Source organism: Alcaligenes sp. GW821-FHT11D07, assembly GCF_058808495.1.
Window position 1 is genome coordinate 807,507 of record NZ_JBXART010000002.1, and the last position, 57,233, is coordinate 864,739.

A 57,233-nucleotide genomic window follows, 5' to 3' on the forward strand; every position below is an offset into this window, starting at 1 on the left:
CGTTCTTTGTCCACCTGGACGGCCGAGCAGTTTGACCCGACATTGAACTGGAAAGATATTGAGTGGATCAAAAATGCCTGGGGCGGCAAGCTGATTGTCAAAGGCATTATGGATGCCGACGATGCGCGCTACGCCGTTGATAGCGGTGCGGATGCCCTGATTGTGTCCAACCACGGTGGTCGTCAGCTGGATGGCGCGCCATCTTCCATTTCTTGCTTGCCCGCGATCAGCAAGGCGGTGGGTGACCGCATTGAAGTGATGGTCGACGGCGGTATCCGCAGCGGTCAGGATGTATTGCGTGCGCGAGCCTTGGGCGCGCAAGGTGCCATGATTGGCCGCGCTTTCTTGTACGCGCTGGGAACAGCAGGGCAGGCGGGTGTGGCTCGTTTGCTGAAATTAATGGCCAATGAACTGGATGTGTCCATGGCTTTTTGCGGTCGTACCGATATCAATCAGGTAGACCGCTCTATTTTGTTGAACGCCGATATTTTTGATCGCCCTGGTTATTGAAGACCGGTGTGCAAGGGCCCTGGCTGGACGGGTAAGTGACCGCGTCCATGGGGCCCATTCAAATCCAGAACCGGGCCTGCCGGCACAATACCGCTGGGGTTCAGGTGGCGGTGGCTGCAGTAGTAGTGAGTCTTGATGTGCTCAAGATTCACCGTCCCGGCCACGCCCGGCATTTGGTACAGCTCCAGCATGTAGTTCCACAGATTGGGGTAGTCAATCAAGCGGCGCAGATTGCATTTGAAATGGCCTACATACACCGGATCAAAGCGAATCAAGGTCGTAAACAGACGCCAGTCGGCTTCTGTCAGCCTTGTCCCCGTCAGGTAGCGCTGCCGGGACAAGCGTGCCTCCAGCCCATCCAGACTTTCAAACAAGGCATGAACGGCCTGCTCATACGCTGACTGGGAACCGGCAAACCCTGCTTTATAGACACCATTATTGACGCTGTCATACACATGCTCGTTGATCTGGTCGATTTGTGCCAACAAGTCGGCAGGCGCCATATCCAGCGTGGTCGCCCCCAAGGTATCAAAGGCCGTATTGAAGATGCGCATGATCTCGGCCGATTCGTTATTGATAATCGTGCCGCGTTGCTTGTCCCACAAAACAGGAACGGTAATCCGGCCCGTGAAGGCAGGATCGGCCTTGGCATAAAGTTGATGCAGGAACTGGGCATCCATGATCGGGTCAGCTACCACGCCGTCGGCTGGCTCAAAGGTCCAGCCTTGATCGCCCATGATCGGGTTCACGACTGACACCGATATCAACTTTTGCAGCCCTTTGAGTTCCCGCATGATCAAGGTGCGATGCGCCCACGGGCAGGCCAAGGAAACATAAAGGTGATAGCGATTGGCCTGAGCAGGCTGTGCTGCCTGGCCTTGCGGACCGGGGCCGCCATCGGCGGTGATCCAGTCCCGAAAGGAGGACTGGGCACGTTGAAACGTATCGGACGCTGTACTGCTGACAGGCTCTTTGCTATGCCATTGTCCATCTATCATCATGCCCATGTATCTGTACTCCTTTAGCGGCGTTTAGCCTTTTAGCTTGATTGCGATCTCGGCGATGTGACGGCCTTGGTAGCGGGCCCCTTCCAGCTCGTTTTCGCTGGGCTGACGCGAACCATCACCTGCGGCAATGGTAGAGGCGCCATAAGGGCTGCCGCCAGTCACTTCATTGACCAGCGTCTGGCCGGCAAAGCTGTAGGGCAAGCCCACAACAATCATGCCAAAGTGCATCAGATTATGAATGATGGACAGCAGCGTCAGCTCCTGCCCGCCATGTTGGGTGGCGGTAGAGGTAAACGCACCTCCTACCTTGCCGTTGAGTGCGCCGCGCGCCCACAGGCCACCGGCTTGATCCAGGAAACTGGCCATTTGCGAGCTGATGCGCCCAAACCGGGTGCCTGTGCCCACAATAATGGCGTCGTAATTTTCCAGGTCTGCAATGGTGGCGACAGGGGCCGCCTGATCCATCTTGAAGTTCGCTTTCTGGGCCACCGCTTCCGGGACCAACTCGGGGACACGTTTGATGTCTACCGTAGCGCCAGCGCCTTTCGCGCCTTCAGCCACCGCTTGAGCCATTTTTTCAATGTGCCCATAGGCGGAATAATAGAGAACCAGGACTTTTGCCATTTGAACTTCTCCAGAAATGCGATCAACAAGGAATCGGACGGGGCAGTCGCCCCAGGACCTTGCCTGGGGCGGGCCTGCTATGACGATCATAGTCGGGCCAAGCCTGCTGTGACAAACTGCCTGGGGATTTGTTTTGTGTCAGATTCTGTCTTGCTGTGCTGGCTGGATCAGCCCGGCAGCAGGGCGTAGGTGGTGGTGGCGTGGGCTGCCAGACGGCCTTGCTCGTCGTGCAGCTTGATGTCACCAAACACCATGCTTTTGCCGCGCTTTAATACTTGGGCATGTACTAGTACATCGCCTTGGCTGACCGGGCGCACAAAGCTGGTATTGAGCGAAACCGTGGTCATGGGGCGAAACTCGCCCAGGCTCTGGCTGACGGCCAGCACCATGGCCGTATCGGCGGCCGCCATATAGACCTGCCCGCACACGACGCCGGCCACATGGGTCAGCTGATCGGAAAAAGGCAGGCGCAAGACGACGCCGTCTTGCTCGATACGTTCCACGCGCAGCTTCAGGGATTGGACCCAGGGCGCAAAAAGCGTGTCGAGCAAGTGTTGAGATTGTTCTTGAGTCATTGTTTTATCAGCCGCAGTACACCGAGGTAATCCGGTTCTGTTCATCCACACGGATGTTCAGGCGGCTAGGGTCGTAGTCGGTGGTGTACATGCGATCTGGAGCCAGAACGCGGGCTTGCGCAGCGCCTGCCTGCTTCACCAGACGCTCTACCTGGCGCTGGTCTGCCGTCTGTCCGGCCGGTTTCAAAGAGTCCGCATTGCACAGGCCGCCCGTGGAATCGCTGAATGAAGAAGTCGAGCCCGTTTGAGCGCTATTACCTGTGGCGGTGCACGCGGCCAGCAAAACGGCGGGAAGTACGCTAAGTAGTACAGAAAGTCGCATGGGGGTTGTCCTTAAAAACAGCTGGAAAGCATTCAGCTTGAAGGATCAATAATACCTGTTCTAAGCAGGTCGTTTAAGGCCTTTGGCCGCACCTTTTGTAGCTGCTTTACTGCCTTTTGCCGACACCTCCGAGTGCTGGTCGATGGCATAGCGCAAAGGGGCCTTGGCCCAGCTGCCGGCATAGTCCACGCCAATGCGCGGGCCGATCTGGATTTGCTCCAGGGGTAGGGCGGGCGCATCCAGCACATGTAGAGAGTGGCCGCAGGCATCCAGCCCGTTGTATCCCTTGTCGATCTCAAGCCCCCGGCACAGGCGCCCCGGCCCTGATAGCGAAGGCCCATCCAGCGGAGATAGCCACTGAGCCGCTCGCAGCAACACGGCCGTACCGTCGCCCTCCACCCCGCTGACAATATTCATGCAGTGGTGCAGACCGTAGATCAGATAGATGTAGGCGTAGCCTGCCGGACCAAACATCAAGCGAGTGCGTTCGGTGATGCCGCGGCGGCTGTGAGCGGCCTGATCCTGCGGACCCAGATAGGCTTCTGTTTCAACAATAGTGGCGCAGCGCTGGCCACGTTCGTCATTCAAGACCAAGGTTTTGCCTAACAACTCCAGGGCCACGTAGCGCGGATCGCGGGCAAAGAATGCCCTGGGCAGAACAAGAGCGGGCTCAGTCATGCGCGGGCACGTTGTCCAGCGCCTGTAGCCAGGCTTGTTGGTACTGCTCGGGCAGGAAGGAAGAACGCAGGCTGTTGGCGGCCAATATGCGCAAGTGCGAGGCCGTGAGGTCCAGCGCTTGGGCGGTCTGCATATAGTTATCCAGCAGGTAGCCGCCAAAATAGGCTGGGTCGTCCGAGTTGATGCACACGTTCAGGCCACGATCCAGCAAGTTTTTCAGGTTGTGATCATCTAGGCTGTCAAAGACCTTGAGCTTGATATTGGACAGGGGACAGACCGTCAGCGGAATGGAATGGTCGATCAGGTACTGCATCAAGGCTGGGTCGTCTTCGCTGCGTACCCCGTGGTCTATGCGCTCCACTTTCAGAAGTTGCAACGCGTCGCGCACATAGCTGGCGGGGCCTTCTTCGCCTGCATGGGCCACCAAGCGGAAACCCAGTTCCCGGCAGCGGGCATACACAGCCTGAAATTTTTCTGGTGGATTGCCCAGTTCAGACGAATCCAGGCCAATCGCAATCCACAGATCCGCATAGCGTTCCCGCAAGGGCAGGGCGGCATCCAGCGTAGCAAAAGCCTCGGCTTCGCTAAGGTGGCGCAGAAAACTCATGATCAGATAGCTGCTGATTCCCAGCTCCGCTTTGGCTTGGCGGGCAGCACCGGCGATGCCCGCAAAAACGGTTTCTATGCTGACACCACGCGCCGTATGGGTCTGGGGGTCGAACATGATTTCGGTATGGACAATGCCATCGGCCTTGGCGCGCAGAAAATAGGCCCAGGTCATGTCAAAGAAATCCTGCTCGGTAATCAGTACTCCGGCCCCGGCGTAGTACAGGTCCAGAAAGGATTGCAGGTTGTCGAACTGATAGGCCGCGTGCAGGCTGGCCTGATCTGGGTAGGGCAGGGTGATTTGATTGCGCTGAGCCAGCTTGAAGATCAGCTCCGGCTCCAACGTGCCTTCTATATGCACATGCAGTTCGGCCTTGGGCAGTTGGCGAGTAAATTCGCGTAAAGACAAAGCGGAATCAGACACGGGGCGCTCCTGTTAGGCAGAATATGCGCCCCATTATACGGAGGCCTGTGCCTTGGGTCAGGCGTCCTTGCCACGCAAGGCTGCAATCGCCAACAACAGCCAGGCCACAATCATGGCGACGCCGCCAATAGGGGTGATCGCACCCAGCCATTTCACCCCGCTCAGGACCAGAATATACAAGCTGCCGCTAAAGATCAGCACGCCGATCAGCATCAGAATGGCGCTGCGCGATTGCCAGGCAGGATGCAGTTGAGTGCTCAGTGCCGCAATCAACAGCAAACCCAAGCCATGCAGCAGTTGATAAAGCACGGCGGTGTGCCAGACAGCCAGGGCGGAGGCATCGACCATTGCGCGCAGCGCGTGGGCACCAAAGGCACCCAGGCCAACGCCCAGGGCAAGAATCAGTGCGCCTAGGCACAGGATGGAACGTGATTTCATGTCTTTCCTTGCAGGTCGCTGCGGTAGCAGCGCGGAGATGGGCCAGTGCTATTATCAAACAAAAAAATCCGCTTTGTCTGCAAGGAGACAGCATGGAAGAAACTGGCCCGGTCGCCCCTGATGCTCAAGATGTTGTGGTGGCCGCGTATCGCTATCGTTCTGGTCAGGCTGCCCAGTCACTGGATATCCACCACCTGCCCGAACACGACCCTGTGCGGGACGGCTTCATCTGGATTGGTCTGAAAGACCCCAATGAAGCCACGCTGCGCGAGGTCGGCACCCAGTTGGGCCTGCCCGACAATGCGGTCGAAGAGCTGATTGCGCCGCACCGACGCCCCAAGCTGATGGAATTTAGCAATTGCCTGATTGTGGTGGCGGTAACCTTGGGTTTGAAAGACCTGCGCCCCATTTTTGGCACCACACAGATTCTGATTGCCCACGGTTTGTTATTGACCGTGCGTCGTGGTTCCAACAGCAGTTATTTACAGTTGCGCGCTCGTCTGGAAAGCACACCGGCCTTGCTGGATCGCGGCAGCGACTTCGTCGCTTCCGAATTGCTGGATTTGATTGTGGATCAGTATCAGGCTTGTCTGGAACAAACGGAAAAAGCCGTTGAAGCCATCGAGCAGCAGTTTCTGATTCGTGGCTTTAAGGAAAACGATGTGCGGCGCATCTACCGTTTGCGCCGTGATCTGCTGCGTGTCTACAACGTGATCTCGCCCTTGGCAGAGCTTACCCGTCGCCTGTCGCGTATTGAGCTTGCTTACGTGGACGCGGAAAGCCGGGCTTATTTCGGGGAAGTGTCAGACCGGATTGCCCGCACCTCCGAGTTCGTGAATAGCTTGCGGCAAGCGCTGGCCTTTGCCTTTGAGGGGGGGCTGATGATAGGGCAGATGCAGCAGACCGATACCACTCGCAAGCTGGCTGCCTGGGCCGCTATTTTGGCAGTGCCCACGGCAGTGGCAGGTATTTACGGCATGAACTTCAAATACATGCCTGAACTGGAATGGACGCTGGGTTACCCCTTGGCCGTGGGCCTGATGGGTAGCGTTTGCGGATTTTTGTACTGGAAGTTCAAAAAGGCCAAATGGCTCTAGCCTGACACGGGTAGCCAGCAGGCCGGTATCAAGGAGGCAAAATGGGTCTGGAGCAGCAGTTACAGAATCAGGTGCCGGATTTGATCGATGATGATCTGTTTGGCGACGATTCGGCTTTACAGCTTTGGCAGAGCAAGCTGGCCTCTGCAGCCGCTAAGGCGAGTCTGGCTGATTACGGCCGGCAATTGGGCTCGGCTTATTGGCGCGAACAGGGGGCTTTAGCTAATCGTCAGCCGCCGCAATGGCGTGGGTGGTCTGCCCAAGGGCAGCGCGTTGACCAAGTGGACTTTCATCCTTCCTGGCATCACTTGATGCAATTAGGCATGGAGCAAGGCTTGCATGTCTGGCCTTCGCAGGCCCAGCCGGGCCAGCATCTGGAACGGGCAATGGGCTTTTATATGCACGGTCAGATTGAAGCGGGAACCCTATGCCCCTTGACCATGACCCGTGCGGCCACTCCTTTGCTGCAAACCGAGAAGTTTCAAGACTGGGCGCAGCGGCTGGAGCAAAAACAATACGACCCTTCCAGCCAGATCATCAGCGAAAAACGCAGCCTGTTGTTGGGCATGGGTATGACGGAAATGCAAGGGGGCTCCGATCTGCGTGGTAGCACCACAGAAGCACGAACGGATGGCGATACCTCCCGTCTCTACGGCCATAAATGGTTTTTTTCGGTTCCCCAGGCGGACGGGCATTTAGTGCTGGCACGCGAACACGAACAGTTTTCCTGTTTTTTGATGCCACGCTATACCGAATACGGTCTGAATCGTCGCTATATACGCAGGCTCAAGGACAAGCTGGGTAACCGTTCCAATGCCAGTGCCGAAATTGATTTTGAAGCGGCACAGGCCTGGCGCGTAGGTCAGCCTGGTCGTGGCATTGCCCTGTTGGCGGGCATGGCCGCTCGTACTCGAATCGACTGCGTATTGGGCAGCGCTGCTTTGATGCGGCAGGCTTTGGTGCAGTCTTTGCACTACTGTCGTCACCGACACTGCTTTGGCAAGCTGCTGATTGATCAGCCTTTGATGCAGGCTGTGCTGCTGGATATGGCGCTGGAAAGCGAAGCAGCCACGCATCTGGCTTTGTTCCTGGTGGACTTGCAGGAGCGTGGTGATGATGCTCAAGCGCAGGCTGTCTTGCGTGTTCTGGCTCCCGCCGCCAAGTTCTGGGTGTGCCGCCGCGCGATTGCGCTCTGTGCCGAAGCCATGGAAACCTGGGGTGGCAATGGCTATATAGAAGATGGCCCTATGCCGCGCCTGCTGCGCGAAGCTCCGGTCAACTCCATTTGGGAAGGCTCGGGCAATGTAATGTGCCTGGATGTGCAACGAGCTTTGGGTCAGGAAGGGGTATTCGATGCTTTGCAAGCGGACTTACGGGCGCGCTGTGAAGGTGATGCGCCACTGAGCCGTGCCGCGCAGGATTTACTGGATACCGTGTCTGTCGCCGGGGGGCGTGTCTGGACACAAAAACTGGCCGTGCTGTATCAGGCCTGCTTGATGCGCCAATTGGCTCCGGATGCTGTGGCGGACTTGTTTATGACTCAGCGTGTGCAGAAGGAGCCGGCGGCCGTCTTTGGGCTGGAAGGCGTGGAGCAAGCAGACTTGCATTTGCAGCGAGCCTGGCCGCGTCAGTAGTTGTGTTGAGCCAGGGCTGGCTACTAGGGACATTGCTCTGGACAGGCGTTGCGCAGTATCTATAATTTGTTAGCCTCGTTTTCGCCATCCGTCTGGAGTGTTGTTCGCATCATGACTGTGTTTCCCCTGTCCGGCCTTTCCTCTTTGACGCGGCGCGCTGCCGTTTGTGCAGGCTTTACTGCTTTTCTGGCCGCTTGGGCCTTGCCCGTTCAAGCGCAGAACTTTGAGCTGACAGGTCGCGTGGTCCGGGTAGCCGACGGCGACACCCTGACTATCCTGTCCAGCAATAGAAAGCAGGAACGGGTTCGTCTGGCCAGCATTGATGCCCCGGAAACCACCAAGGATAGACAGCGTCCCGGTCAGCCCTTTGCGGTGGCATCGCGGCAGTTCTTGTCCGATCTGGTGGCTGGCAAGCAGATGACACTGTCCTGCTACGAGCGGGATCGTCATGGGCGTGCGGTATGTGATGTGCCTTTGGATGATGGCGAAACCGCCAATCAGAAATTGGTTCAGGCAGGCATGGCCATGGCTAACCGTGAAAAGCGGGGGCGCTTTTTACGCGACCCCCGTATCGATCAACTGGAGCGTGAAGCTCGAGAGGCCCGTGTCGGTATCTGGTCCGAGCCTGATCCCGTGCCGCCTTGGCAGTGGCGTTACCACTGCTGGCAGAAAGGGAAATGTTGATCGCCTTGCGGCGGATCGGGCTGGTTCTGATATGTACCGCATTGGCCGCTTGCTCCAAGCCCGTTAACAGCCCTTATCACGAGCAAAGCGCGGCGGAAAACACGCTCTACAGCGCGTTTACGACTCGTTCGCCCAATCATCTGGACCCGGCTTTGTCGTATTCCGGTGACGAGACACCGTTTACCTATTCGATTTATGAGCCTTTGTATGGCTACCACTACCTGGACCGGCCCTACCGCTTGATTCCCAAAGTGGCGACGGAGCTGGTTGAGCCCGTGTATCTGGATGAGCAAGGTAATCGCTTGCCCGCGGATGTGGCGGGCGATCAGGTAGCAATCAGCCGTTACGACATTCCCATCAAGAAAGGCATTACCTTTCAGCCGCATCCTGCTTTTGCCTTGGACGAGCAGGGCGACTATCGCTACTTCCCCATGCGGGCGCCGGATCTGCACGATGCGTTCAGCATCGGCGACTTTGCCCATACTGGCACGCGGGAACTGACGGCGCAGGACTACGTTTACGCGTTCAAGCGTCTGGCCAGTCCCCGGCTTGCCTCCCCCGTCTTGGGTGTGATGGCCGAGCATATCCGTGGATTCAAAGCCTTTAGCGAAGAGCTGGCTCAGGCCGACAAGCAAGAGCCCCGCCCCCAATGGCTGGATCTGCGCTCCTATAGCTTGCCGGGTGTACGGGCTTTGGATAAGCACACGCTGCGTATTGAGGTGAATGGCAAATATCCGCAGTTTAAATACTGGCTGGCGATGACGTTTACAGCGCCCATGCCTTGGGAGGCCGAGCGTTTCTACAGCCAGCCGCGCATGGCTCAACATAATTTGACGCTGGATAGCTGGCCAGTGGGCACCGGGCCCTTCATGTTGACCGAATCCTTGGTCAACCGACGCCATGTGCTGAGCCGCAATCCCAACTATCGGGGCGAGCTTTACCCCTGCGTTGGAGAGCCTGGCGATCAGGAGGCAGGCCTGCTGGAAGATTGCGGCGAACCCATGCCTTTCCTGGACAAGGTGGTGTTCTCGCTGGAGAAAGAGGGCGTGCCCTTGATGGGCAAGTTTCTGCAAGGCTATTACGACATCCCGCAAATCGAACGCGGGGAATATGGCGTAGCCATGACGGTGGCAGCACAGGACTCGGTAGACAAAGCTAATCTGTATGAGGAACGTGGCTTGCAATTGCGTACCGCCCCTGAAGCGCAGTTGTTTTACATGGGCTTTAACTGGCATGACCCGGTCGTGGGCAAAGGCGAGACGCCAGAGCAGGCAGAACAAAACCGCAAGCTGCGTTTGGCGATCAGCATTGTGTTTGACTGGGAACAGTACGTCTCCATCTTCATGAACGACCAAGGGCAGGCGGGGCATGGCCCCTTACCGCCCGGCGTGCCGGGTTACCAGGCCTTGCCCCAGGGGGCTAATCCCTATGTCTATACCAAAGACAATGGCGTGGTGAAACGGCGCAGTCTGGATGAAGCCCGAGACTTGCTACGGCAGGCTGGCTACCCCGAGGGGCGCGACAGCCGCACCGGTAAACCCTTGATTCTGTATTACGACTCCATGATGGGCATGGGCTCTGATGCCACCGTGGACTGGATGCGGCGGCAACTGGCGCAGGTGGGCTTGCAACTGGAAGTGCGTGCCTCGGACTACAACCGCTTTCAGGACAAGATGAAACGCGGCGTGGCCCAGATGTTTATCTGGGGCTGGGTGGCGGACTATCCCGACGCAGAAAACTTCTTCACCCTGCTGTACGGCCCGCAAGCCAAGAAAGACTTTGGTGGGGAAAATGCCGCTAATTATCAAAGCGCAGAATTTGATCGCCTGTACGAGCAAATGCGCTTTTTGAACGATGGCCCCGACAAAGAAGCTGTCGTCCAGAAAATGGTCCGTTTGGTGCAGCATGATGCACCCTGGATGTTTGGCTATGTCCCCAATGCCGGTGGCGCCTACCAAAGCTGGGTGCGCAATGCCAAACCTTCGATGATGGTGCGCGACAGCATCCAGTATTACCGTATTGAGCCCCAGCAGCGGGTAGAGCGAACAGATCGTTGGAATCGGCCGGTCTGGTGGCCAGCCATTCCCGTGGCTCTGGTCTTGCTTGCTTTGTTGTGGCTCGTGCGCAGGCAAGCGCAGGCGCGTCGCCGCCGTGTTGCGCTGCACAAGGAGAAAGACTGATGTTTTCCTATATGCTGCGGCGCATTCTGTATGGCGTGCTGATTCTGATCGGGGTCAATGTGCTGACCTTCGTCCTGTTTTTTGCCGTCAATACACCGGACGATATGGCGCGTCTGTCCATCGGTGGTCAGCGTGTCAGCCAAACTGCCATTGAAAATTGGAAGGCCGAGCGTGGTTATAACAAGCCCTTGTTTTATAACTCCGAGGCACAAGGCTCTCAGGCTCTGACCAATACTATTTTCTACGAGCGTTCAGTTCCTTTATTGCGCCTGGATTTTGGCTTGTCGGACCAGGGGCAGGATATTTCCTATCAGATCAAGCAGCGCATGGGGCCTAGTCTGGCCCTGGCTTTGCCCACCTTCTTTTTGGGTCTGTGGGTTTGCATCAGTTTTGCTTTATTGATGGTGTTCTTCCGTAATACCCGGCTGGATTTTTCGGCGGTGGTCTTGTGTGTGGTGCTGATGTCGATTTCAGGCCTGTTCTACATCATTGCCGGACAGTGGCTGTTTGCGCGTGTGCTGCGCTGGGTGCCGTTCTCGGGCTGGGTGGAAGGCATGGATAACTGGCGCTTTTTGATTTTGCCAGTGCTGGTGGGGATTTTGTCGCGCGTTGGGGCCGAGTCACGGTTTTACCGCAGCCTGTTTTTGGAAGAGGCCAGTCGCGATTATGTGCGTACGGCTCGCTCTAAAGGCCTGACCGAATCCAGCGTGCTGTTTCGACATGTGCTGCCTAATGCCCTGTTGCCCATCTTGACGGGGACTGTGTCTGCTTTGCCCTTGCTGTTTATGGGCAGTCTGATTTCCGAGTCTTTTTTTGGTATTCCGGGTTTGGGCAGCTTCACTATTGATGCCATCAACGCCCAGGATTTTTCCATTGTGCGCGCTATGGTGTTTCTGGGATCGCTCTTGTATATCGTCGGTTTGATTCTGGCGGATATTTCCTACACCCTGGTTGATCCTCGCATTCGTTTCAGTTGAGCCTGCCATGCCACAGTTCGTCTTTCTCTGGACCGATACCTTTGTGCTGGCACTGTTTCTGGCAATGGCGGTGTACGCCTGGCGTGTCGTTAAACGACCAGCCTTGCGCTCGGCCTGGGCCAGCGTGGCGCGTACTCCCTCGGCCATGTGTGCCGCCGTATTTCTGCTCTTTTTCCTGCTGATTGGCCTGCTCGACTCGATTCACTATCGCCCGCTCTTGCCAGCGGCTCCGGGGCAGGAAGCCAGCGCGCCTAGTTACGCGCCGGTGGCCCGCTCCGTGCTGGACGATGTGCTGAAAAAAGCGGGTTTGTCGGAAGTGGAAAAAACCTATTCTGCGCCCTTGGCTCGCTTTCAGCTGACCAAGGAAAGCATGCTGGTCGATGGCCAGCCTGTGCGTGACTTTCCACGTCTGGTGAATGCCGGGGTGGGCATAGAAACGCCGCAGGAGCATCAACACGACATCTTGCAATTAGCCCTGAAAGGGCTGGGCTGGGGCATAGTCGCCAGCCTGCTTTTGGCTTTGCTGCTGACACTGTGGGGGCGCAAACAGAGCCTGGAACCCGGTTGGGGCGCGGCTTGGCGGTATTGGTGGCAGGGGCAGGGCTTGGTGAACTGGCGGCTTGTCTGGCTAAGCGCATCTTTGCTGTTGCTGGTGATGTGCCTGGTATTAAGCCTGAGCGCAAATTATTACGTCCTGGGGACAGATAGGACCGGCAACAATATCATCTGGCAAGCCTTGAAAAGCATACGGACGGCCTTGGTCATTGGCACTTTGACGACCTTTGCCATGCTGCCACCGGCCATCATCCTGGGCTTGGCCGCGGGATACTTTCGGGGCTGGGTGGATGATGTCATTCAATACATTTACACCACCTTGACCTCTATCCCTGGCGTCTTGCTGATTGCCGCCTGCGTGCTGCTGATGCAGGTTTATATCGACACTCACCCTGACAGCTTTGATACCGTTGCCGCCCGCGCGGATTTGCGCCTGTTCATGCTGTGCCTGATTTTGGGGCTAACAGGCTGGGCCGGTCTGTGCCGTTTGCTGCGTGCCGAAGTGCTGAAGCTGCGCGAGCTGGATTATGTACAAGCAGCGCAGGCTTTTGGCGTCAGCCATTTACGCATCATGTTCCGCCACCTCTTGCCCAATGTGATGCACATCGTGCTGATCACCCTGATTCTGGAGTTTTCGGGCTTGGTGTTGTACGAGGCGGTGCTCTCTTACCTGGGCATAGGCGTGGACCCCAGCATGCCGTCCTTTGGCCGCATGATTGACGCTGCCCGCAGCGAACTGTCCCGCGATCCTATTATCTGGTGGGGCTTGGCCGGAGCATTTGTCATGATGCTGGGTTTGGTGCTGTCTGCGAACATCTTTGCCGATGCGGTGCAAACCGCCTTTGATCCTCGCACCCGCCGCTTCAAGCTTGTGCGAGTGCCTCGAGCTGGGGGAGCCAAGGTATGAGTCAGCCTGATAACACGGTGATGAGCAAACCTGCCGCGACCCCGGCCGCCTTGAACATTGAAAACCTGGAATTGCGCGTGCAGTCCGATGCAGGCGTGCAAAGTGTGGTGCGCAATCTGTCTTTGGCGGTGCAGCGCGGTGAAACCTTTGCCTTGGTAGGGGAGTCCGGTTGCGGCAAAAGCATGACGGCCATGGCGATTTTGCGGCTCCTGCCCGAAGCAGCCTGGATGCAGTCCGGCAGCATCGAGCTGGACGGTTTGAACCTGCCCCTTTTGCCCGAACAGCATATGCAGGATGTGCGCGGCAAACGCATCAGCGTTATTTTTCAGGAGCCCTCCACCAGCTTGAACCCGGTCATGTCCATTGGCAGGCAGATCAGCGAGGTGATCCGGCGTCATGATGTGGTGCCTGCCGGGCAGGAACGGGCCACTGCTATCCAATGGCTGGAGCGCGTGGGTATTCCTGCGGCTGCGCAACGCTACGACGATTTCCCCTTCCAGTTTTCCGGTGGCCAAAAGCAACGCATCATGATCGCGATTGCATTGGCTGCTGAACCTGATTTGCTGGTGGCTGATGAGCCCACCACCGCATTGGACGTCACCGTTCAGGCACAGATTTTGCAGCTGCTGGCCGATATCCAAAAAGAGATGGGCCTGGCCATTTTGCTGATCACGCATGATTTGCTGTTGGTGCGGCAGTACGCGGATTACGTGGCCTTGATGCGGCACGGGCAAATTGTGGAGGCTGGGCTAGCCAGTCAGTTCTTCCTACGCCCCAGCCATCCTTATGCCAAAGAGCTGCTGGATGCTATCCCCACTTTTGAAAAACGGGGACGCCCATTGTCGCGTGCAACTGCGCCTGTCGCCGCTGTTGCTGGGCGCAGCAAACCCAAAGAACTGGTATTGGATATTCAGGACTTATCTGTTGCCTACCGGCAAGCGGGGTCTTGGTGGCGACGTCTGCCAGCCATTCCGGTCGTCAAGGATTTGAGTCTGCAATTGCACAAAGGCGAGACCGTGGCGTTGGTGGGTGAGTCGGGCTGCGGTAAAAGCACGGTAGCCCGGACCCTGATGCGTTTGCTGGATCATCAGGCGCAGATCAGCGGGAAGGTGCACATGCAGGGGCAAGATGTATTGGCGGTGAAGGGGAAAGCCCTGCGGCAACTGCGCTCGCGCCTGCAGATTATTTTTCAAGATCCGTATGGTTCTCTGGACCCGCGCATGATGGTGGGGGATATTTTGCTGGAGGGGCTGACTGCATTGCGTCCTGAGTTGGATGCTCGAACTCGCCGCCGCCGCATCGCAAGCTTGGTGGAGCAGGTGGGTTTGCCTAAAAATTCCCTGGACCGCTACGCGCATGAGTTTTCTGGCGGACAACGCCAGCGTATTGCGATTGCCCGGGCCTTGGCGGTAGAGCCGGCAGTCCTGATTTGTGATGAGCCCACTTCCGCGCTGGACGTTTCTGTTCAAGCGCAGATACTGGACTTGATGCGGGAGCTACAGGCGGAGTTGGGGCTGGCTTATCTGTTCATCACCCACAACTTTGGTGTGGTGGAGTATCTGGCAGACCGCATTGCCATCATGGCCAAGGGCCGGATTGTGGAGCAGGGTAGTGCCAAGCAGGTCTTGTTCAATCCCCAAGAGGAATTGACGCAACGCTTGCTGGCAGCCGTCCCCCGTTAAAACTGCGGGCCCGCTTCCTGCTTACCCTGCAGCGGCAGTCCGCCCAGCACTTCTATGCCACAATATGCCGGTCTGTCGGCCCATTGATAAGCACATTATGAGTTTGAAAGTTTTTGATCTTGAATGCGAACACGGCCATGTGTTCGAGGGTTGGTTTAGCTCACGCGATAGTTACGATGAGCAGCTTAGTCGTGGGCTGTTGTGCTGCCCCGTCTGTGACAGCCACCAGATCAAACGCAAACTGTCTGCCCCCCGCATTAACATCGGCGCCCAGGAAACAGTCAGCGCCCCGCTTAGTGCGCCTGCTCCGGCCTCCGCCTCGGCCGCTATGCCTAGCGAGGCACAAATACGGGCTATTCAAGGTCAGCTCATGCAGGAGCTGCGTTCAGTAATCCGTAAATCCGACAATGTGGGCACCCAGTTTGCCCAGGAAGCCCGCCGCATGCACGAAGGCGATATAGAGCCCCGTGCCATTCGGGGGCAGGCGACGGTGCAGGAATATCAGGAACTGGCCGAAGACGGCATTATTGCCATGCCGATTCCCGACTTTCTGGATGACGACCGCCTGCAGTAAGGGCTTGCGCCATTTCATTAATACGGCGGTGCAAGGTGCTGCGATGCAGCCCTAAAGCGCGTGCCGCTTGTGAAATATTTCCCTGATGATCATCCAAGGCCTGTTGCACGGCTGCGTATTCCTGTTCCTTTAAGGTTTGTGCTTTGGGAGTAGCAGGCACAGCGATGTGGCTGCGCATTGAGTGATTCACGATATCCGGCGCGGGGAGCGAGGCCACTGTGGAGTTATGTTCAGGGCTTAGACATGGCAGGGCAGGTAGATCTTCCGCTCGCCACAGACGTCCTGGAGCGTCTTGCACAATGATTTGCAAAAGTACTGAGCGCAACTGGCGGTAATTGCCAGGCCAGTCATAGTCTTGCAGCCGTTGCAGGGCTTCCGGGTGCAGTTGGGGCGCAGCCTGGCCTTGGGCGAGTACGGCCAGCTCACTGGCAATATAGTCCCCCAGGTCCGTGCGTTCCCGCAGACTGGGCACCTTGCAGATGTAGTCCTGCAGGCGGAAATACAGATCTGCCCGGAAACGTCCGTCGCGTACCAGGGTTTCCAGTGGCTGATGGCTGGCGCTGATCAACTGAAAATCCAGCCTGTGCGTGCGTTCCGAGCCTAGGGCCTGGACTTCGCGCTCCTGCAGCACACGCAGCAAACGGCTTTGCAGGCCCACGGGCATATCGCCAATTTCATCCAAAAACAGCACACCGCCGTGAGCTTGTCGCAGCTTGCCCGCGTAGCCTTGGCGACGAGCGCCGGTAAAGGCACCCGCTTCATAACCAAATAGCTCGGCCTCAATCAGCGTTTCCGGCAAAGCGGCGCAGTTGATGGCCACAAAAGGGCCAGACTGTATTTTGTGGCGACGATGCAGTTCACGGGCCATACGCTCCTTGCCCGAGCCGCTAGGGCCGCTCAGCAAGATGGACAAGCCCATTTGCATGGCACGTACAGCAGGCTCCAATGCTTTTTCTTGTTGGGGGGAAAGCTGCGGCGTATCGGAAATATCGCTTGGAACTTGAACCGGGCGCGCAGGTGCTGGTGTTTTAGTGGCTGTGCTCAGGTGCAGCGTCACTGGGCGATTCGTGCTTTTGACTTGCTCCAGAACGGAGTTCAGATCCTGGCCGGGCAGCTCTTGCCAGTCTTGTTTCAGCATGCGGGCGGCCAACTCGTCAACGGCCACAATCATGTCGTCTTCAATGAGCAAGCGACCGCTAAAGGCGCTGTTCAGCAAAGCGGGATCGGTATGCAGGTGCAGTAGACGGCGCGCTGGTGTGCATAAAGATTCCAGCATCTGGCGGCTGATCTGGCGAGCATATAACTGCGCCAAATCCAGGGCGTAATGATGTTCCAGCTCGGAAGGCCCGGAAATATCCAAGACGCCGATGATCTGCCCATAAGGGTCAAAAATTGGCGCGGCGTGGCAGCTCAAAATCCGGTTGTCTGGCAGAAAGTGTTGACTGCCATGAATTCGTATGGGCTTGGCGCAGACCAGCGCCGTGCCGATGGCGTTAGTTCCCCTGTGGTTCTCCGCCCAGCTGACGCCGGTGCGCAAAGCCACCTGTTCAGCCCGCTGCAGAAAATTGGGGTCCCCCGCCTGTTGCAGCACGGTGCCTTGGGCGTCGCACAATAAGACCAGACTACGGTGGGGATGCACTAAGGCCGCCAGATCCTGCACGGCGGCTGAAGAGTGGTGCAACAGGTGATGCTGCTGTTCCAGTAACTGTCGCAAGGCCCCCTGGCTCATGTCGCGCGGTTCAGCACTTAACTCCGACTCCATCGTCTGGCAGCGCTCCCAGGACTGACGCCACATGGTTTCATTGGTCTGCGGGCAAAACGAGTGTAGAGAAGTCATCAGTGTGCTCCGGGAGGGGTGTCGCAATCTGCGACAGGGCTCGCTTTTTGCGACAGTTGCTGTCGCAGCCTGCGACTGGAGGTCACCTCATTATGGAGGGGGGCAGGCCCAGGAGCGAGTCGGGACAATCGCTAATTAGTTTGGCACGCTATTTGCTTTACTTAAAACAAGATGAAGGACAAAAAAGCCTTTTTCTGCGGTGCACCTTAGGTGACATCAAATTAAATCAATAAGGAGACATCATGAATCTATCCGATCTCAAATCCATGGGCCTGGATCTGGAATTCCCGTTCAAATCCCGTTACGACAACTACATCGGTGGCCGCTGGGTTCCGCCCGTTGAAGGCGAGTATTTTGATAATGTCTCGCCCGTGACCGGGCAGGTGTTTTGCCAGGTGGCTCGTTCAGGTGCCGCAGATATCGACTTGGCCTTGGATGCTGCGCACAAAGTGCGCAAGCAGTGGGCCAATACCTCGCCTGCCGAGCGCTCAGCTGTTTTGCTGCGCATTGCCGACCGCATCGAGCAAAACCTGGAACGTTTGGCCGTGGCCGAGACCATCGACAACGGCAAGCCCATCCGTGAAACCCGCGCCGCCGACTTACCTTTGGCCGTGGACCACTTCCGTTACTTCGCCGGGTGCCTGCGTGCTCAGGAAGGTAGTCTCTCGGATATCGATGGCACCACCGTCGCCTACCATTTCCATGAGCCTATTGGTGTGGTCGGCCAGATCATCCCCTGGAACTTCCCGCTGTTGATGGCGGCCTGGAAACTGGCGCCAGCCTTGGCTGCCGGTTGCCCCATCGTCCTGAAGCCCGCCGAGCAAACTCCTGCATCTATCCTGCTGCTGATGGAAATCATCGGTGACTTGCTGCCCGCAGGCGTTCTGAACGTTGTCACCGGCTACGGTAAGGAAGCTGGCCACGCGCTGGCTAACTCGCCCCGTATCGCCAAAATCGCCTTTACCGGCTCCACCCCCGTTGGCCGTGAAATCCTGCACGCAGCGGCTGACCGCCTGATCCCAGCAACGGTAGAGCTGGGTGGCAAGAGCCCCAACATCTTCTTTGAAGACGTGATGCAGGCTGACGATGCTTTCCTGGACAAGGCTCTGGAAGGCTTGAGCATGTTCGCCCTGAACCAAGGCGAGATCTGCACATGCCCGTCGCGCATTTTGATTCAAGAGTCCATCTACGAACGCTTTATCGAGCGTGCGGTAGAGCGCGTTAAACGTATTCAAGCGGGCAATCCGCTGGACGCTGGCACCATGGTCGGTGCGCAAGTCTCCGAGAAACAGATGGAGCGCATTCTGGGTTATATCGACCTGGGCCGCGAAGAGGGCGCACAACGCCTGATTGGCGGGGAGCGTAATCGTCTGGGCAAGGGTCTGGATGATGGCTTCTACATCAGCCCCACCATGCTGCTGGGCAAGAACAGCATGCGCACCTTCCAGGAAGAAATCTTCGGACCGGTGGCCGCTGTGACCACCTTCAAGGACGAAGAAGAAGCCATCGCCATCGCCAACGACACCGAATTTGGTTTGGGTGCTGGCGTCTGGAGCCGCGACGGCTCGCGTGCCTACCGCGTAGGCCGTGGCGTTGAAGCAGGCCGCGTCTGGACCAACTGCTATCACCTGTATCCTGCCCACGCTGCTTTCGGTGGCTACAAGCAATCCGGCATTGGCCGCGAAACCCACAAGATGGCCCTCAATAACTACCAGCAAACCAAGTGCCTGCTGGTCAGCTACAGCCCGAACGCCCTGGGCTTCTTCTGATCTATTGATCTGTTCGTAGTGTTGTAAGACCTCCCCCCATTCAAGATGGGGGGATACCTTCCTTGCGCGCTCTCAATACGTACACCCCCGAGGTCGCAAGGAGCTTCTTCGATCGTCAATTAGGAGTACGCACAATGACTGTCTCTGAATTTTTCATGACCCCCCACAATGTACTGGGCCCTGGCGCACTGGATCAGGCCATGCCGATTGTTGGGAGAATGGGCTTCAAAAAAGCCTTGATCATTACGGACGCAGATCTGGCCAAGTTGGGTATGGCCAAACTTGTGGCAGACAAGCTGATTGCACAGGGCGTCGACACCGCAATTTTTGATCAGGTACAGCCCAACCCCACGGTGGGTAACGTCAATGCAGGCCTGGACGCTCTGCGTGCTCACAATGCGGATCTGGTGGTGTCCCTGGGCGGCGGCTCTTCACATGACTGTGCCAAAGGCGTAGCCCTGGTTGCCAGCAATGGCGGCAAGATCGCCGACTACGAAGGCGTGGATAAGTCCGCCAAACCGCAACTGCCACTGCTGGCTATCAACACCACCGCAGGCACAGCGTCAGAGATGACACGCTTTACCATCATCACCGATGAAACCCGCCATGTAAAAATGGCCATCATCGACCGTCACATCACACCCTTCCTGTCCGTGAACGACTCCGAGCTGATGGAAGGCATGCCTGCATCGCTAACCGCGGCTACCGGCATGGATGCATTGACCCACGCTGTCGAAGCCTACGTTTCTACAATCGCCACCCCCATCACCGACGCCTGTGCGGTCAAAGTGGTAGAGCTGATCGCGAAATACCTGCCCATCGCGGTGCGTGAGCCACATAACAAGAAAGCACGAGAACAAATGGCCTATGCGCAGTTCCTGGGCGGGATGGCATTCAATAACGCATCACTGGGTTATGTACACGCCATGGCTCACCAGTTAGGCGGTTTCTACGACCTGCCGCACGGAGTCTGTAATGCACTGCTGCTGCCGCATGTGCAGGCTTTCAATATGCAGGTGGCGGGGGGACGCCTGAATGAAATCGGCAAGCTGCTATCGGATAACAATGCAGATCTGAAAGGCCTGGATGTCATCGAGGCGATTAAAAAGCTGGCGGATATTGTGGGGATTCCGAAGTCGCTGGAAGAGTTGGGTGTGAAGCGGGAGGATTTCCCGGTGCTGGCAGATAACGCGCTCAAGGATGTGTGCGGTGCGACTAATCCGATTCAGACGGATAAGAAGACGATTATGGGGATTTTTGAGGAGGCGTTTGGGGTGAGGTAGGTTGCGTAGCGGGTACGGAAGAGCAAGACGAGCTCTTCCTTTTTTGTATTAGTGAGATTTAGGTTGCATGGTATTGCTATGAACAGGCTTTTTAATGACTGCTATATCTATAGTTTTTGAATTAGCCTTGTTGGGGATGTTGTTTTTGGATGTCAAATGTTCTCCTTCTTACTTCGGTGTTGTTTTTTAGTAGAATCATTTCTATGGTTATTATTTTATTGTTTCCGCAAAACAAATTTTCTAAAACTGGTCGGAATTTTTCGTGACTAAACTGTTGCGTTTCGAAATTTAAATCTGCTAAGGTTGCGCATATTAAGTCTGGTATTCTCAGCATTCCGTCATATAGTAATTTTCCTTCTTTTTCTGGGTCAAAAAAAATCGGATTATTTTTTGAGTCAATATTTTTTCCTACGCACAAGATATGGTACAAGAGGTGGGTTAGTGTATATATGGTCGGTGTTTTTAATTGAGATGATTTGTAGCTTAGTAAAGCGTCTCTATCTGAAAACCATCCAATTATTTCGAATTCTATTTTTTTTCTTGCTTTATAGATTAGGTGTGGAAGAATTGAGGAGATTATATATATATCTCTCATTATTTTGATATTTATTTTGTTGTTTTTTAGTTCTCTTCTTATTGTTGTCATATCTTGTTTTATTGATTTGTATTTTTCTTTTCCTTTTTCTTCATTTTTAATCCAGTGCTCAATCATTTTTAGTATTCCATCAAATGATCTAAGCAGTGCTTCTTTTTCATTCTGATTTTCAGCTATTTTTCTGTTTTTGTTTAGAATTATTGCAACGTTTATGATTGGCGATTTTTTTATTATTTCTATGAATTTTTGATTTACTGATTTTGTATCTTTTGTGTCTTTTTTTGATGTTTTTTCTATTTCTTTTTCTAATGCTAAGAATGAAGGGGTATAAGGGCAGAAGGAGAATGTTAGCACATCAGAGTTTTTGTTTTTATCATTTATTATGTAGTCACTGTATATCATCCATTTTTTGAAATTTTTGTTTTCTGAGAAAAAATCGTCGAAAATAACTTGTGATTTTTTTTCAAATGTTTCTAGAAATAATTCTAGGAATGGAAATATTCCAAATCCCATTTCTTGGTTTATTTTTTTTGGAGTTGTTTGTTTTTTTTCGATATTCATTTTTTAATTAAAAGTTATCTCATAGTCGGAATGGCACAAGAATGCCCGCCATCCACCGGCAGACAAACCCCCGTAATAAACCCCGCCGCATCCGAAGCCAGAAACACCGCGGCATTCGCAATATCCCACGGTGTCCCCGTTCTCTTCATCGGCACCGCATTGGCCCGCTGCTTCTTGATATGTTCAATCGAATCATATTGAGCCGCAATCTGCTGATAAACCAGCGGTGTATCAATCACCCCCGGCAAAATGGCATTTGCCCGTATTCCTTTATCAGCAAACTCCAATGCCGTAGCAACGGTAGCCTGATTCAGCGCCGCCTTAGACGCGTAATAAGCGAAGTAAGAGTAGCCACTCCAACGGATTGAAGCCAGGGAAGATATATTAGTAATCACTCCCGAGCCTTGTTTCAGAAAATGCGGTAATACAGCGCGGGTGGTTCGCAGAATGGATCCGACGTTAATATCCATGGTCTTTTGGAATAGGGCATCGTCTATATCTAGTGGGCCACCAGCGGGTGCAATTCCCACGTTGTTATGCAGGACGTCGATTTTTCCGAAATGCTCTAGTGCTAAAGCTACTGTCTTTTCCACCGTCTCGGTATTACAAACATCCGCCTCCAAAGCCAGCGCCTCTCCACCTTCCCCAATAATATGATCTGCGCTGCGTTTCGCCGCCGCCAGATCCTTATCCACACAAACCAACTGTGCCCCGGCCCTGGCATACGCCACCGCCGCCGCTTTCCCGTTATTCCAATCCTCTAAAGGCGCGCCCGCCCCAAAAACCAATACTGTCTTGCCTTGCAGGCTTTGTGTGAAAACGGCGGAGTCGTGTTGCTGTGTCATAGCCATATCTCTTACAGAAAACCAATCGAAATCCAGGGGAAGGCGACTACAAAGACCAGTCCAATCAGCAGGGCCAGCATGTAGCCCCAGATCGGTCGTATGCCTTCATCCGGGTTGACGCGGGCGATGGCGCAGGCTGTGTAGTAACCGACGCCGAAAGGTGGTGCGAACAGGCCCAGGCCCATGGAAAGGATCACGATCATGGCGTAGTGCACGTCATGCACTTCCATGACTCGGGCTATGGGAAAGAGCAGGGGGCCAAAGAGCACGATGGCGGGGATGCCTTCGAGCAGACTGCCCAGGATGATGAATGCGATGACCGACACCACCAGGAAGCCTGTTCTGCCGCCGGGCAGGGTTTGCATGAACTGGGCCAATTCGCGCGAGAAGCCTGATTGCGTCAATGCCCAGGCCATGCCAGAAGCGGCTCCGATAATGATCAGGATGGCACCGGACAGAACGGCGGTATCCACCAGCATGGGGTAGAGCTTGCGCCAGTCGAATTGGCGGTAGATGACCAGGCCCGCGATCATGGCGTAGACAATGCCGATGGTGGAAACTTCGGTGGCTGTGGCCACGCCTTTGACCACGGCGGCGCGGATAACAAAAGGTAGGGCCAGGGCGGGCAGGGCGATCAGGAACAGTTTCAGGGCTTCTTTGGCGGGGACGCGCACGACATTGGACAGGTCCTCGTGGCGGTTGCGCCAGCCCACTACTACACACAAGCCGATACCCAGTACCAGTGCAGGTAACATGCCGCCGGTAAACAGAGCGGCGATGGAAACGCTGGCTACCGAGCCAATCGTGATCAGCACAATAGATGGCGGGATGGTTTCTGTTTGTGCGCCTGTCGCTGAAAGCAGGGCGACCAGTTCGCCTTCCTTAGCGCCGCGCTTGGTCATTTCTGGGAACAGGGCCGGGGCAATGGCGGCCATATCCGCCGCCTTGGAGCCGGAGATGCCGGACACTAGATACATCGCGCCAATCAGCACATAAGACAGGCCGCCTTTTACATGACCAAGCAAGCTGGCCAGAAACTGCACCATGGCGCGTGCCATGCCCGTCATTTCCAGCAGCAGGCCCAGGAAAATAAAGGTGGGGATAGCCAGCAGCATCAGGTGCGACATGCCCTCGTCCATGCGACCGACCAAGGTCATGACGGGAACGCGGGTGGTCAGGGCCAGATAGCCCAGTGTGGCCAGAGCAAAGGTAAAGGCAATAGGTACGCTTGTCAGTACGCTGACGCCCACAATCAGCACAAAGAAGATCACCAGATTCAGGTAGCCAAGCCCTTGCAGGTAGGGCTTGATCAGCCATACCAGCAGGGTCAGGGCCAGCACGCTCAGCACCGCCAGTATGGCTTTGGGCTGGCGTATGACTTCAGCCATCTTGCCCAGACCAAAGATCAGCGCCAGGCCAAAGCCCACCGGCAAGGCCGAGGCACGCCAGGCGTTGGAAATTTCCAGGGCAGAGGTGGTGATGAAGGCCTCTTCCATCGCAAAATCAATCGCCGGATACAGGATCAGGGCGAAGAACAGCGTGGTAGCGGTGATGGCAAAGGCGGTAAAGAAGGGTTCCCATTCGCTGCCCAGGCGCGAGACCACGGCAGTCATGCGCATATGGGAAAAGCGATAAGTCGCCAGGGCGGCCCCAAAGGTGGTCAGCCACAGGAAAAGAATGCCGCCTAGCTCGTCGGACCAGGTCAGTGGGGAGTGAAACACATAGCGCGACACCACGCCCGAGAGCAAAAGAACAATGACTAAGGCCAGCAGAGTCGCACTGATAAAGGCCGTCGCTTTAAACAAGCAAGTTTCAAATTTTTGCCACATTGGTGGCTGTTCCTGTATCTGCAGGTTCTGACTGTCATTTGTCATTGTGCTGTGCCTCTAACTTATAAACTTCCGACCACCGATTCCAATTGCTCCCAGCCTGCTGCTGGGAATTTCTTCTTCCATTCGGCATAGAAACCGGTATCAGTCAGACGCTGCTTGAAGGCGGCGGTATCGGCCTGAACAAACTGCATGCCTTTGCCTTCCAGATCGCTTTGCAATTGCTCGGACAGGCTGAACAGGTCGGCGCGTTCCTGGACGGCGCTCTGGTTCAGGTTCTTGCGCACGATTTCCTGAATATCTTCGGGCAGACTGTCGAAGTTGCGGCGGTTCGCCAGCAGCCAGAAACCGTCCCACATATGGTTGGTCATGGCGCAGTACTGCTGCACTTCGTACAGCTTCAGGGTGGAAATCACGGCCAGTGGGTTTTCCTGGGCATCGACAATCTTGGTCTGCAAGGAGGAGTACAGCTCGTTGGCGTTGATGGTGGCCGGTGCGGCACCCAGAGAGCTGAACAGCGAGGTCCACATGGAGGAGGGGGGGACGCGAATCTTCATACCGCTGATATCAGCCGGCGTGGCAGCGGCGCGGCCCGAGCTGGTGATCTGGCGGTAGCCGTTGTCCCAGATTTGCTCAAAGGCAAACAGCGAGCGGGTTTTAGCGATTTCAGCGCGGATGAATTCGCCCAGGCCGCCATCCATGGCTTTCCAGACTTGGTCGTAGTCTTTGAACGCAAAGCCCAGCCCGCTGATGGCGCTGGAGGGAACCAGGGTAGAGAGCACCACACCGGACAGGCAAAGGAAATCAATCGCGCCTGAACGGATCTGGCTCATCACATCGGTCTGCGAGCCCAATTGGTCCGAGGGGAAAATGCGCAGGTCAAAGCGCCCGTTTGTTTGTTCCCGAATACGGTCTGCGGCTTCAACCAGGCGGATATGCAGGGGGTGATGGGTAGGCACGCTATGGGCAATGCGATACTCGAACTCGGCTGCTTGGGCGGATTTGGAAAAGCTCAATGCCCAAGGCAGGGCGCTACTGGCAGCGACTGTTTTCAGAAATGCGCGACGCTTCATTTTTTAATCTCCCGTTGGGTCCATTTAATGGACCTATAGATTTATGTAAGCTGACCTTCCGCATTACAAGACAGGCCTGAAATTAGGACAACCTAGTATTTTTACCTACGATATTTACGTAAATATTTAATATACTGCCCAAAATGCTTCGCTAAAGGGCAGTTCACGTATTCCAATCTGAATCACTAAATGGTCCAATATACGGACCCATATTATCAAGAGTGTGAAAAATGGATTCCAAAGAGAGCCCAGAGTCGATTTCTTCCAGTCAAACCCTGGATAGGGCCGTACAGGTCATGCAGGTGGTCGTTGGCCTGCGTAATCAGGGCATAGGCTTGAGTGATGTCGTGAAAAAGGTCGAGCTGACCAAGCCCACCACCCGTCGCCTGTTACTGGCTTTGATGGGGAATGGCTTGATCGAGCAGGACCCGGTATCGCGCAAGTATTTCCCAGGCCCGGAGATTTATTCCCTGGGGCTGATGGCAGCGCATCGTTTTGGTATTCAGCGCATTGCTGAACGCAGCTTGGCGCGCATTGCCAAGGTTTCGGGCGACAGTGCCTTGCTAAGTGTGCGGCGTGACTATGAAACCGTGTGTCTGGCACGCGAGGAAGGGCATCACCCCTTGCGCTCGCATGTGTTGCAACCGGGGGATCGTCACCCTTTGGGCTGCGGGGCCAGTGGGATTGCATTTCTGGCTGCCATGAGCGATGAGCAGATTGGCGAGGCCTTGGAGGCGAATGCAGAGCGTCTGCGCCATTACCCGCAACTGAGCACCGATATTTTGTGGGGCTTGGTGGCCGAGACTCGCGAGCAAGGCTATGCCTTTAATCGCGGTTTTATTTTTGAAGGTTCCTGGGGGGTGGCGGTGTGTGTGTCTCATCCCACCAGTGGCATGCCCGCTTCTCTGGCGATTGCCAGCGTAGAGAGCCGTTTGCGCAATAAGCGACATGAAGAGTTGGTGGCGCTGTTGATGGAAGAGAAAGCCGTCATCGAGTCCATGGAGATTGGGGAACAAGTTACAGGCCCTTGAGGTGCCGTTTTGGCTTTTCAGGGGTGAGTGATTCATTGATCAAATTTTTACGTTCAAGGAAAACTATGTCTGGACACGCATGTATTGTGGGATGGGCACATACCCCGTTTGGAAAGCTGGATAACATCGACATTGAAGAATTGATTCAAGCCGTGGTCAGGGATTCGATTGCACACGCAGGCATACAAGCCAGCGATATCGATTTTGCGGCTGTGGGTGTCTATAACAATGGTTTGAATCCTCAAGGCTTCGAGGCCGGGTTGCTGTCCCTGCATCAGCCGGATCTACGTTTCACGCCTGCCGTGCACGTGGAAAATGCCTGCGCCACGGGTAGTGCCGCTATTCATAGCGTGATGGATGCGATTGAAAGTGGCCGTGCTCGCATTGGTATTGCTGTCGGGGCAGAAAAAATGACAGGCGTGCCACCTATCCGCATCCCTGAAATTCTCAGCTCCGGTTGCTATCGCAAGGAAGAGGACAATCCGCTGGGGTTTGCGGGAATCTTTGGCCAGATCACCCAAGCGTACTTTGATCGCTATGGTGATCACAGCCATTCCCTGGCGCAGATTGCCGCCAAGAACCATATCAATGCCTTGGCCAATCCTTACGCCCATGTGCGCCGTGATTTGGGGCTGGAGTTCTGCGATCAGGTTTCGGAAAAGAATCCTTTGGTTGCTGACCCGCTGCGTCGTACCGATTGCTCCATGGTGTCCGATGGTGCTGCCGCCCTGATTCTGGCGGACGAAGAAACCGCCCGCGCCTTGCGCCGCGCGATTCGTTTCCGTTCCCGTGTGCAGGTGAATGATTTCATGCCTTTGTCGCGCCGCGACCCGATTGCGTTTGAAGGGGCGCATCGTGCCTGGCAGCAGGCCTTGTCCAAAGCGGGTGTGGGTATTCTGGATCTGGATCTGGTGGAAACTCACGACTGCTTTACCACCGCTGAAATGCTGGAGTATGAAGCCATGGGCCTGGCTCCGCGTGGCGAGGGCTGGAAAGTGATTCTGGAAGGTCGCACCCGTAAAGATGGGCAATTGCCTGTGAACGTGTCTGGCGGTTTGAAGGCGCGCGGCCACCCTCTGGGTGCAACCGGTGTTTCCATGCACGTCATGGCTGCCATGCAACTGGCCCAGGAGGCCGGTGACATGCAATTGCCGCAGGCTGAGCTGGCAGGCATCTTCAATATGGGTGGTGCGGCTGTGGCTAACTATGTCTCGATTCTGGAACGCTTGAAATGATGACAAACGCAGTGGTACAGCCCATGTCGAATCGGGCCATGAATTTGTCGCATCTGCTGACCCAGAATGCTCGCCGCTTGCCGGATCAGCCTGCTTTGATCTGGGGTGAGGAAAGCTGGAACTGGAAGGAGCTGGATGCTCAGGTATCAGCCCTGGCAGCGGGCCTGAAAGCCCGTGGTGTGCAGGCTGGCAGTGCAATTTTGGTGCACTCCAAAAACAGCAATGAGATGTTCCTCTCCATGTTCGCCGCCCTCCGTCTGGGGGCGATCTGGGTGCCGACCAACTTCCGCGTCAAACCGGAAGAGTTGCTGCATATGGTGGAAGTCTCCGGCAGCACGGTGTTTCTGTGTCAGACAGATTTTCCTGAACATGCGGAAACCGTCACCAAGCACTTTCCGGAAATGGATTTGCTGTGGTTACGCGGCACGCCAGAGCCCAAGGATTCACGTCCGCTGGTACGGGGTTTGTTGGAGCAGCACAGCGGTGTTCACACTCCCAATCAGGATGTGTTTTCCAACAGCCCGTGCTGGCTGTTGTTTACATCGGGGACGACGGGTAAACCCAAGGCAGCCGTGTTGACGCATGGGCAGATGGCGTTTGTGCTGACCAATCACTTGGCCGATCTATTGCCAGGTACGCGCAGTGAAGATGGCGGTCTGGTCCTGGCTCCCTTGTCGCACGGGGCTGGCGTGCATCAGTTGAATCTGGTGCTGCGCGGTGCAAAAACCGTGCTCTTGCCGGGTGACAGTTTCAGCACCGAGCAAGCCTTTGCCTTGATCGAAAAGTACAAGCTCAGCACCTTGTTCACAGTACCGACGATTTTGAAATTGCTGGCCGAATGCCCGCATATTGATCAGCACGATCACTCCAGCCTGCGCCATGTGATTTATGCCGGTGCACCCATGTATGAGGCGGACTTGCGCCTGGCGCTACAAAAGTTTGGCCCGGTGTTGGTGCAGTATTACGGCCTGGGTGAAGTCACCGGAAATATCACCGTGCTGCCGCCTTTTGATCATCAGGGTGCCGATGGCAGCATCAGTCATCCTGCCAGTTGTGGCTATGAACGCGCCGGTATGCAAGTGTCCATTCAGGACGAGCAAGGCCGGGAAGTGGAATACGGTGAAACTGGCGAGGTCTGCGTGATTGGCCCAGCCGTGTTCGCGGGCTACTACAACAATCCCAAAGCCAATGCCGAGTCCTTCCGCAATGGCTGGTTCCGCACGGGCGATATTGGCCATATGGATGAACGTGGCTATGTGTACCTGACGGGGCGCGCCTCGGACATGTACATCTCCGGTGGCTCCAATATTTACCCGCGCGAGATCGAGGAATACATCCTGCTGCACGGCGCGATTACTGAAGTGGCCGTGGTGGGGGTGCCAGATCGTCAGTGGGGTGAAGTCGGAGTGGCGGTTTGCGTCTTGAAAGAAGGTGCAGTCTTGACAGAGGCCGAGCTGCGGACCTGGCTCACAGACCGTATTGCCCGCTACAAGATGCCTAAGTACTTCCAGTTCTGGGACTCCCTGCCCAAGTCCGGTTACGGCAAGGTGCCCAAACGCATGGTGAAAGATGAGCTGATGAAATGTCTGCCTCAGTTGGCGCAGGAGGCACCATGCTAAGAGAGGTCAAGCATCCTGGGACGCAGCGGGCTCAGCCTTATATGTTGGCCCCTTGCCAGACGGAAAGTCATAGCCAGACCTTGCGGGCCGGGCATTCCTTGCTGGATGCCTTCCGCCTGGCGGGAGAAGTACACAATTTATATAGCGCCGTCGGGCGTTTCAAGGGTGGGCAGTTTGCTGATCTGCATTATGTGATGCCGGCGCTGTCGTCCTCACCCGATCATTCGGTGTATTACAGCCAGCATTACACCCATCCTGGCCCGGTTCAGATTGAGCAGGCCAGTGTGACCTTGGGGCGTAATCGCGAGGGCGAACTGTGGCTGCATTGCCATGCTGCCTGGCGTGATGCTCAAGGGCAATTGCAGGCTGGGCATATCCTGCCGGATCAAACCATTCTGGGTGGCTCGCCCGAGCTGGATATGACGTATGTGCGTGGCGCAGCCTTTGAGACTCTGCCTTGCCCGGAAACGAATTTCAGTTTGTTTACGCCTGTGGCCAGGCCCGAGCTGTTGTCAGCCCAAGCTCAGTCTGAAAGCCCGAAAAGCTGGATTGTGACTTTGGCTCCGAATCAGAATATCTCGGCTGTTTTGCGAGACATTTGTCAGGAGCTGGGCCTGACGCGTGCCCTCATTCGTGGCGGTGTCGGGAGTCTGGTGGGGGCGATTCTGGAGCCAGAAATCGTTGTTGAACCCTTCGTAACCGAAGTTCTGATCGAGGAAGGCCGTATTGATCTGAGCCTGCCCGCCGAGCAGCAGGTGCAGTTGGATGTGATCATTGTTGATTACCAGGATGGCGTGCATCGTGGTCGTTTGAAGCCAGAGGTGAACTCGGTATTGGTCACCTTTGAAATGGTTCTGGAGGCAGCCTGATGCAACATTCCTGGATGGTAGTGACGGGGGCGGCGTCGGGCATTGGGCTGGCGACGGTTGAACTGTTGCTGGAGCAAGGCGCATATGTTCTGGCTCTGGATAATAACGCCGAAAAACTGGCGGCCTTGACGGAGCAGTTCAAGCACTATGGTGATCATCTGGCCGTCGAGCTGCTGGATATTACCGACGAAGCACGCATTGGTCCTTTGCTGCAAAGCTATCACGCCCAACGTCCTGTAGGCGGTCTGGTGAATTCCGCCGGGTTTGGGCGGGACGTTACTTTTTTGAATACGGATTCGGCTTTGTTGCGCGCCACTTTCGAGGTGAACGTGCTGGCGGCTTTCAGTATCAGTCGGGAAGCAGCTTTACTGATGCGAGAGCACAAGCAGGGTGCGATTGTGCATATTTCCTCGGTATCCGGTCTGGTAGGCAACCGGGGGCGTGCCGCCTATGGCATCACCAAAGCGGGTTTGATCAATCTGACACAGGTAATGGCCAATGAACTGGCCCAGGAAGGCATACGGGTGAACTGTGTGTGTCCCGGTCCTATCATGACGCCATTGGCCATGCAGGTGCATACGGAACAGGAGCAGGAAACCTGGAAGTCTGCCGTGCCCATGCATCGCTACGGCACGCCGCGTGAAGTGGCGCAGGCAATCTGCTTTTTGCTGGATAGCGAAAAAACAGCGTATATGACCGGGCAGATAATCAGTGTAGACGGTGGGTTTGTGAACACCGGCTTGCTAGCCTGAGGGCTGCGGTGTGAAGTGAGCAGGCAGAAAAAAGGGGCTGTGAAAACAGCCCCTTTTTTTGCGCGTACCGCACTGGGCGGCACTGCGTCTTTCTTACATCACGCGGCTGCGGTATTCGCCAGTGCGGGTGTCGATTTCGATCTTGTCGCCGATGTTGCAGAACAAAGGCACGCTGATTTCGGTGCCAGTGTTGATCTTGGCAGGCTTCAGCACTTTACCGGAGGTATCGCCTTTCACAGCGGGTTCGGTGTAGGTGATTTCGCGCACGATGATGGTGGGCAATTCAACCGAGATGGCACGACCTTCGTAGAAAACGGCCTCAACGGACATGTTTTCTTCCAGGTAGTCCAGGGCGTCGCCCATGCTTTCGGCTTCGATTTCGTACTGGTTGTACTCTTCGTCCATGAAAACGTACATGGGGTCAGCAAAGTAGGAGTAAGTACATTCGCGCTTCTCAAGCTGGACAACTTCAAATTTTTCGTCAGCTTTGTGCACGGCTTCGCTGTTCGAGCCGGTCAGCAGGTTCTTGAACTTCAGTTTGACAACGGCGGAGTTGCGACCGGATTTGTTGTATTCCGTTTTCTGAACGACCAGAGGGTCGCCATTGACCATCGCGACGTTACCAACGCGCAGTTCTTGTGCGGTTTTCATTAAAAAAACTCCGAATGGGACAGGCTCCGCCAAACGTAGTGTCAGGGAGCTTTTAAGAGGTAATCCGCTATTTTAGCGTTTTCGGGCGACTTGGGTGTAAAAACTCAGCAAACTGCTGGCCAAATCGGCTTGTGCAGCCAGTTTTATGCTGTATGAACGTGCTTCTTGTTGCCATTGACGCAACACCTGGGGCTCCAGGCAACGCGTCAGCGCGTGAGCGGCACCGGCTTGATCGGCGCTGCTCCAGGCGATGTGCAGATCCTGTACGGCTTGTGGCAATTGGGCGGTATCCAGCCAGGCGCGCAGCTTGTCCAGATGGGCTTGTTCTTCTTGTACATAGGGCTGCCACAGCATGGGCTGGCCGGCCCAAATAGCCCGTACTAAAGAGTCTTCGCCACGCACGATGTTCAGTGCGCTGCGCCAAAGCAAGGCATCAAAGTCCGCCTGATTCACCGAAGGAATGCGCTGGACCCGCAAACGGCTGGCGTTCAGGTCCGGGATTCGCTGTGCAACTGATTCGGGCACCAGCAGCAAGGTGTCTTGCTCCTGCTGCGAAAGGACCTCGGGCAGAGCCTGCACCGGGGCATCGGGATAGCAGAACAGGAACATCTGCTGCATCTCACCGGCGATCAGGGCTTCACTATCTTGCTCAGACACACCCAGACGGCTCAGCATGCGCTGGTAGGCGGCGTTGTCCTGCTGAAAGGCATCACGGCGCGCCAGTAGATCGGTCTCGCGCAGCAAGCCGCCAGTTTGCGGGGCAAAGCCAGGGAAAAAGAAATACTTGTTGATGCCACCCTCTTGCGGGGAAGGCAGGCCGTGGCAGCCTTGAACCCAGGGTTCGGCGCTCAGATAGTCCAGGTTGATCCAGACATGATCGGCAGCGTTAATGTGCTGGGTCATCGCTGCTGGTGGTTCGCAGGCAAAAGCCTCGATCACGAAGGAGTGTGGCGCGGGGTAGTCTTGGCGCTCCGGGTGCCAGTGTTCGATATTGACGCCCTGCAAATGCTGGCTGCGCAGCTCTGGCCGTACATCGGCTTGGATGCGGGCAAAGCTGTCCAAGTCGTCAACCCACAGGCGAAGTTCAGCGACCTGCGGATTGGCGGCCAACTGACGGGCTAGCCGCCAGCACACGCCTATATCCCCTAAATTGTCGATGACTCGGCAAAACAGGTCGATGGATATAGGCTGGGAAACAATGGAAGTGCTCAATTTAATGCAGCTGTACGGGGTCCAGGTCGATTTCGTCCGGCAGTTCCGGGTGCTGCATCTCGCCGTTGATATCAGGAAAGAAGGGCGCGCTGCAGTCGTCGCAGGTTTCTGTAGAGTGCAGACCGGGCAGGCGCTGAATCTGGATCAGGCCCAAGGTGCTCAGCAGGGCGGCAATGACATCAGGAATATCGACGTGGTCCTCGTTATGGAAAGAGGACTCTGCTTCTTCCTGGCTCAGCACGGGCCAGATGCAGCCATAGATCACGGTAGGCGATGAAAGGGTGCTAAAGCCTACGCGGTATTCTTCAACCTGATCGTCACCGCAAGCCACGATAACTGCTCGCAGCTGATCGGGCGACAGCTTCACGGCGGTCTGCAGCCAGGTGATGCCGGCCTTCAGGGCCAAGGGGCGGATTTCTCGGTCCGACTCGCGGTTATTGATGTAGTAGGCGTTCGGTGCCAGAAACTGCAATTGGCACCCGGTAAACAGCGGCGTCACAATGGCGGAGTAACGCTCCACCCATTGCTCTATGCAGCGCAAGTGTTCGGTCTGCTGGGCATCGCCACTTTGTTGCCAGCGAAACAGGGGCTGGCCTACGGGGGCCATGACCACGCCAATCAGAAAACGGGCATCGGCCAGCAGGCTGCTGGCTTCTTCTGGCTTATTGATGGCAACCGCTTCCTGACTGCGGCCCAGGGCCAGGGCGGTCAGACTGCGGGTCCATTCATAAGTTTGCTGATAGGTCTGGGGCATCTCGTCGTAATTGACCAGATTGGGCAGTAGCGCGCACATCGTACCTTCAGCCAGAACGTGGGAGCGCAGTGCTGCTTCCAGTTCTTTTAGCTGCTGCGGCTTCAGTTCCCCTTGTGGCAGTTGGTAGCGTGTCCAGGCTGTTAATGGTGCAGAGAACAGCAAGGCATCGTAGAGCATGCCATTGTGTTCAATCTGCTGGCATTCAGCCTGGGACTCGGCCAGTTCCATCAGGATTTCATAGTGCTGGTGCTGTTGCTGGCTACCCAGCAATTCCAGCGTTTGTTCGACCGCGCTATTGCGTCGCCCGCTATAGAGCTTTTCCAGCAATTGCCCGGCCAGGTTTTGCCAGTACCGATCTTCGATCTGCGAGCCAGAACGTACCAGCGCGTCGGTGAAATTAATCAGACGCTGGATTTCTTTGGGTTGTTGGGCGAGCAGTTTGGAATTGAGTTGCGACATGGACGTACAAAACCGGTATAGGGACAGGCTAGTTTACCCTTTGGCACGACTGGGGTGTGCGAATGAGGGAAGCTCCCTAGGAGCGAGGGGGTAGAACGCTCGCAGGAATAAAATACAGACTGCCTAAGAGTCATCATGAAACGGAAAAACCGCCGCATTCGGGGATGCGGCGGCTTCTGCTGCGATCCGATGCAATCGGGCCGCGATCAGTACAACACGCTGGGCAGCCAAAGGCCGATACCAGGGAACAGGTACAGGATGATGATGGCCAGGATCTGGATGCCCATGAAGGGCATCATCCCCAGGAAGATCTGGTTCAGCGTGACATGGGGTGGTGATACTCCCTTCAGGTAAAAAGCCGACATGGCGACCGGTGGGGACAGGAATGCCGTTTGCAGATTCAGGGCGACCAGCAGACCAAAAAATAGCGGATCGATCTGGTAGTGGGCGAGCAGGGGCAGAAAAATCGGCATAAAAATAATGATGATTTCCGTCCACTCCAATGGCCAACCCAGCAGGAAGATGACGACCTGCGCCAGAATCATGAACTGGATAGGCGTCAAATCCATGGACAGCACCCAGCTGTTGATCAGTTCCTGACCGCCCAGCAAGGCGAAGGCGGCCGAGAAAATACTGGAACCGACAAACAGCCAGCAGACCATGGCACTGGTTTTGGCACTGAGATACACCGATTCGCGCACCATAGCGAAATTCAATCGGCGATACGCGAAGGCCAGCAGGATACCGCCCAAAGCCCCCAGGGCCGCTGCCTCCGTAGGGGTGCACAGGCCGATGACGATACTGCCCAGCACGGCCAGGATCAGGATGGTTAGCGGAAAGAAAGAGCTGAGCAGCATCTTGAAGATTTCCAGCCGTGCGAAATTCAGCATCGCGTAATAGCACAGCAATGCCAGACTGCCGACAAGCAAGAAAATCCAGAACGTCATGGGCGCTGCTTGTCGCTCTGCCGTAGTGGCTTCTTCGGTGGTCCCTGCTTCAGCGGCGGGGGCCTCTGCGCCCAATTCGCTTGCACCCAGCGCAGTGATGGGTTCACTACCTTCAGGTTCGGACAAGCCCCCAGAACCCGGAGGTTCTGCCAGTCCGCCGCCACTGTAGTCGCTGCCAAAATCGTTGAAACCTCCTCCCATTTCTTGAAGTTCATATTGCTCCACTGCTTTGGGGGCGGTAACTGATTGGTAGCTAAAACCCATGATGGTGAAGAAGATCACAGCGGGCAGCAGGGCGATCGCCAGGTTCTTGAGCAGCAGCCTCATGGGCACGTCGATGTTGCGTGGTCCCTTCATGGCGCTGATCAGGCCGGGTACGGCACGGTCCGTGAAAGTCTCCTTGATGGATTGTGCGAAGGCCGGCAGCGGCACGATTCGGTCTTCCGGGGGCAGCGGTGGCGCGACGCTGGGCTTGAGCTTGGCCAGGATGATCACGTACAGCACGTACATCACGGCCAGCATCAGGCCGGGCAGAAAGGCGCCTGCATACAGCTTCACGACCGAGACGCCTGCGACGGCACCGTACAGGATCAGCAGTACGGAGGGGGGCAGCAAAATACCCAGGCAACCCCCAGCAGTGATGGAACCGGCAGTCAGCTGCACGCTGTAGCCAGCCCGCAGCATGGCTGGCATTGCCAGCAGACCCATCAGCGTCACTACCGCGCCCACGATGCCTGTGGCCGTAGCGAAGATAGCGCAGGTGGCAATTGTGGCCACCGCCAGCGAACCTGGGATCCGCGCCATGGCCAGGTGCATGCCCTTGAACAGGTTCTGGATGAGGTTAGCGCGTTCGACCAGGTAGCCCATGAAGATGAACAGGGGCACCGCAATCAGTACATCGTTGGTCATAACCGCGTAGGTGCGCAGGACCATCAAGTCCAGGGTTTGCTGGATAGCTTGCTGGGTGCCCATGTCACGATAGGCAAGCCACGTGAAAATCACTCCCATCCCCATTAGCGTAAAGGCCGTAGGAAAGCCCAGCATGATGGTGACAACAATGAGGGCCAGCATGAGCATCCCCAAGTGGCCATTAGTCATGTCGGCGGGGGACGGCATGAAGATGGCGATGCTCAAGACGATGCCGATCAGTATGGTCAGTCCGAACCAGATTTCTTTTCTCATGTTGGGCTCCCTTTCTTTTCGTGGCCCTTGACAAAGACATCCAGCTTTTTAATGTCCTCGCTCTTGACGTCCACCATGTCCATGAGCTTGTCTACATCGACCTCTTCAACATCCTTGTCTCGTGAAGGCCATTTCCCTTCGCGCAGGCAGCGTACGCAGTACACCATCTCCACAAAGCCTTGTAGCAGCAGGCAAAAGCCTGCCAACGGGATGATGGCCTTAAAGGGGTAAATGGGAGGCCCGTTGGCCGTGATATTGGAGTGCTCCGTGATGGACCAGGACTCGGCGGCGAAGTAGTAGCCGGCCCAAAACATGGCGACCACACCGGGAATGAAGAACAGAATGTACAGAATCAAGTCCAGAGCCGCTTGCAGGCGGGGTGGGAAAAAGCCGTACAGCACGTCTCCTCGGACATGGCCGTTCTTGGAGAGCGTGTAGGCGCCCGCCATCATGAACAGGCCGCCGTACAGCATGTTCATCATGTCGAAGGCCCAGGCGTGTGGGTTGGACAGCACGTATCGCGAGAACACCTCGAACGAAACGAACAGGGTCAATGCCAGGACTAGCCAGCCGAACAACTGGCCTATCCACGTATTGAACCGGTCGATGAAGACCAGAATTTTCTGCATGGTAGGTTCACCTTGCTAGCGCGGAAAGGGTGTGGTGCGTGTCGGCTGCGGCGTGGGGCGCGGCCGGCCTGGAGGGCGTCGGGCACGTCATCCGCATCCGGGTGGATGGGATGACGCGGTGCGAGGGCTGCTGGAAGATCAGCTCTTGGCTTGGGGGGCTTTGCGACCGAAGTAGTGGTTGTAGGCCATGCGGCGATTATTGTTGGTGTCCATATCCCACGCCATGGCGCGTGCGGCGAACGCTCGTTGCGATGCGTCGATTTCCTTGAATAAGGGGTTGGTCTCGGCTTTCTTGGCGACGATCTGGTCCCACACGACCAGTTGTTGTTGCAGGATGGTGTCGGGCGTTTTATAGAACTTGACCCCGTCTTCCTTTTGCAGACGCTGGTAATCCTTTGAGTAGCGGTCAACCGCCTTCCAGGACATGTCGGCCGATGAGGCCTCCACAGCGTTGTCGACGATGGCCTTCAGTTGTGCCGGCAGCGCGTTGTACTTGTCCTTGTTGAACATGATCTCGAAGGTTTCCGAGGCCTGGTGAAAGCTTTGCAGCATGCAGACCTTGGAGACGTCCGGAAAGCCCAGGGCACGGTCGGATGCGGCGTTGTTGAACTCGGCTCCATCGAGCAGGCCGCGGTCCAGCGCTGGGACGATTTCACCGCCTGGCAAGGCATTGACGGCGGCACCCATTTCGGTGAACAGGTCGATGGCCAAGCCGTTAGTGCGGAACTTCAGGCCCTTTAGATCTTCGGTTTTGGTGATGGGTTTTTTGAACCAGCCGAAGGGTTGAGTGGGCATCGGGCCGGACAGAAACGAGACAACATTGCCACCGATGGCATCGTACAGCTTGGCCAGCAGCTCCTTGCCGCCGCCGTACTTGTGCCAGGCAAGCACCATATTGGCGTCCATGCCGAAGGCCGGACCAGACGAAAATAAAGCCAGGGCGTTTTGTTTGCCGTAGTTGTAGCCCAGTACGCCGTGTCCGCCGTCAAGGGTTCCCTTGGAGACGGCGTCAAGCAGGCCAAAGGCCGGCACGACGGCCCCTGCGGGCAAGACTTCGATTTTTAAGTCTCCACCGGTCATGTCGTTGACCTTCTTGGCGAAATCAAGGGCGAATTCGTGGAAGATGTCGACGGTGGGCCAAGTGCTTTGGAAGCGAAAGTTAATGGGACCCTGCGCGCGAGCGATGGCAGGAAAGCCCATCGTTGCTGCAGCCGCGGTGCCGGCTGCAGCACCGCTCAGGAACTTGCGCCGGGATGCGCCGGTTTGTTCTTGGGGCGCGGTGCTTTTTTTGATCCTGTTTTTCATGGGTGTGTCTCCGAAGTGGCTGTTAGCGTTCGATAGCAAATCGAAGCAATCTGGTGTTGCTTTCAGCTTTCTTTCAGTTTGCTTTCAGCTTTATAGGCGATTCAAACGCCAGCCGTACATAAGGAATAACCACAGGGGTAGCAGGGGTATACCCGCGGCTAGCTAGCGGCAGGTGGGTAGGCATATCTACGGCGGCGTCTAAGACAGAACGGGCTGATACGCAGCCGGGAGCAGCACTTCAAACGGGCAATAAAAAACGCCCTCGCCGCATGAAGCGGCGAGGGCGTTTTATGCAAGCGCTAGGGCTTACAGACCTACGGAGTCAGCAATTTCCTTGAACTCTTCGATTTGGTCGAAGTTCATGTAGCGGTAGATGTCTTCGCTATTGGCTTGCAGTACGCCCATGTCGGCCAGGTACTCTTCGCGGGTCGGGATACGGCCCAGACGCGAGCAGATGGCAGCCAGTTCAGCCGAACCCAGGAACACATTGGTGTTCTTGCCCAGACGGTTGGGGAAGTTACGGGTGCTGGTGGACATAACGGTAGCGCCTTCGCGAACCTGTGCCTGGTTACCCATGCACAGCGAGCAACCGGGCATTTCCATACGAGCGCCAGCTACGCCCAGAACGCCGTAGTGGCCTTCTTCGGTCAGCTGTTGCTGGTCCATCTTGGTCGGCGGAGCGACCCACAGACGGGTTGGAATGTCGCGCTTGCCTTCCAGCAGCTTGGAAGCTGCACGGAAGTGGCCGATGTTGGTCATGCAGCTGCCGATAAACACTTCGTCGATCACCGTGCCGGATACTTCGGACATGGTTTTGACATCATCAGGATCGTTCGGGCAAGCCACGATAGGCTCGTGAATTTCAGCCAGATCAATGTCAATGACAGCGGCGTATTCTGCGTCTGCATCGGGTTCGAGCAGTTCAGGGTTGGCCAGCCAGGCTTCCATGGCCTTGATGCGGCGTGTGATGGTGCGCTCGTCTTCGTAACCATTGGCGATCATCCACTTGAGCAGCGTGATGTTGCTGTTCAGGTATTCGATGATGGGCTCTTGGTTCAGACGCACGGTACATGCGGCGGCAGAGCGTTCGGCGGAAGCGTCAGACAGCTCGAAAGCTTGTTCGATCTTCAGGTTAGGCAGGCCTTCGATTTCCAGGATACGACCGGAGAAGATGTTCTTCTTGCCGGCTTTCTCAACGGTCAGCAAGCCTTGCTTGATGGCGTACAGAGGAATGGCGTTCACCAGGTCACGCAGGGTGACGCCAGGCTGCATTTCGCCCTTGAAGCGTACCAGCACGGATTCTGGCATATCCAGAGGCATCACACCGGTAGCAGCGGCAAAGGCCACCAGACCGGAACCAGCGGGGAAGCTGATGCCGATAGGGAAACGGGTGTGGGAGTCACCACCGGTACCCACGGTATCGGGGAGCAACATGCGGTTCAGCCAGGAGTGGATGATACCGTCGCCAGGACGCAGGGACACGCCACCGCGGGTGCTGATGAAAGCAGGCAGTTCGTGGTGAGTTTTGACGTCAACTGGTTTTGGATAGGCTGCGGTGTGGCAGAAGGACTGCATCACCAGATCGGACGAGAAGCCCAGGCAAGCCAGGTCTTTCAGTTCGTCACGAGTCATTGGGCCAGTGGTGTCCTGGCTGCCAACGGTGGTCATGCGTGGTTCGCAGTACGTACCAGGACGCACGCCTAGGCCTTCAGGCAGACCGCAAGCACGGCCAACCATCTTCTGCGCCAGGGAGAAGCCTTTACCGGAATCAACAGGGCTTTGTGGCAGACGGAACAGATCGGTTGGGGGCAGACCCAGTGCTTCGCGAGCACGGGTGGTCAGGCCACGGCCAATGATCAAAGGAATACGGCCACCGGCACGAACTTCGTCAAACAGAACGTCGGACTTGACCTGGAATTCGGAGATCAGTTCGCCATTTTTGAAGGCTTTGCCTTCGTAGGGACGCAGTTCAACCACATCGCCCATGCCCATTTCGGACACATCCAGTTCGATAGGCAGTGCGCCCGCATCTTCCATGGTGTTGTAGAAGATAGGAGCAATCTTGCTGCCCAGGCAAACGCCACCAAAGCGTTTGTTAGGAACGAAAGGAATGTCTTCGCCTGTAAACCACAACACGGAGTTGGTGGCCGATTTACGCGAAGAACCGGTACCGACCACGTCGCCCACGTAGGCAACCAGGTGGCCCTTTTCTTTCAGGGATTCGATAAAGCTGACAGGGCCTTTCTTGCCGGGCTCTTCAGGTTCGATACCTGGGCGCGGGTTTTTCAGCATGGCCAAAGCGTGCAGCGGAATGTCCGGTCGGCTCCAGGCGTCAGGGGCGGGCGACAGGTCGTCGGTGTTGGTCTCGCCAGTGACTTTGAAGACGGTAACGGTCAGGCTTTCAGGGACTTCAGGGCGGCTGGTGAACCACTCGCCGTCAGCCCAGCTTTGCATCACTTCTTTAGCAAAGGCATTGCCCTTTTCGGCTTTTTCCTGAACGTCGTGGAAAGAGTCAAACATCAACAGGGTGTTTTTCAGGCCGTTGGCGGCGATCTGGCCCAGTTCGGGCGAGTCCAGCAGCTCGATCAGCGGGCTGATGTTGTAGCCACCCAGCATGGTTCCCAGCAGCTCAGTGGCGCGCTCGCGGCTGATCAAAGCACAGGATTCTGTGCCCAGCGCGATAGCGGCCAGGTAGGAGGCTTTGACCTTGGCGGCGTCGTCCACACCGGCGGGGACGCGGTGGGTCAGCAAGTCGACCAGGACGGCTTCTTCACCAGCAGGTGGGTTTTTGATGAGCTCGATCAGCTCGGCGGTCTGCTGAGCCGACAAAGGCAGCGGGGGAATGCCCAGAGCGGCGCGCTCGGCAACATGTTCGCGGTAAGAGTCCAGCATAGTGCAGGGGCCTATCGGTAAATGGTTGATATGAAAATGCAATAAATCGCTTACTGCCCCAATTGTAATTTGAAGCGGGCAGCGAAGCAATGGTCTTATATCTTATATAAGACTTACATTAAGCTGAATGAAAGCGGGATCACGCCAGCAAGTCGTTGTATTCAGGGTGGCGGCGGAAGTAGACCACCGCGTAGCTGCAAACAGGGCGAACTTTCCACTGTTGGTTTTTTGCCGTTTCCAGCGCAAAGCGGGTCAGTTGGCCAGCAATGCCACGGCCTTCCAGTTCAGGCGGGACACGGGTGTGGGTGATGCTCATGACAGCATCGTCCAGCTCGTATTCGATGACACTGCGCAGGTTCTCGACGTCGCAATAAAACAAGTGCGCTTGAGGGTCGTGGTGGATAGCAGTAGTGATGGCGATCTCCTTCAGGTTGGGGTCCCGTGCAGGGCAATCAAAATCCAAACAGCAAGCATGCAAATCATGCCCAGAAAGCAGCCGCCCCACAGCCCCATCAAGGGCCATTTGATGCCCATGGGCACATCTTCAGGCTGTACGTGCTTGAGCAGGCGGTTGGCATTGCCAAACAAGGAGCTTTGTCGTTTGGGGAAGTTCAGGCGCAAAAAGTAATCCAGCAGCACACCGGCCTTCAGGGAAAGGGTGAGCTTTTCCCAGGGGTACTGATCCAGATAAGGGTGGCGCAACACTTGATTGCTGCGGCGCAGGTTGAAAAGCAGGAGATAGGCGCCCGAGGCCAGACTGGTCAGGGCACAGGCAATCATCAAGGTTCCTGTCAAAGGCAGGGCATAGCGTACGAAATCAGAGAGCATTAAAGTCACCAGCAAGACGGCCCCGCCTGCACATTTGCAGCGGGGCCGTGAGTCAAATCACAGGCGCATAATAGCCTAGGATCTGTGACTTATGGGCGCTGATCCAGTGGCACAAAGCTCTGGTTTTCAGGGCCAACATAGTTGGCGGTAGGACGAATGATTTTGTTGTCCACACGCTGCTCGATGATGTGAGCGGCCCAGCCTGCGGTACGTGCAATCACGAACAGCGGTGTGAACATGGCCGTGGGCACGCCCATGGTGTGGTAGGACACGGCCGAGAACCAGTCCAGGTTGGGGAACATTTTTTTCACTTCCCACATCACGCTTTCCAGACGCTCGGCAATTTCAAACATGCGCGTGTTGCCATCAGCCTGTGCCAATTCCTTGGCAACCGATTTGATGACTTCATTGCGTGGGTCGGAAATGGTGTAGACCGGGTGACCGAAGCCAATAATGACTTCTTTGTTTTCCACACGCTTGCGGATGTCTTCTTCGGCCTGGTCGGGGTTCTCGTAGCGCTTCTGGATTTCAAAAGCCACTTCGTTGGCACCGCCGTGCTTGGGACCGCGCAGGGCGCCAATGGCACCGGAAATGGCGGAGTAGAAGTCCGAGCCCGTACCGGCGATAACGCGGCTGGTAAAGGTGGAGGCGTTGAATTCGTGCTCGGCATATAGGTTCAGCGACACGTGCATGGCTTGTTCCCACTCGGCTGATGGCTTTTCGCCATGCAGCAGGTGCAGGAAGTGGGCGCCGATGCTGTCGTCGTCGGTCTGTACATCAATCATTTCGCCGTTGTGGCTGTAGTGATACCAGTACAGCAGTGCCGAACCCAGGCAAGCCAGCAAACGGTCTGCGATGTCGCGGGCGTCAGGCAGGTTGTGGTCGTCTTTCTCTGGCAAGACGCAACCCAGAACTGAAACGGCAGTGCGCATCACGTCCATGGGGTGGCTGTGTGCAGGCAGGGTTTCCAGCGCGCTTTGCAGGGCCAGAGGCAGGCCGCGCAGACGCTTGAGCTTTTGTTTGTAGGCGCGCAGTTCATCGCGGTTGGGCAGCTTGCCGTGAATCAGCAAGTAAGCCACTTCCTCAAACTCGCAAGCCTGTGCCAAGTCCAAAATATCGTAGCCGCGGTAGTGCAGGTCATTACCGCTACGACCCACTGTGCACAGGGCGGTATTACCCGCCACAACGCCCGACAGGGCCACCGATTTTTTGGGCTTGAAGCCAGTGCTAGGGGTGTTCTCAGTACTGCTCATAAAGGTCTCCTGGTTGCAGGGCAGTCAGCAGGGCCGACTGCCTGGATAAATTATGCCCGCCACACGCTGGTTAAGAGCGGGGCGGGAGCCAGTAAGGGCTCAGGACTTCTTGTTTTTCTGGAACAGCTTGTCGAGGCTTTGCTCGTAAGCATGGTAGCCGATACGATCGTACAGTTCTTCACGAGTCTGCATCAAATCGATCACGTTTTTCTGATGTCCGTCGCGACGGATCGCCTGGTAGACAGTTTCAGCTGCTTTGTTCATGGCGCGGAAGGCGGACAGCGGGTAGAGCACCATGGCAACATTTGCCGACGCCAGCTCCTCAACCGTGAACAGCGGGGTCTGACCGAATTCCGTGATGTTGGCCAGCACGGGCACGTTCAAGGTTTCGGTAAAGCGGCGGTAGGTGTCCAGATCGTAGCAAGCTTCAGCAAAAATACCGTCTGCACCGGCTTCCACGCAAGCCTGAGCGCGCTCCAGGGCAGCGTCAACCCCTTCAACAGCGATGGCATCAGTACGCGCCATGATGAAAAATTCTGGGTCGGTACGGGCGTCTACAGCTGCCTTCACGCGGTCAGCCATCTCGCCAGTGCTGACAATTTCCTTGCCGGGGCGGTGGCCACAACGCTTGGCACCTACTTGGTCTTCAATGTGGCAAGCAGCTGCGCCAAACTTGATCAGGCTTTTGACGGTGCGGGCAATATTGAAGGCCGAAGCGCCAAAGCCGGTGTCAATGTCCACCATCAAAGGCAGATCGCATACATCGGTGATGCGACGAATGTCGGTCAGGACGTCGTCCAGGGTGTTGATGCCCAGATCAGGCAGGCCCAGGGAGCCCGCAGCTACACCGCCGCCCGACAAGTAAATAGCGCGAAAGTTGGCGCGCTGCGCCAGCAAAGCGTGGTTGGCGTTGATAGCACCAATGATTTGCAAAGGCTGCTCTTCACGCAGGGCTTGGCGGAAACGGGCACCTGCCGATGTCAGTTGGTTTTGGCTCATTCTGGGCTCCAGATCACAAAAATCAAAAAGGGCCGCCAGCGTGTTCTGGCGACGGGTTGGTTCTACTAAAGCAAAAGCTGTGCCAAGTTCCCGTACTCATGCCTGAAGTGGACTAAAGCCAAGTGGGCTAGCGATTCCTTGCAGGGTTCAGCTGGGTTCATTCACCGCTTCAGTAGGGTGTTTCTTCGTTTTGTGTTTCAATATTGAAACGTATATTGAGACAGTGTCGCATTTTTGAGTCGTAGGTGAAACGCTATGCCTTATCTTTCCTCCTCTCCGGCCCGCTTGCGTCTGGTGGCCTTCGGTCTGCATGGTCTGCGCTCTTTGCTGGAAGAGTTGGTGCCGCAGTTCCGCGCCCAGGCGGAAATCCTGATCGTGGACAAAGCCTATGGCGAAGCGGTTCAAGCGGTGGAGGTGCTGCGCCAGACAGGTGAAATCGATGTGCTGGTCTCAGCCGGTTCCAATGGCAGCTATTTACGCGAACACCTGGATTTACCGGTTGTGCTGGTGCATCCCGGTGGCTTTGACATTATGGGCAGCTTGGCTGCTGCTCAGCCCGAGCGCAAAGCAGTCGTCACTTATGGCGAGATGCCGTTAGAGCTCATGGAGTTTGTACAGCGCTTTGATCTGCCCGTTGAATTGCGCAGTTACCGTAGCGAGGATGATGCACGCAGCTGTGTTCAGGATTTGAAAGAGCTGGGGGTGGAGTGGGTGCTGGCTCCCGGTTTGGTGGTGGATCTGGCGCGTGAAAATCAGATGCAAGCTGTGCTGCTGTACTCGCAAGGGGCGGTGCGTCAGGCACTGGAGTCCGCGATTGAATTAGCCCGAGTCGCCCGCGCAGAAGCCGCCCGCCGAGACCGCCTGAATACGATTCTGGCGCAATTGCGTGACGGGGTTGTGTCAGTGGATCGAGACGAGCGCATTGAAACGGTGAACCCGGCCATGGAAGCCTGGCTTGGGAAACCCGCTCAGGCAGTGATTGGCCGCCGCTTGGGCTCCTTGTATCCCGAGCTGGATTTGGCGGGGACTTTACGCAGTCTGGAAGTGCAACTGGATACCGTGCAGCAAGTGGGTGGCCGCACCGCGATTGTGACCCGCATGCCAATCCTGGAGCAGGGGCGCTTGAGCGGTGCCGTCTTGCTCTGCCAGGACCCGGCTGCAATTCAGCGACTAGACCGAAGTCTGCGTTCGCGCAGCCAACAGGCCGCCTCGCGTCATGCTCGCTATGAGTTGTCTGATCTGGTGGGGCAAAGTTCACCCATGCGCAAATTGCGTGCTCAAGCACAGGCATGTGCACAAAGCACAGCCACCACCTTGATTATTGGCGAGAGCGGTACGGGTAAGGAATTGCTGGCTCAAGGGATACACAGTGCCAGCGCCAGACGCGCGCAACCTTTTGTAGCCGTGAACTGCGCGGCGTTCCCCGATAGCCTGCTGGAAAGCGAGCTGTTTGGGTATGTTGAAGGCGCGTTTACGGGGTCCAGTCGGGGCGGCAAAGTCGGGCTTGTAGAAGCGGCTCACACCGGCACCTTGTTTCTGGACGAGATCGGGGAGATGCCCTTGCCACTGCAAACCCGTTTGCTGCGGGTGCTGCAAGAAAAAGAAGTCCTGCGTATCGGGGCGATCGAGCCAACGCCAGTCGATGTGCGCGTGATTGCGGCCACTCACCGCGATCTGGCCGCGCAAGTGAAAGAAGGAGTGTTCCGTCAGGACCTGTTTTATCGCCTGAATATTCTGGTGCTGCGCTTGCCGCCTTTGCGTCTGCGTACCCAGGATTTGCCGGAACTGGTGGAGCATCTCTTGGCAAAAGTGGCTCAGCGTCTGGGCGGGGCTGTAACACTCCACCCGGATTGGCTGACCGAGCTGCTGGAGTTGGGCCGTCACTACCCATGGCCCGGCAATATCCGCGAGTTGGAAAACCTGATCGAACGCTTGATGGTTTTGGGCACAGTGCAAGGTGATCAAGCTGTGGTGCTAGAAGATATTGCGCCGGAGCTGAGGGCCTTGGTGACAGAGCCTCCCATGCCAGCTTTGCGCGACCAGCAAGAGCGCAGCGAGCAGGAGCATCTGGCCAAGGTGCTGGAAGATTGTGGGGGCAACCGCGCCTTGGCGGCACAACAGTTGGGCATCAGTCGCAGTACCCTGTGGCGCAAGCTGCGTAAAGGCTGATGGGTTTTACGTGCTTAAGGATAGGGGCAAGGCCTGTCTGTGTCTGTGTCTGTGCTATTTACAGGCTGCTTTCAGTCTCGATTGACTCGGTTTAACGCCATTAACAAGAAGCTGATCAGCACAGAAGCGAGCAGGTTGTAGCTCAAGCCCATCACAAAGGCAGAGCCATAGTGTTCAGCCTGCGTAAGGGAAGCGCTGCCCGCGCTTCGTCCGGCATTAAACAAGAAGCCGACTACGGCAACCCCCAGAGCGGCACCAATTTGCTGAATACTGGAAATCACACCCGACGCCATGCCTGCTTGAGTCTCGTCTATAAAGCCCAGAATCAGATTCAGCAAGGGCGTCATGATCAGGCCTTGGCTGACCCCCAAAAAGATCAAGGCAGGAATCAGGTGGATGGCTTCCAACTGTGCGCCCGCCCAAGCAACTTGAGCGATCAAAAAAGCAAAGGAGAAGGCGTAGCATAAAGCGCCGATAGTAATGGCGCGGTTGCCATAGCAGGCGATTAGGCGCGGTGCGCTTAAGGAGGCAAGGACAAAGCCCACGCTGGCCGGTGCGAAAATACTGCCTGCATGGAAAGGACTTAAGCCCAGACCACTTTGCAGCAAAAGAGCAAAGCATAGAAAGAAAGAGCTGGCGGTGGAATACACCAGCAAGACTAGCGTGGCGCCTAAGGCAAAGCGGGGCTGTGTCAGCAGCTTCATATCCACCAAGGGCAGCAGCCCTGAACGTCGACGCCTTTCCTGATGCTGATAAAAAACCCATAGCAGAATACCCGCAGCGGCTACAGCCAGCACGCTGGAAAGAGGCCAGCCGTGTTCTGAGCTTTGGATCAGGGGGATGAGTAACAGGCTCAAGGCCAGGCTGATCAAAACCACCCCGCTGGGGTCTAGGCCCTGGCCTTCAGGGGCGCGGGTCTCGGGAATATGGCGCGCCGCCACAATCGCCAGCAGGCCGATAGGGATATTGATCAAAAAGATGCTGCGCCAGCCCAGACCAAACAAGTCTGCGTGAACCAGCCATCCCCCCAAAACTTGTCCGGCAATCGCGGCTAGGCCGAGCGTCATGCCCAGTAGGCCGAAAGCGCGGCGGCGGTCATCACCGTCAAAGTTGATCCGAATGGATGCGTAAACCTGGGGAAAGAGCAGTGCTGCGGCCAAGCCTTGCAATGCCCTGGCGATGATCAGTAAAAATGCGGTGGGTGCCAGACCGCAAAGTGCGGAGGCTAGCGTAAAGCCCGCCATGCCGATGATAAAGAGCCTGCGTCTACCAAATAAATCGCCCAGCCGCCCTCCTGTAATGAGCAGGACGCCAAATGCAAGTTCGTAGCCTGCCACAATGAAGCCGATCTGGCTAAAGCTGGCTCCCAATTGGCTCTGGATATTGGGGATAGCAACATTGACGACGAACAGGTCAAAAATGGTGACGAAGCCAGCCAGGAGCAGCACGGAAAGGCCCAGCCAAGGTGGGCTTTTCGTGGTGGCCGAAAAGGTGGTGGGGGAATAAGACGTGGAATTCATGATGCCTGCTTGTGGTGAAAACCCCTGTATTCTTGAACTCTTTTTAAGCCATTACAATTTAACTGTTTATGCTATTACTAAAAGCAATGGGATTTTGAGCCATGAGAACCTTGGAAAGAACACGTCCAGACTTGGCTGCCTTCTTGCGCGCTTGCCGTGAGCGGCTTTTACCTGAAGATCTAGGCTTGCCGAGTGGCGGGCGGCGTCGCACTCCGGGATTGCGACGTGAAGAAGTGGCCGCCTTAGCGGGGGTGGGATTGACCTGGTACACCTGGTTGGAGCAAGGGCGCGATATTGGGGTGTCGGCCAACTTTCTGGATAATCTGGCGCGTGTTTTGAAACTGGATGCGGCCGAGCGCCGTCATTTATTTTTATTGGCTCATGAGCGTTTGCCGGCAGAGCCAGGCATAAGCTGGTGTGTATTGCCGCCCTTGGTTCGACGCTTGATGCATGACTTGCCTCATCCGGCCTTTGTCTTGAATCTGCGCTGGGATGTGCTGGGCTTTAATGGCTTGGCGGACAATTTGCTGGGTTTGGGGGCGTATCCAGATGGGCAGCGCAACTTGCTATGGCAGATGTTTACGAACCCCGATTTGCATGCGCGATTTGCGCCCTGGGAGCCACAGGCGCTGGAGATGCTGTCCAGTTTTCGTCGAGACTTTGCCCGTGCTGCTGAAGGCACGGATATTCATGAAATGGCCCATGAACTCAAGCGCGTGTCACCTGAGTTCAAGATGTGGTGGGAGCAGCACGATATGAATTTGCCCTGCAGCGGGCGACACACAATTGTGCTGGATGGAGAGTTGCGCGAGTTTGAGCAGACCTCGCTCATCATTGATGAGAGTCGTCATTTGCGGATGGTGGTGTACGCGCAGCCTTTGCAGGAAGAGCAGGGTGGTCGTGCGCCCTAGTGTGATCTGGCAGGTTTATGTCGTCGCCCGTGGGCAGCCGCCAGCGCCTTGTTGATAGTGGTTTGAGATGGTGACTTACAAGCAAGTGGTAGGTATTGGGTATCAACTATTACCTATCGCCCAGCAGCTATAGGCGTCAGCCAAAAAAAATCCCCGCCTATAAAGGCGGGGATCTTGGACACTAGAGGGTTAATTAACCCAGCAGGTCTTTCACACCGTCACGCTCTTCCAGCAGCTCGTTCAAAGTGTGGTCCATGCGCTCACGCGAGAAGGCGTCGATTTCCAGGCCCTCAACACGCTTGTACTCACCGTTTTCGGTGGTAACAGGCACGCCGTAGATGATGCCTTCAGGAATGCCGTAGGAGCCGTCCGAAGGAACACCCATGGTGACCCATTTGCCGTTGGAACCCAGGACCCAGTCACGCACGTGGTCGATGGCAGCGTTAGCAGCCGACGCAGCCGAGGACAAACCACGGGCTTCGATGATGGCGGCGCCACGTTTGCCCACGGTGGGGATGAAGGTTTCGCGGTTCCAGGCCTGGTCGTTGATGATAGCGTCGATCTTCTCGCCGTTTACAGTAGCGAAACGAGTGTCAGGGTACATGGTGGGCGAGTGGTTGCCCCAAACGATCAGGTTCTCGATGTCAGCAACCGCTTTGCCGGACTTGGTGGCCAACTGCGACAGAGCGCGGTTGTGGTCCAGACGCAGCATGGCGGTGAAGTTCTTTGCTGGCAGATCGGGTGCGGACTTCATGGCGATGTAGGCGTTGGTGTTGGCAGGGTTGCCGACAACCAGAACCTTGACGTCACGGCTGGCCACTTTGTTCAGGGCACGGCCTTGTGCAGTGAAGATCTGGGCGTTGAACGCCAACAGGTCTTTACGCTCCATGCCTGGGCCGCGAGGACGGGCACCGACCAGCAGGGCGATATCAACATCTTTGAATGCGGTTTCAGGGTCGCTGTGGGCGGACATGCCTTGCAGCAGCGGGAAGGCGCAGTCGTCCAGTTCCATCATGACGCCCTTCAGGGCCTTTTGGGCTTTCTCGTCGGCGAGTTCCAGCAACTGCAGGATTACAGGCTGGTCTTTGCCCAGCATTTCGCCAGAGGCGATGCGAAACAGCAGGGCGTAACCAATCTGGCCAGCAGCGCCGGTAACGGCGACACGCATTGCGGGTTTGGACATGAGAGTAAGACTCCGTTTTTGGGTTTGAAGACGGTGACGAAAAACACAGTTTAAATCTTTTGCGGGCCGCACTGTTGGCCTGGAAAACGGTTTTTCGCAAGAGGGAAAGCCTCTTTTTTCACTGCGCAGACTAGACCAAAAAGATAGCTGCGTCAAACGTCTTATATCTTATATAAGACATAAGAGCGTTAGACATTCGGGGCCGGTCATGCGAAAATTAGTGCACTGTCTATTTTATGAACAAATGCGCGTCCAAGGCTGTATCTGCCGCGCATTTTTTGTGAGCCCATGTCTGATAACGTGCCGCCGCTACGCACCCAGGAAATCGAAAAATCCGCTCCTAGCGCGGCCTATAGCCCTCTGTACCAACAGATCAAGGCTTTGTTGCTGCAGGGGCTGGATCGTGGCGAGTGGAAACCGGGCGAAGCCATCCCCAGTGAATTGGAATTGGCCGCACGTTTTCAGGTCAGCCAAGGCACCGTTCGTAAAGCCATTGACGAGCTGGCCGCCGACAATCTGCTGATTCGTCGCCAGGGCAAGGGCACCTTTGTTGCTACTCACCACGAAGCTCGTGTGCGTTTTCGCTTTTTGCGCCTGGCTCCTGATGATGGCAAGCCCGTTGTCTCCCAAAGCCGCATTCTGGATGTGCGCCGCATGAAAGCGCCTACGGATGTAGCCGTGCTGCTGGACCTGCGCACCTCCGATATGGTGGTCAATTTGCGCCGGGTGCTGTCTTTTGACCAAGCCCCCACCATTTATGACGACATCTGGCTGCCCGGCTCGGTCTTTAAAGGCCTGACGCTGGAGGCCGTAGAACAGAACAAAGGCCCTATGTACGCCTGGTTCGAGAGCAAATTTGGCATCAGCATGGTGCGCGCCGATGAAAAGATCGGCGCCATCAGTGCTACCGAGGAGGCCGCATCGGTCTTGCAAGTGGCCCTTGGCTCGCCTTTGCTGCACGTGGAACGCGTGTCTTATACCTATGGTGATCGACCGATGGAATTGCGCCGGGGTTTATACCTGACCGAGCGCTTTCATTACCGAAACACGCTCAGCTAGTTCGGCGACATACGGTATTTGATACTGCACCGTAGTGTCAAATAGGTGAAAATACCAAGGTTCAAAATTTTATGACTTTTTTTTATCTACTTCGAGGCCATCATGTCTGATACCGCACCCAAGCAGCGCCCGCAGTATCGCAATATCAGCGTGCCGCAGATATTGAGCTACCGCTTGCCCCTGGCTGCAAAATCGTCGATTTTGCATCGCGTCAGTGGAGCATTGCTGTTTCTTTGCCTGCCGCTCGTCTTATTGCCACTGTTCTCTTTAAGCGTGAGCTCTCCCGAGTCCTTCGAAACCTTGCGCAGCTACGTGGACAATCCAGTCTGTAAGCTGATTTTGCTGGTATTGATCTGGGGCTACTTGCACCACTTCTGTGCCGGTATTCGCTATCTGGCTCTGGACCTGCACCTGGGTAACGACAAAGAGTCGGCCAAGAAGTCGGCGGGTATGGTTTTCGGGGTTAGCCTGGCGCTGACCGTTGTGTTTGGCTTGAAACTGTTTGGGGTGTGGTAATGGCTAATCGTGAGCGCATTGGCGCAAACCGGCTGGTAGTGGGTGCCCACTACGGTACCTTGGACTTTTTGGCCCAGCGGGTTACCGCGGTCATCATGGCCATTTACACGCTGGTCATCATTGGCGGCATCCTGTTTAGCAGTGAACTGAATTTCGAGACCTGGCGTGGCCTGTTCTCGTTCACGGTCGGCTCCCTGCCTTTGGGTCAGCTGCTCGCTACTTTGTTCTTCCTGTCTTTGTCCTGGCACGCCTGGATTGGCGTTCGTGACATTTGGATGGATTACGTTCAGCCCGCCGGTATTCGCTTGTTCCTGCAAGTGTTGACCTTGCTGTGGCTTGTAGCCAGCGTCGTCTTTTTCGCAAAAATTATCTGGAGTCTCTAAACCGTGGCTTCCATCACAAAATCTTTGCCCCGCCGTCAGTTTGACGTAGTGGTGGTCGGTGCCGGTGGCGCCGGTATGCGTTGTTCCCTGCAATTGGCTCAGGCCGGCCTGTCCGTGGCTGTTCTTAGCAAGGTATTCCCAACCCGCTCCCACACCGTGGCTGCTCAAGGTGGCGTTAGTGCCTCTTTGGGTAACATGAGCGAGGATCACTGGTACTGGCACATGTACGACACCGTCAAGGGTTCGGACTGGCTGGGTGACCAGGACGCCATCGAATTCATGTGCCGTGAAGCTCCACACGCTGTGTACGAGCTGGAACACTTTGGTATGCCTTTTGACCGTAACCAGGATGGCACGATTTATCAGCGTCCATTTGGTGGTCACACGGCCAACTTTGGTGAAAAGCCTGTTCAACGTGCCTGTGCCGCTGCTGACCGTACCGGCCACGCCATGTTGCACACGCTGTATCAGCGTAACGTTGCTGCCCGCACCCAGTTCTTCGTGGAATGGATGGCGCTGGATCTGCTGCGTAACGAAGCGGGTGACGTTCTGGGCGTAACCGCTCTGGAAATGGAAACCGGCGAGATCTACGTTCTGGAAGGCAAGCGCGTGGTGCTGGCTACTGGTGGTGCTGGCCGTATCTGGGCTGCTTCCACTAACGCCTTCATCAACACCGGTGACGGTCTGGGTATGGCTGCTCGTGCTGGTCTGCCACTGCAAGACATGGAGTTTTGGCAATTTCACCCCACTGGCGTTGCCGGTGCTGGCGTGCTGATTACCGAAGGCGTGCGCGGCGAAGGCGGTATCTTGTTGAACAAGGACGGCGAGCGCTTCATGGAGCGTTACGCTCCCACCTTGAAAGACTTGGCTCCACGTGACTTCGTGTCCCGTTCCATGGACCAGGAAATTAAGGAAGGTCGCGGTTGTGGCGACGGCAGCTACGTGGTTCTGAAGCTGGATCACCTGGGCGCTGACGTCATCAAAAAACGTTTGCCTTCGATTCGCGAAATCGCGATCAAGTTTGCCAACGTGGACCCGATCAAAGATCCGATCCCTGTGGTTCCCACCATTCACTACCAGATGGGTGGTATCCCCACGAACTACTACGGTCAGGTTGTCACTCAAACGGCAACGGGCGAGAACAAAATCGTCAACGGTCTGTACGCCATCGGCGAATGTGCCGCGACGTCGGTACACGGTGCCAACCGTCTGGGCACGAACTCCTTGCTGGACTTGATCGTTTTCGGCCGCGCTGCGGGCAACCACATTGTGGATTCGCACCCCGAGAAAGACCACTTCCACCAGGAACTGAACGAATCGTCCATCGAATTCTCCCTGGACCGCGTCAACCGTCTGGAAACCCGTACCTCGGGCGAAAAAGCACAGGACGTGGGCAACAAGATTCGTACCGCTATGCAGGCTCACTGCGGCGTGTTCCGTACCCTGGATCTGCTGCACAAGGGTGTCGACCAGATCGAATCCCTGGTTCCCGAAGTCAAAGACATTTACTTCAAAGACAAGTCCAAGGTGTTCAATACCGCGCGTATCGAAGCCCTGGAAGTGGCCAACATGATTGAAGTGGCCCGTGCCACGACCAAGTCGGCCGCCAATCGTACGGAAAGTCGTGGTGCTCACGCCCTGAACGACCATCCAGAGCGTGACGACGACAACTGGCTGCGTCACACCCTGTGGTTCTCGGAAGGCAGCAAACTGGAATACAAGCCCGTCCAGATGAAGCCACTGACGGCCGAAACCATTCCGCCCAAGCCTCGGACTTTCTAAGCAGGATACTGACATGAGCCAAAAACGTAAGGTCAAATTTGAAATCTATCGCTACGATCCTGATAAGGACGAGCGTCCCTACATGCAAAAGATCGAAGTCGAGCTTGAGCCTACTGACAAGATGCTCCTTGACGCGATCCTGCGCATTAAAAACGACATGGACGACAGCATTGCTTTGCGTCGTTCCTGCCGCGAAGGTGTGTGCGGTTCCGATGCCATGAATATCAATGGCAAAAACGGTCTGGCTTGCACCACCAATATGCGCGATCTGAAAGAACCCGTGGTGTTGCGCCCACTGCCAGGTCTGCCGGTTATCCGTGACCTGATCGTGGACATGACCCACTTCTTCGATCAGTACCATTCGGTCAAGCCGTTCCTGATCAACGACGCACCTCCTCCAGAAAAAGAGCGCCTGCAAACTCCAGAGGCCCGCGAGGAATTGGACGGTCTGTACGAGTGCATTCTGTGTGCTTGTTGCTCGACCTCTTGCCCATCGTTCTGGTGGAACCCTGACAAGTTCGTCGGCCCAGCCGGTTTGTTGCAAGCCTATCGCTTTATTGCTGACTCGCGTGACGAAGCAACGGGCGAGCGCCTGGACAATCTGGAAGATCCGTACCGCTTGTTCCGCTGCCACACGATTATGAATTGCACGGATGTCTGTCCAAAAGGCCTGAACCCGTCGCATGCCATCGGCAAGATCAAAGAAATGCTGGTGCGTCGCAGTATCTAAAAAGGTGGGTATGTACCGATGAGAACATTGACGGAATTGGAGCGTGCGCGCCTGCGTTGGCGTGCGCGCCGGGGCTTGCTTGAAAACGACCTGATGATCACCCGTTTTCTGGATCAATACGAAAGCGAGCTGACTGACCAGGACGTGTCGGCCCTGACCCGCTTGTTCGAAATGGACGATACAGTTTTGCTGGATGTCCTTTTGGCTCGCGCAGAGCCAGAAGGGCAGTACGCCACACCGGACATTCAGCGACTAGTAGACATTATGCGAAAGCTATAACCATTGAGGAAAAAAGTGATGGAATTGTCAGATAAAAAAGCCACGCTATCCTTCTCCGACGGTAGCCCTTCGGTTGAGTTCCCTGTACACAAGGGCACCGTAGGTCCGGACGTGATTGATATCCGTAAGCTCTACGGTCAGACAGGTATGTTTACCTATGATCCGGGCTTTATGGCCACGGCGGCTTGCGAATCCGGTATCACCTACATTGACGGCGACAAAGGCCAGTTAATGTACCGTGGCTACCCGATCGACCAGTTGGCACAAAAGTGCGATTTCATGGATGTGTGCTATTTGATCCTGAACGGCGACTTGCCGAACGCAGATCAAAAGCAGGAGTTTGATTCTCTGGTCACGAACCACACCATGGTTCAGGAACAGATGCAGCATTTCCTGCGTGGCTTCCGTCCGGACGCTCACCCCATGGCAATACTGACTGGCCTGGTCGGTGCCTTGTCGGCGTTCTACCATGATTCCACAGACATCACGAATCCTCATCACCGTCATGTGTCGGCTATTCGCTTGATCGCCAAGCTGCCTACTCTGGTTGCGATGGCGTACAAGTATTCTTTGGGACAGCCTTTCATCTATCCCAAGAATGATTTGTCCTACACCGGCAACTTCTTGCGCATGATGTTCGCGACTCCTTGCGAAGACTACAAAGTCAACGAAGTGGTTGAGCGCGCTTTGGATCGTATCTTCATCCTGCATGCAGATCACGAGCAAAACGCCTCCACCTCCACCGTTCGTCTGTGCGGTTCGTCCGGCACCAATCCTTTCGCTGCGATTGCTGCGGGTGTGGCTTGCTTGTGGGGTCCTGCCCACGGTGGTGCCAACGAAGCTTGCTTGAACATGCTGGAAGAGTTGCAAGCCAACGGCGGCATCGACAAGGTTGGTGAGTTCATGGAGAAGGTCAAAGACAAGAACTCGGGCGTGCGTCTGATGGGCTTTGGTCACCGTGTCTACAAGAACTACGACCCACGCGCCAAGCTGATGCAAGAAACCTGCAAGGAAGTTCTGGAAGCCCTGGGCCTGGAGAACGATCCTTTGTTCAAGCTGGCTATGGAAGTCGAGCGCATTGCGCTGGAAGACCCATACTTTGTCGAACGCAAGCTGTACCCCAACGTAGACTTCTACTCGGGTATTGTTCAGCGTGCTATCGGCATCCCAACGTCCTTGTTCACAGCGATCTTCGCTTTGGCTCGTACCGTGGGCTGGATTGCTCAGTGGAACGAAATGCTGTCCGATCCAGATTACAAGATTGGCCGTCCACGTCAGTTGTACGTGGGTCCAGTCCAGCGCGACGTACCTGCTCAGCGTTAATCGCTGCTGCTTTTCCCCTACGGCATCTGCAGTAGGGGAAGGCAAAAGTACGCACTCCTTGATGGGGTGCGTTTTTTTTTGCCTGATGTTTTGATGTTGCGGCTAGCAGTAAGCCCGTCAGCACAGCGCGGGCGATCGGGCAATGAAAAAATAGTGATGAGGTTTCAACATTCAGGCAGCTTCTTGTAGAATTTCCTTTGGAGATGACGTTCCTCCTTTAACCGCCGCTTCATTCTGACGCGGCTAATGACGTCTACAGATACCTGACCAATGTCGGGGCTGTAGGCGTACACGCTCACACGTTCTGTTGTTGGTCAGCCCTGTTTTTTACTGTGCTTACGACCTATGAGCAGACTCAAAACATCCCTTTCGCTGCATCTGCTGGCCTACTACGGCAAATGGTTTGTGCTCGCTTGCCTGATTGCCATGCTGGCAGGCAGCGCTTCTGCTTTTTTCCTTTTTTCTCTTGAACAGGCTAGCTCCTGGCGGATTGAACACACCTGGCTGATCTGGCTACTGCCGCTGGCAGGCTTGGCCGTGGGTTGGGTGTATGAGCGCGTGGGGCAGTCTGTTAATGCAGGCAATAACCTGCTTATCGAGGAAATTCATGATCCCAAGAAAGTGGTGCCGCTGCGTATGGCCCCCTTGGTTCTTGGGGGAACCGTGATCTCCCATTTATTCGGCGCATCGGTAGGCCGAGAGGGCACTGCCGTGCAAATGGGTGCAGCCTTGGCAGATCAGCTAACTCATCTGTTTCGCTTGGACCGGGAAGATCGACGCATTCTGTTGATGGCAGGCATGAGTGCCGGTTTTTCATCTGTCTTTGGCACGCCCTTGGCTGGAGCCGTGTTTAGCATGGAGGTGCTGGTCATTGGTCGTATGCGCTACAACGCCTTGTTCCCTTGCCTGATAGCGGCGATTGTTGCCGATCAGGTGGGTCTGGCCTGGGGCGCACAGCACACCCATTACGTCGTTGAACAAATCGTGCCATTGGGCGGCTGGAGCATGTTGGCTGTGTTGATTGCCGGGGTTCTGTTTGGTTTGGTCGGCATGTTGTTTGCCATACTGACTCACAAGCTGTCCGCCTGGATGAAAAAGATCGTCAAGTACGCACCCATGCGACCTTTCTGGGGTGGGCTGGTGGTAGCGATGGCGGTCTGGGCTTTGGATGCCTATCAGTACATAGGCCTGGGTATTCCGGAAATAGTGCGCTCTTTCCATGAACCTATGCAGCCTTGGGATTTTCTGGGCAAGCTGGGTTTTACTGTCGTGTCTTTGGGCTCTGGCTTTAAAGGAGGGGAGGTCACGCCCTTGTTCTATATCGGTGCGACTTTGGGTAATGCGTTGGCCCCCTTGCTGGATATGCCTTTTTCCATGATGGCAGGCCTGGGTTTTGTGGCGGTCTTTGCCGGTGCGGCTAATGTGCCGATTGCTTGCACGCTGATGGCGATGGAGCTGTTTGGTACAGAGTTGGGACCTTTGGCAGCGATTGCTT

General features: G+C 55.9%; 51 protein-coding genes and 1 riboswitch (2 of these 52 cut by a window edge). Of the genes, 26 read left to right on the plus strand and 25 right to left on the minus strand.

Annotation, left to right across the window (positions count from 1 at the left end; genetic code table 11):
- Positions 1-510, plus strand: the end of a protein-coding gene (locus tag AC1RSM_RS12290) for an alpha-hydroxy acid oxidase (RefSeq protein ID WP_492932825.1). The gene continues 660 nt to the left of window position 1, outside the view; the window shows 510 of its 1,170 coding nt (coding positions 661-1,170); its start codon lies off the left edge, out of view; the stop codon is at positions 508-510.
- On the opposite strand, the gene AC1RSM_RS12295 is transcribed toward AC1RSM_RS12290, so the two are convergent.
- The 7 genes from AC1RSM_RS12295 to AC1RSM_RS12325 form a co-directional block, all read right to left on the minus strand.
- Positions 504-1,517, minus strand: coding sequence for a glutathione S-transferase family protein (locus tag AC1RSM_RS12295; protein ID WP_492932826.1), 1,014 nt, complete (start codon positions 1,515-1,517; stop codon positions 504-506). The genes AC1RSM_RS12290 and AC1RSM_RS12295 overlap by 7 nt on opposite strands.
- A gap of 24 nt (positions 1,518-1,541) precedes the next feature.
- Positions 1,542-2,141: an NAD(P)H:quinone oxidoreductase gene (wrbA, locus tag AC1RSM_RS12300; RefSeq protein WP_492932827.1), complete on the minus strand. Its 600-nt coding sequence runs from the start codon at positions 2,139-2,141 to the stop codon at positions 1,542-1,544.
- A 167-nt stretch (positions 2,142-2,308) separates the two neighbouring features.
- Positions 2,309-2,716, minus strand: a complete 408-nt coding sequence (locus AC1RSM_RS12305) for a PaaI family thioesterase (protein WP_492932828.1) — start codon at positions 2,714-2,716, stop codon at positions 2,309-2,311.
- Between the two features lie 7 nt (positions 2,717-2,723).
- Entirely contained in the window at positions 2,724-3,038 is a 315-nt protein-coding gene (locus AC1RSM_RS12310; RefSeq protein ID WP_492932829.1) for an I78 family peptidase inhibitor, read from the minus strand.
- 60 nt (positions 3,039-3,098) lie between these two features.
- Positions 3,099-3,716 (minus strand): DNA-3-methyladenine glycosylase, encoded by a 618-nt coding sequence (locus tag AC1RSM_RS12315; protein ID WP_492932830.1) that lies wholly within the window; start codon positions 3,714-3,716, stop codon positions 3,099-3,101.
- A complete protein-coding gene (locus AC1RSM_RS12320; protein ID WP_492932831.1) occupies positions 3,709-4,746 on the minus strand; it encodes an adenosine deaminase in 1,038 nt (345 codons plus the stop codon). The genes AC1RSM_RS12315 and AC1RSM_RS12320 overlap by 8 nt, the downstream gene beginning before the upstream one ends.
- Before the next feature lie 57 nt (positions 4,747-4,803).
- A complete protein-coding gene (locus AC1RSM_RS12325) occupies positions 4,804-5,184 on the minus strand; it encodes a DUF423 domain-containing protein (RefSeq protein ID WP_492932832.1) in 381 nt (126 codons plus the stop codon).
- Positions 5,185-5,276: 92 nt separating this feature from the next.
- On the opposite strand from AC1RSM_RS12325, the gene AC1RSM_RS12330 reads away from it, so the two are divergent.
- The 8 genes from AC1RSM_RS12330 to AC1RSM_RS12365 all read left to right on the plus strand — a co-directional run bounded on the left by AC1RSM_RS12330 (position 5,277) and on the right by AC1RSM_RS12365 (position 15,474).
- Positions 5,277-6,281 (plus strand): magnesium and cobalt transport protein CorA, encoded by a 1,005-nt coding sequence (locus AC1RSM_RS12330; RefSeq protein WP_492932833.1) that lies wholly within the window; start codon positions 5,277-5,279, stop codon positions 6,279-6,281.
- Between the two features lie 41 nt (positions 6,282-6,322).
- Positions 6,323-7,915, plus strand: a complete 1,593-nt coding sequence (locus tag AC1RSM_RS12335; protein WP_492932834.1) for an acyl-CoA dehydrogenase family protein — start codon at positions 6,323-6,325, stop codon at positions 7,913-7,915.
- 111 nt (positions 7,916-8,026) lie between these two features.
- Positions 8,027-8,599, plus strand: coding sequence for a thermonuclease family protein (locus AC1RSM_RS12340; protein ID WP_492932835.1), 573 nt, complete (start codon positions 8,027-8,029; stop codon positions 8,597-8,599).
- A complete protein-coding gene (locus AC1RSM_RS12345; protein WP_492932836.1) occupies positions 8,593-10,779 on the plus strand; it encodes an ABC transporter substrate-binding protein in 2,187 nt (728 codons plus the stop codon). Before AC1RSM_RS12340 ends, AC1RSM_RS12345 begins: the two co-directional genes overlap by 7 nt.
- On the plus strand, positions 10,779-11,756 hold the full coding sequence (locus AC1RSM_RS12350) for an ABC transporter permease (protein ID WP_492932837.1): 978 nt from the start codon (positions 10,779-10,781) through the stop codon (positions 11,754-11,756). The genes AC1RSM_RS12345 and AC1RSM_RS12350 overlap by 1 nt, the downstream gene beginning before the upstream one ends.
- A 7-nt stretch (positions 11,757-11,763) precedes the next feature.
- Complete coding sequence (locus AC1RSM_RS12355) at positions 11,764-13,218, plus strand: ABC transporter permease (RefSeq protein ID WP_492932838.1); 1,455 nt, start codon at positions 11,764-11,766, stop codon at positions 13,216-13,218.
- Positions 13,215-14,900 (plus strand): ABC transporter ATP-binding protein, encoded by a 1,686-nt coding sequence (locus tag AC1RSM_RS12360; RefSeq protein WP_492932839.1) that lies wholly within the window; start codon positions 13,215-13,217, stop codon positions 14,898-14,900. The genes AC1RSM_RS12355 and AC1RSM_RS12360 overlap by 4 nt, the downstream gene beginning before the upstream one ends.
- A 97-nt stretch (positions 14,901-14,997) precedes the next feature.
- Positions 14,998-15,474: a DUF1178 family protein gene (locus AC1RSM_RS12365; RefSeq protein ID WP_492932840.1), complete on the plus strand. Its 477-nt coding sequence runs from the start codon at positions 14,998-15,000 to the stop codon at positions 15,472-15,474.
- Here the strand turns inward: AC1RSM_RS12365 and AC1RSM_RS12370 are convergent.
- Positions 15,425-17,311: a sigma-54-dependent Fis family transcriptional regulator gene (locus AC1RSM_RS12370; protein WP_492932841.1), complete on the minus strand. Its 1,887-nt coding sequence runs from the start codon at positions 17,309-17,311 to the stop codon at positions 15,425-15,427. The two genes, AC1RSM_RS12365 and AC1RSM_RS12370, sit on opposite strands and share 50 nt — an antisense overlap.
- Positions 17,312-17,553: 242 nt before the next feature.
- On the opposite strand from AC1RSM_RS12370, the gene exaC reads away from it, so the two are divergent.
- Together exaC and AC1RSM_RS12380 are read left to right on the plus strand one after the other, a co-directional pair.
- Positions 17,554-19,080 (plus strand): acetaldehyde dehydrogenase ExaC, encoded by a 1,527-nt coding sequence (exaC, locus tag AC1RSM_RS12375; RefSeq protein ID WP_492932842.1) that lies wholly within the window; start codon positions 17,554-17,556, stop codon positions 19,078-19,080.
- A gap of 134 nt (positions 19,081-19,214) precedes the next feature.
- Entirely contained in the window at positions 19,215-20,363 is a 1,149-nt protein-coding gene (locus AC1RSM_RS12380; RefSeq protein ID WP_492932843.1) for an iron-containing alcohol dehydrogenase, read from the plus strand.
- Between the two features lie 121 nt (positions 20,364-20,484).
- Here AC1RSM_RS12380 and AC1RSM_RS12385 read toward each other — a convergent pair whose 3' ends face one another.
- From AC1RSM_RS12385 to AC1RSM_RS12400, 4 genes are all read right to left on the minus strand, one after another.
- The gene (locus tag AC1RSM_RS12385) at positions 20,485-21,519 is read right to left on the minus strand and encodes a hypothetical protein (protein WP_492932844.1); all 1,035 of its coding nucleotides are present in this window, start codon (positions 21,517-21,519) and stop codon (positions 20,485-20,487) included.
- Positions 21,520-21,533: 14 nt separating this feature from the next.
- Positions 21,534-22,364, minus strand: coding sequence for an SDR family NAD(P)-dependent oxidoreductase (locus AC1RSM_RS12390; protein WP_492932845.1), 831 nt, complete (start codon positions 22,362-22,364; stop codon positions 21,534-21,536).
- 11 nt (positions 22,365-22,375) lie between these two features.
- Positions 22,376-24,193, minus strand: coding sequence for a TRAP transporter large permease (locus AC1RSM_RS12395; protein ID WP_492932846.1), 1,818 nt, complete (start codon positions 24,191-24,193; stop codon positions 22,376-22,378).
- Positions 24,194-24,255: 62 nt separating this feature from the next.
- Entirely contained in the window at positions 24,256-25,266 is a 1,011-nt protein-coding gene (locus tag AC1RSM_RS12400) for a TRAP transporter substrate-binding protein (protein ID WP_492932847.1), read from the minus strand.
- Between the two features lie 230 nt (positions 25,267-25,496).
- On the opposite strand from AC1RSM_RS12400, the gene AC1RSM_RS12405 reads away from it, so the two are divergent.
- The 5 genes from AC1RSM_RS12405 to AC1RSM_RS12425 all read left to right on the plus strand — a co-directional run bounded on the left by AC1RSM_RS12405 (position 25,497) and on the right by AC1RSM_RS12425 (position 30,772).
- Positions 25,497-26,297: an IclR family transcriptional regulator gene (locus tag AC1RSM_RS12405; RefSeq protein ID WP_492932848.1), complete on the plus strand. Its 801-nt coding sequence runs from the start codon at positions 25,497-25,499 to the stop codon at positions 26,295-26,297.
- Positions 26,298-26,362: 65 nt separating this feature from the next.
- A complete protein-coding gene (locus AC1RSM_RS12410) occupies positions 26,363-27,532 on the plus strand; it encodes an acetyl-CoA acetyltransferase (RefSeq protein ID WP_492932849.1) in 1,170 nt (389 codons plus the stop codon).
- Complete coding sequence (locus AC1RSM_RS12415; RefSeq protein WP_492932850.1) at positions 27,529-29,151, plus strand: acyl-CoA synthetase; 1,623 nt, start codon at positions 27,529-27,531, stop codon at positions 29,149-29,151. Before AC1RSM_RS12410 ends, AC1RSM_RS12415 begins: the two co-directional genes overlap by 4 nt.
- Positions 29,115-30,020 (plus strand): PPC domain-containing DNA-binding protein, encoded by a 906-nt coding sequence (locus AC1RSM_RS12420; RefSeq protein WP_492932851.1) that lies wholly within the window; start codon positions 29,115-29,117, stop codon positions 30,018-30,020. The genes AC1RSM_RS12415 and AC1RSM_RS12420 overlap by 37 nt, the downstream gene beginning before the upstream one ends.
- Positions 30,020-30,772 (plus strand): SDR family NAD(P)-dependent oxidoreductase, encoded by a 753-nt coding sequence (locus AC1RSM_RS12425; protein WP_492932852.1) that lies wholly within the window; start codon positions 30,020-30,022, stop codon positions 30,770-30,772. The genes AC1RSM_RS12420 and AC1RSM_RS12425 overlap by 1 nt, the downstream gene beginning before the upstream one ends.
- Positions 30,773-30,865: 93 nt before the next feature.
- Here AC1RSM_RS12425 and efp read toward each other — a convergent pair whose 3' ends face one another.
- From efp to prpB, 11 genes are all read right to left on the minus strand, one after another.
- The gene (gene efp, locus AC1RSM_RS12430; RefSeq protein ID WP_003802564.1) at positions 30,866-31,423 is read right to left on the minus strand and encodes an elongation factor P; all 558 of its coding nucleotides are present in this window, start codon (positions 31,421-31,423) and stop codon (positions 30,866-30,868) included.
- Positions 31,424-31,495: 72 nt separating this feature from the next.
- Positions 31,496-32,635, minus strand: a complete 1,140-nt coding sequence (earP, locus tag AC1RSM_RS12435) for an elongation factor P maturation arginine rhamnosyltransferase EarP (RefSeq protein WP_492932853.1) — start codon at positions 32,633-32,635, stop codon at positions 31,496-31,498.
- Between the two features lies 1 nt (position 32,636).
- Positions 32,637-33,848, minus strand: coding sequence for a DUF2863 family protein (locus AC1RSM_RS12440; RefSeq protein ID WP_492932854.1), 1,212 nt, complete (start codon positions 33,846-33,848; stop codon positions 32,637-32,639).
- Between the two features lie 206 nt (positions 33,849-34,054).
- Positions 34,055-35,977 carry a TRAP transporter large permease gene (locus AC1RSM_RS12445; protein ID WP_492932855.1) on the minus strand — a complete coding sequence of 641 codons (1,923 nt, stop codon included), beginning with the start codon at positions 35,975-35,977 and terminating at the stop codon, positions 34,055-34,057.
- Entirely contained in the window at positions 35,974-36,606 is a 633-nt protein-coding gene (locus tag AC1RSM_RS12450) for a TRAP transporter small permease subunit (RefSeq protein WP_492932856.1), read from the minus strand. Before AC1RSM_RS12450 ends, AC1RSM_RS12445 begins: the two co-directional genes overlap by 4 nt.
- Before the next feature lie 138 nt (positions 36,607-36,744).
- Positions 36,745-37,911 (minus strand): TRAP transporter substrate-binding protein, encoded by a 1,167-nt coding sequence (locus tag AC1RSM_RS12455; protein ID WP_492932857.1) that lies wholly within the window; start codon positions 37,909-37,911, stop codon positions 36,745-36,747.
- A 306-nt stretch (positions 37,912-38,217) separates the two neighbouring features.
- On the minus strand, positions 38,218-40,803 hold the full coding sequence (gene acnB, locus AC1RSM_RS12460; protein WP_492932858.1) for a bifunctional aconitate hydratase 2/2-methylisocitrate dehydratase: 2,586 nt from the start codon (positions 40,801-40,803) through the stop codon (positions 38,218-38,220).
- A 139-nt stretch (positions 40,804-40,942) separates the two neighbouring features.
- On the minus strand, positions 40,943-41,218 hold the full coding sequence (locus tag AC1RSM_RS12465; protein WP_492932979.1) for a GNAT family N-acetyltransferase: 276 nt from the start codon (positions 41,216-41,218) through the stop codon (positions 40,943-40,945).
- 11 nt (positions 41,219-41,229) lie between these two features.
- Positions 41,230-41,631 (minus strand): hypothetical protein, encoded by a 402-nt coding sequence (locus AC1RSM_RS12470; protein ID WP_492932859.1) that lies wholly within the window; start codon positions 41,629-41,631, stop codon positions 41,230-41,232.
- Between the two features lie 89 nt (positions 41,632-41,720).
- A complete protein-coding gene (prpC, locus tag AC1RSM_RS12475; protein ID WP_492932860.1) occupies positions 41,721-42,884 on the minus strand; it encodes a bifunctional 2-methylcitrate synthase/citrate synthase in 1,164 nt (387 codons plus the stop codon).
- Positions 42,885-42,983: 99 nt separating this feature from the next.
- On the minus strand, positions 42,984-43,883 hold the full coding sequence (gene prpB, locus AC1RSM_RS12480) for a methylisocitrate lyase (RefSeq protein ID WP_492932861.1): 900 nt from the start codon (positions 43,881-43,883) through the stop codon (positions 42,984-42,986).
- 255 nt (positions 43,884-44,138) lie between these two features.
- Between prpB and prpR the strand changes: the two genes are divergently transcribed.
- Positions 44,139-46,052 carry a propionate catabolism operon regulatory protein PrpR gene (prpR, locus tag AC1RSM_RS12485; RefSeq protein WP_492932862.1) on the plus strand — a complete coding sequence of 638 codons (1,914 nt, stop codon included), beginning with the start codon at positions 44,139-44,141 and terminating at the stop codon, positions 46,050-46,052.
- A 71-nt stretch (positions 46,053-46,123) separates the two neighbouring features.
- Here the strand turns inward: prpR and AC1RSM_RS12490 are convergent, their stop codons facing one another.
- The gene (locus AC1RSM_RS12490; protein ID WP_492932863.1) at positions 46,124-47,572 is read right to left on the minus strand and encodes an MFS transporter; all 1,449 of its coding nucleotides are present in this window, start codon (positions 47,570-47,572) and stop codon (positions 46,124-46,126) included.
- 101 nt (positions 47,573-47,673) lie between these two features.
- On the opposite strand from AC1RSM_RS12490, the gene AC1RSM_RS12495 reads away from it, so the two are divergent.
- Entirely contained in the window at positions 47,674-48,483 is an 810-nt protein-coding gene (locus AC1RSM_RS12495) for a helix-turn-helix transcriptional regulator (RefSeq protein ID WP_492932864.1), read from the plus strand.
- Positions 48,484-48,676: 193 nt separating this feature from the next.
- Here AC1RSM_RS12495 and AC1RSM_RS12500 read toward each other — a convergent pair whose 3' ends face one another.
- Positions 48,677-49,666 (minus strand): malate dehydrogenase, encoded by a 990-nt coding sequence (locus AC1RSM_RS12500; RefSeq protein WP_042484133.1) that lies wholly within the window; start codon positions 49,664-49,666, stop codon positions 48,677-48,679.
- 288 nt (positions 49,667-49,954) lie between these two features.
- On the opposite strand from AC1RSM_RS12500, the gene AC1RSM_RS12505 reads away from it, so the two are divergent.
- The 8 genes from AC1RSM_RS12505 to AC1RSM_RS12540 form a co-directional block, all read left to right on the plus strand.
- Positions 49,955-50,725 (plus strand): GntR family transcriptional regulator, encoded by a 771-nt coding sequence (locus AC1RSM_RS12505; RefSeq protein ID WP_492932865.1) that lies wholly within the window; start codon positions 49,955-49,957, stop codon positions 50,723-50,725.
- Positions 50,726-50,827: 102 nt separating this feature from the next.
- On the plus strand, positions 50,828-51,241 hold the full coding sequence (sdhC, locus tag AC1RSM_RS12510) for a succinate dehydrogenase, cytochrome b556 subunit (RefSeq protein WP_009457694.1): 414 nt from the start codon (positions 50,828-50,830) through the stop codon (positions 51,239-51,241).
- A complete protein-coding gene (gene sdhD / locus AC1RSM_RS12515; RefSeq protein ID WP_492932866.1) occupies positions 51,241-51,624 on the plus strand; it encodes a succinate dehydrogenase, hydrophobic membrane anchor protein in 384 nt (127 codons plus the stop codon). The genes sdhC and sdhD overlap by 1 nt, the downstream gene beginning before the upstream one ends.
- Before the next feature lie 3 nt (positions 51,625-51,627).
- On the plus strand, positions 51,628-53,406 hold the full coding sequence (gene sdhA, locus AC1RSM_RS12520) for a succinate dehydrogenase flavoprotein subunit (protein ID WP_492932867.1): 1,779 nt from the start codon (positions 51,628-51,630) through the stop codon (positions 53,404-53,406).
- Positions 53,407-53,419: 13 nt separating this feature from the next.
- Positions 53,420-54,136 carry a succinate dehydrogenase iron-sulfur subunit gene (locus AC1RSM_RS12525; protein ID WP_189392117.1) on the plus strand — a complete coding sequence of 239 codons (717 nt, stop codon included), beginning with the start codon at positions 53,420-53,422 and terminating at the stop codon, positions 54,134-54,136.
- Positions 54,137-54,154: 18 nt separating this feature from the next.
- Positions 54,155-54,415, plus strand: coding sequence for an FAD assembly factor SdhE (locus AC1RSM_RS12530; protein ID WP_492932868.1), 261 nt, complete (start codon positions 54,155-54,157; stop codon positions 54,413-54,415).
- 18 nt (positions 54,416-54,433) lie between these two features.
- Positions 54,434-55,738: a citrate synthase gene (gene gltA / locus AC1RSM_RS12535; protein WP_207873618.1), complete on the plus strand. Its 1,305-nt coding sequence runs from the start codon at positions 54,434-54,436 to the stop codon at positions 55,736-55,738.
- A 190-nt stretch (positions 55,739-55,928) separates the two neighbouring features.
- A riboswitch (Fluoride riboswitch) is annotated at positions 55,929-56,001 on the plus strand.
- An 82-nt stretch (positions 56,002-56,083) separates the two neighbouring features.
- On the plus strand, positions 56,084-57,233 hold the 5' portion of the coding sequence (locus AC1RSM_RS12540; RefSeq protein ID WP_492932869.1) for a voltage-gated chloride channel family protein. 92 nt of this gene lie beyond the right edge of the window; only the first 1,150 of its 1,242 coding nucleotides appear in the window; its start codon is at positions 56,084-56,086; the stop codon falls past the right edge of the window.

Excerpts from the sequence above, each read along its gene's own strand:
- AC1RSM_RS12400 (WP_492932847.1), bottom strand. The coding sequence starts at position 25,266 with ATGAAGCGTCGCGCATTTCTGAAAACAGTCGCTGCCAGTAGCGCCCTG.
- AC1RSM_RS12350 (WP_492932837.1), top strand. The coding sequence starts at position 10,779 with ATGTTTTCCTATATGCTGCGGCGCATTCTGTATGGCGTGCTGATTCTG.
- AC1RSM_RS12490 (WP_492932863.1), bottom strand. The coding sequence starts at position 47,572 with ATGAATTCCACGTCTTATTCCCCCACCACCTTTTCGGCCACCACGAAA.
- AC1RSM_RS12410 (WP_492932849.1), top strand. The coding sequence starts at position 26,363 with ATGTCTGGACACGCATGTATTGTGGGATGGGCACATACCCCGTTTGGA.
- efp (WP_003802564.1), bottom strand. The coding sequence starts at position 31,423 with ATGAAAACCGCACAAGAACTGCGCGTTGGTAACGTCGCGATGGTCAAT.
- AC1RSM_RS12330 (WP_492932833.1), top strand. The coding sequence starts at position 5,277 with ATGGAAGAAACTGGCCCGGTCGCCCCTGATGCTCAAGATGTTGTGGTG.
- AC1RSM_RS12380 (WP_492932843.1), top strand. The coding sequence starts at position 19,215 with ATGACTGTCTCTGAATTTTTCATGACCCCCCACAATGTACTGGGCCCT.
- AC1RSM_RS12420 (WP_492932851.1), top strand. The coding sequence starts at position 29,115 with ATGTCTGCCTCAGTTGGCGCAGGAGGCACCATGCTAAGAGAGGTCAAG.
- AC1RSM_RS12340 (WP_492932835.1), top strand. The coding sequence starts at position 8,027 with ATGACTGTGTTTCCCCTGTCCGGCCTTTCCTCTTTGACGCGGCGCGCT.
- AC1RSM_RS12425 (WP_492932852.1), top strand. The coding sequence starts at position 30,020 with ATGCAACATTCCTGGATGGTAGTGACGGGGGCGGCGTCGGGCATTGGG.
- wrbA (WP_492932827.1), bottom strand. The coding sequence starts at position 2,141 with ATGGCAAAAGTCCTGGTTCTCTATTATTCCGCCTATGGGCACATTGAA.
- AC1RSM_RS12455 (WP_492932857.1), bottom strand. The coding sequence starts at position 37,911 with ATGAAAAACAGGATCAAAAAAAGCACCGCGCCCCAAGAACAAACCGGC.
- AC1RSM_RS12370 (WP_492932841.1), bottom strand. The coding sequence starts at position 17,311 with ATGACTTCTCTACACTCGTTTTGCCCGCAGACCAATGAAACCATGTGG.
- exaC (WP_492932842.1), top strand. The coding sequence starts at position 17,554 with ATGAATCTATCCGATCTCAAATCCATGGGCCTGGATCTGGAATTCCCG.
- AC1RSM_RS12500 (WP_042484133.1), bottom strand. The coding sequence starts at position 49,666 with ATGTCCAAACCCGCAATGCGTGTCGCCGTTACCGGCGCTGCTGGCCAG.
- AC1RSM_RS12310 (WP_492932829.1), bottom strand. The coding sequence starts at position 3,038 with ATGCGACTTTCTGTACTACTTAGCGTACTTCCCGCCGTTTTGCTGGCC.
- AC1RSM_RS12415 (WP_492932850.1), top strand. The coding sequence starts at position 27,529 with ATGATGACAAACGCAGTGGTACAGCCCATGTCGAATCGGGCCATGAAT.
- AC1RSM_RS12365 (WP_492932840.1), top strand. The coding sequence starts at position 14,998 with ATGAGTTTGAAAGTTTTTGATCTTGAATGCGAACACGGCCATGTGTTC.
- AC1RSM_RS12405 (WP_492932848.1), top strand. The coding sequence starts at position 25,497 with ATGGATTCCAAAGAGAGCCCAGAGTCGATTTCTTCCAGTCAAACCCTG.
- AC1RSM_RS12335 (WP_492932834.1), top strand. The coding sequence starts at position 6,323 with ATGGGTCTGGAGCAGCAGTTACAGAATCAGGTGCCGGATTTGATCGAT.
- AC1RSM_RS12450 (WP_492932856.1), bottom strand. The coding sequence starts at position 36,606 with ATGCAGAAAATTCTGGTCTTCATCGACCGGTTCAATACGTGGATAGGC.
- sdhD (WP_492932866.1), top strand. The coding sequence starts at position 51,241 with ATGGCTAATCGTGAGCGCATTGGCGCAAACCGGCTGGTAGTGGGTGCC.
- AC1RSM_RS12530 (WP_492932868.1), top strand. The coding sequence starts at position 54,155 with ATGAGAACATTGACGGAATTGGAGCGTGCGCGCCTGCGTTGGCGTGCG.
- acnB (WP_492932858.1), bottom strand. The coding sequence starts at position 40,803 with ATGCTGGACTCTTACCGCGAACATGTTGCCGAGCGCGCCGCTCTGGGC.
- AC1RSM_RS12505 (WP_492932865.1), top strand. The coding sequence starts at position 49,955 with ATGTCTGATAACGTGCCGCCGCTACGCACCCAGGAAATCGAAAAATCC.
- AC1RSM_RS12470 (WP_492932859.1), bottom strand. The coding sequence starts at position 41,631 with ATGCTCTCTGATTTCGTACGCTATGCCCTGCCTTTGACAGGAACCTTG.
- AC1RSM_RS12305 (WP_492932828.1), bottom strand. The coding sequence starts at position 2,716 with ATGACTCAAGAACAATCTCAACACTTGCTCGACACGCTTTTTGCGCCC.
- AC1RSM_RS12445 (WP_492932855.1), bottom strand. The coding sequence starts at position 35,977 with ATGAGAAAAGAAATCTGGTTCGGACTGACCATACTGATCGGCATCGTC.
- AC1RSM_RS12325 (WP_492932832.1), bottom strand. The coding sequence starts at position 5,184 with ATGAAATCACGTTCCATCCTGTGCCTAGGCGCACTGATTCTTGCCCTG.
- prpR (WP_492932862.1), top strand. The coding sequence starts at position 44,139 with ATGCCTTATCTTTCCTCCTCTCCGGCCCGCTTGCGTCTGGTGGCCTTC.
- prpB (WP_492932861.1), bottom strand. The coding sequence starts at position 43,883 with ATGAGCCAAAACCAACTGACATCGGCAGGTGCCCGTTTCCGCCAAGCC.
- AC1RSM_RS12385 (WP_492932844.1), bottom strand. The coding sequence starts at position 21,519 with ATGAATATCGAAAAAAAACAAACAACTCCAAAAAAAATAAACCAAGAA.
- prpC (WP_492932860.1), bottom strand. The coding sequence starts at position 42,884 with ATGAGCAGTACTGAGAACACCCCTAGCACTGGCTTCAAGCCCAAAAAA.
- sdhC (WP_009457694.1), top strand. The coding sequence starts at position 50,828 with ATGTCTGATACCGCACCCAAGCAGCGCCCGCAGTATCGCAATATCAGC.
- gltA (WP_207873618.1), top strand. The coding sequence starts at position 54,434 with ATGGAATTGTCAGATAAAAAAGCCACGCTATCCTTCTCCGACGGTAGC.
- AC1RSM_RS12395 (WP_492932846.1), bottom strand. The coding sequence starts at position 24,193 with ATGTGGCAAAAATTTGAAACTTGCTTGTTTAAAGCGACGGCCTTTATC.
- AC1RSM_RS12525 (WP_189392117.1), top strand. The coding sequence starts at position 53,420 with ATGAGCCAAAAACGTAAGGTCAAATTTGAAATCTATCGCTACGATCCT.
- AC1RSM_RS12360 (WP_492932839.1), top strand. The coding sequence starts at position 13,215 with ATGAGTCAGCCTGATAACACGGTGATGAGCAAACCTGCCGCGACCCCG.
- AC1RSM_RS12495 (WP_492932864.1), top strand. The coding sequence starts at position 47,674 with ATGAGAACCTTGGAAAGAACACGTCCAGACTTGGCTGCCTTCTTGCGC.
- AC1RSM_RS12315 (WP_492932830.1), bottom strand. The coding sequence starts at position 3,716 with ATGACTGAGCCCGCTCTTGTTCTGCCCAGGGCATTCTTTGCCCGCGAT.
- AC1RSM_RS12440 (WP_492932854.1), bottom strand. The coding sequence starts at position 33,848 with ATGTCGCAACTCAATTCCAAACTGCTCGCCCAACAACCCAAAGAAATC.
- AC1RSM_RS12390 (WP_492932845.1), bottom strand. The coding sequence starts at position 22,364 with ATGACACAGCAACACGACTCCGCCGTTTTCACACAAAGCCTGCAAGGC.
- AC1RSM_RS12345 (WP_492932836.1), top strand. The coding sequence starts at position 8,593 with ATGTTGATCGCCTTGCGGCGGATCGGGCTGGTTCTGATATGTACCGCA.
- AC1RSM_RS12355 (WP_492932838.1), top strand. The coding sequence starts at position 11,764 with ATGCCACAGTTCGTCTTTCTCTGGACCGATACCTTTGTGCTGGCACTG.
- AC1RSM_RS12295 (WP_492932826.1), bottom strand. The coding sequence starts at position 1,517 with ATGGGCATGATGATAGATGGACAATGGCATAGCAAAGAGCCTGTCAGC.